The sequence below is a fragment of the Jeotgalibaca dankookensis genome (assembly GCF_002005405.1).
In the GTDB taxonomy this organism is placed as follows: domain Bacteria; phylum Bacillota; class Bacilli; order Lactobacillales; family Aerococcaceae; genus Jeotgalibaca; species Jeotgalibaca dankookensis.
Map to the genome: position 1 here is coordinate 1211099 of NZ_CP019728.1, position 57671 is coordinate 1268769.

The following is a 57671-nucleotide window of genomic DNA, read 5'->3' on the forward strand; positions in this document are numbered from 1 at the left end:
TTGATCCATTGCGGATACATTAACCGTTTCAGGTGCATCAGCTAATTGCTCATTTTGTTTGGTCACAGTACCTGATACCGGTGCATACACATCTGAAACTGATTTTACAGATTCAACGGTTACAATATCATCTCCTACAGCTACTTCTTGTAAGTCAGAAGTATAATCAACGAAGACAATGTCTCCTAGCTGTTCTTGCGCATGTTCGGTAATACCAACTCGCGCTGTATTTCCTTCTATTATCTCTACCCATTCGTGTTCTTCTGTATAATAACGTTTTTTTTCTGTCATGATTGCTTCCTCCTAGTCTTTTTTGTAAAAAGGTTTTTTTATAATTTCTGCTGGAATTTTTTTATTTCGAATCTCAATCAAAAGCTGTTGACCAATTTGAGCTTGGTCACTATCTACAAGAGCCATCCCGATTCCTTTTTTTAAACTGGGAGATTGGGTTCCTGACGTCACATAACCGATTTCCTGACCTTTTTCTGAAAAAACCAGATAATTTTGACGCGGGATGCCACGTTCAAGCATCTGAAAGCTCACTATTTTCTTCACCGGTCCTGCTTGGCGCTGATGGGTTAATGCTTCTTGTCCCTTAAAGGCTACTTGCTTATCCGTCTTAACGGCAAATCCTAGCCCAGCCATAATGGGTGAAATGGTTTCGGTCAATTCATGACCATATAAAGGCAACCCGGCCTCTAATCGTAAGGTGTCTCGTGACCCTAATCCGCAAGCAAGCGTGCCGGCCTTTAGTAGTTGTTCCCAAACGCTTGGTGTTTCTTGAGCTGGTATATAAAGTTCAAAGCCATCTTCTCCTGTATAGCCGGTTCGAGAAACAAGAACATCTGCAACCTCACCAACAGATAGCGATTGGCTAAACTTATGGCGTTTTAATGTTTTTAAATCAAAGGTTGTTAGCGTTTGCATAACCATTTCTGCTTGCGGTCCTTGTACAGCAATCAGACCCACTGTTTGTGTCACGTTTTCTAACTCAACGTGTTGATTTTTTTTATTTTCTTTCAGCCATTGCCATACTTTTTCCGTATTACTGGCATTACAGACAACCCAATATTTTTCAGCGTGAAAACGATAGACCATCACATCGTCTACAGCCCCACCGTCATCTTGACAAATAATATTGTATTGAACATCATCATCAGCCATACGGCTAATATCATTTGTTACCAGACTGTTTAGATAGGTTTCTGCCTCCGGACCTGTAATTAAAATTTCACCCATATGCGAACAGTCAAACATCCCTACTGATTGGCGAACTGCTTGATGTTCTTTAATAATACTAGAAAATTGCATCGGCATTGCCCAACCACCAAAATCAACAAGCTTTACTTGATTGGCTTGATAGTAATCAAAAAGAGGCGTCTTCTTTAATTCTGCCATATTCTCACCCTTTCTCGTATGATTTCCTATTATCATTTTAGCACAGATTTATAAAATATCCTTATCGTTTTTACAGAATAACTGGTTGTTAGTTTTGGGATATCAGGTACAATATTAAGATGGTTAAACATTAAAAAAATATTACTTATATACAAGTTGGAGGAAATAGCATGAAAAAAGTACTCGTTGCCAATAGAGGCGAAATTGCCATTCGCATATTCAGAGCACTGGCAGAGCTTGGTATTGGAACTGTTGGAATCTATGCCCAAGAAGATGAAGGATCCGTCCATCGTTTCAAAGCAGACGAAGCTTATTTGGTGGGAAGCGGTAAAAAACCGATTGAGGCTTATTTAGATATTGAAGGGATTATTGCGTTATCAAAAGAAGCACAGGTGGATGCTATTCATCCTGGCTACGGCTTCTTATCAGAAAATATTCATTTCGCTAGACGTTGTCAAGAAGAAGGAATTAAATTTATTGGACCTGACCTTCACCATTTGGATATTTTTGGAGACAAAATAAAAGCTAAACAAGCCGCAATTGCTGCAGGGATTCAATCTATCCCGGGAAGTGATGGCCCTGTTTCAAATGCTGAGGAAGTTTTAGACTTTGCTGTCCAATATGGCTATCCTATTATCATTAAAGCTGCTTTAGGTGGTGGTGGCCGTGGCATGCGCGTTGCCCATAACGATGAAGAAGCAAAAGACGGTTTTATTCGTGCACGTAGTGAAGCTTTGTCAGCTTTTGGGGATGACCACATTTACGTTGAAAAATACATTCAAAATCCTAAACACATTGAAGTCCAAATTTTGGGAGATGAACATGGAAACATCGTCCATCTTTATGAACGGGATTGTTCGGTGCAAAGACGCCACCAAAAAGTAGTCGAAGTGGCGCCCTGTATTAACATGGCGGATGATTTACGCCAAGAAATTTGTCAAGCGGCCTTGCAGTTAATGCAACACGTGGGCTATGTAAATGCCGGAACAGTTGAATTCTTGGTTGCTGACGACCAGTATTACTTTATTGAAGTGAATCCACGTGTTCAAGTGGAACATACCATTACGGAAATGATTACCGGAATTGATATTGTTCAGGCTCAAATAAAAATTGCTCAAGGACAGGATCTCCATAAAGACATCCATATTCCTGAACAAGCCAATATCCCTTTAATCGGGGCGGCCATTCAATGTCGGATCACCACAGAAGATCCCTTAAATAATTTCTTTCCAGATACGGGGAAAATTAATACTTACCGCTCACCGGGCGGTTTTGGAATCCGTTTGGATGCAGGCAATGGGTTCCAAGGTACGGTTGTCTCGCCATTCTTTGATTCGCTCTTAGTTAAAGCGTGCGTACAAGCACCTACTTTTTCAGATGCCGTTCGAAAAATGGAACGAGCTCTTACTGAATTTCGAATTCGAGGAGTTAAAACCAATATTCCATTTTTACGAAATGTTATTCAAAATCCAATTTTTGCTTCAGGTGAAGCAACGACTACTTTTATTGATGAAACACCTTCTCTCTTTGTCTTTCCAGAAACCTTAAACCGGGGAAATAAAATGCTCGCTTATTTAGGGAATACAACTGTAAACGGATTTCCGGGCATTAGCCATGCACCTAAAAAATTCTATGAAAAACCACGTCTACCTAAAAAAATCATTTTACCTGAAAAGGAACTGGTGACGGCAAAGACTATTTTAGATCAAGAAGGCCCCGAAGCAGTTAGCCAATGGGTTAAACAACAATCCAAAGTCCTTTTAACCGATACGACTTTTCGAGATGCTCATCAGAGCTTATTGGCGACACGGGTGAGAACGACGGATCTGTTAGCTATCGCTAAACAAACCCAAGAAGGCATGCCGCAATTATTCTCTAATGAAATGTGGGGAGGAGCTTCCTTTGATGTTGCCTACCGGTTCTTGAGTGAAGACCCGTGGGATCGTCTTCGAAAACTACGGAAATTAATGCCCCATACGCTCTTTCAAATGTTGTTTCGTGGGTCTAATGCAGTTGGTTACCAAAACTACCCAGATAATGTATTAAAAGCATTTATTACCCAAGCGGCCGAAGCTGGTATTGATGTTTTCCGTTTGTTTGATAGTTTAAACTGGACGGCTCAAATTGAAAAGAGTATTCAATATGTGAGAGACGTCAACAAAATTGCAGAAGCAGCCATTTGTTATACAGGAGACGTCAATGATCCGAATCAAAGTAAATATACTATTGCTTACTATAAAGATATGGCTAGAGAACTGGAACATATGGGTGCTCACATTATTGCCATTAAAGATATGGCTGGTTTATTAAAACCACAAGCTGCATACCGGTTAATTAGTGAACTAAAAGAGACCGTTTCTTTACCTATCCATTTACATACCCATGATACTAGCGGAAATGGTATTTATACGCTAACTGAAGCCATTCGTGCGGGTGTTGATATAGTAGACGTGGCGCAAAGTGCACTCAGCGGAACAACGAGTCAACCTTCCATGAGTAGTTTGTATTACGCGCTTGAAGGTAGTTCGCTTGCACCTGATTTAACGATTGAAAATGTCCAAGAAATTAACCGCTATTGGGAAGATGTGCGTACTTATTACGATGGATTTGAAACTGGCATCCAGACCACTTCAACTGAAGTCTATCGTCACCAAATGCCAGGAGGTCAGTACACCAACTTGCAACAACAAGCCAAATCAGTTGGTTTAGAAGACAGTTGGGATACAGTAAAAGAAATGTATGCATCCGTTAATCAGCTGTTTGGTGATATTGTCAAAGTAACCCCTTCTTCAAAAGTAGTCGGGGATATGGCATTATTTATGGTTCAAAACCATCTGACTGAAGCGGATATTTATGAGCGTGGCGAAGATTTGAGCTTCCCACAATCGGTTGTGTCTTTCTTTAAAGGCGACCTTGGGCAACCGACTGGCGGTTTCCCGAAAGAATTACAAGCAATTATTCTTAAAGATCAAAAACCCCTTACTGTTCGTCCAGGTAGTCTAAGGCAACCCACTGACTTTAAAAAAGTTAGTATGGAACTCGCTGAAATAATAGGCCGTCAACCGAGTGAAGAAGATGTCCTTAGTTATTTAATGTACCCAGACGTTTTTCTAGGTTACTGTGATACCTTTAAAAAGTTTGGTGATGTGACGAAACTTGACACCCCTACCTTCTTCCATGGAATGCGGAAAGGTGAACAAATTGAAGTTGTCATTGAAAAAGGTAAAACGCTTATTATTAAGTTGAACCAAATTGGTGAACCAGATGCAGAAGGAATGCGTATCCTTTATTTTGAACTAAACGGTCAAGGCCGTGAGATTGAAATAAAAGATGCAAGTATTACAAGTACCAAAGCAATTCGAAAAAAAGCAGAACCTACTAATAAAGAACATATCGGCTCGACCATGCCCGGTTCTGTTTTAGAGATTCTCGTTGTAAAAGGTGATCGCGTTAAAAAAGGCGACCCGGTTATCATTACAGAAGCGATGAAAATGGAAACAACGATTCGTTCGACGATTAACGGTGTGATTGATCAAATCTATGTTACTGCCAACGATCGTATTGAAGCAGGAGATTTATTAATCGAAATTAAACCTAAATAAAAATAGGCAAGAACCTTTCATTGAGAGGTTCTTGCCTATTTTATTTAGTGCTTTTTCCAAATGGGTTTTGTGGAAATAGCCGCTTCGATTGCTTTATTGTCTTTTCTTTTTTCAAGATTTAGTTGCCGTCTCTTTTGATAATCTTGGCAAATTGCGATTTCTTCCTCTGATTCTGGTACGAGTTCTGGCATCACAAAATCTTTGTTGTTACGATTTTCTAAAACATAAGTCAAAAATGCATAGGCCACAACTCGCGATTGATTGGTCTTTAAATCGGTCGCAATCATTTTAGTAAAAGCCTCTACGGATGATTTGCCAGCACCTGATACATACGATTCAACATAAATTTCTTCCGTCTTATGAACCGGACTAACGAAAGTCATGACGTCCACCGTAGCCGTAAAAGAAGCGTTTTTTAGAAATTTAAAGGAGGCCCCTCCACCCGCACTATCAAAATGAGCCATGATATTTCCACCGTAATACGTATCTTTATCATTTAAGTCCCGATTAAAAACGAAGTCCGAACGAATGGTTCGCGTTTCATTACATGTTACTTTTGGTCTTTCATTCATTTTTTAACCTCCATAAAAAGTGTACTAGAAATAGTTTAACAGATTTTAAAAAAATAAAACCATTCTAAGCATTTTTTGCTTAAAAAGGTTTTATTTTTCTACTTGTTAGAAGGTCAATAAAGTGATCCGTTAAATTGGCTGTATATCCCCATAACGAATAGCCATTGATTCGATAAAAAGGAATGCGGTGTTTACCACCATTAAAACGATATCCTTTCCCGGTTGGAACCAAATCATAGGGAAAATCGTCATCGTGTTCCAGTACAAAACGAGAGGTATAGTAGGTAGGCCGATTTTTAATAAAATACTGAAGCGGAATCGTAAAAATTGCGGCGACTTCTGCCTCGTCATAGTGAATGGTTTCAAAGGGCGCTGTTAATTTACAAACAAAACAATGAATGAGACGTTCTTCGCTAACGATATAATCAATTTCACCTAGTAGTTCTATTTGATTGCGACTAAGATTTAGTTCTTCCATCGTTTCACGAATTGCTGCTTGTTTAAAACTTTCTCCCATTTCTACTGCCCCTCCAGGAAAGGAAGTTTGACCCGGTTGTGAAATTTTTTGACTCCGTCTTTCAAATAAGATGTGCCATTCACCTTCCCGCTGAATGAGTGGTAGCATCACTGAATAAAGGCGTTGATTACCGAGCGGACTGGGTTGGTAATCCGCTAACATATTTTCTATTTCTTCAATCATCGTAAACTCCTCCCCTTAAGTTGCTTCTAGTTTACCATTAATTAGATATTATCTCAAATTCGAAGTATTAAAATTTAAAAAAATACAAGTAGACCTAAAAGGTCTATTTGTATTTTTAATCGCACTCTTTATTCGATAACTATACCGATTGGCATGTCTGACTGCATTTCAATTGTAACCATGTCACCCGTTTTTAAGAAAGCAAGTTCGCGGCTGATAGAGACCGGAATGGTATAAATTTCTTCATTATTACCATCCAATGTGAAATAATAAACCGTTTCACCATTTACAACAACTGCTTGCAACAAACTGACTTTGCCGGAAATTGTTGTGATATCTCCTTCAAGAACCACTTCATCGTCATCAATAACTACTTCGCCACCATTATAAGATTGCCACGCTAGTTGCAAACTATTACCAATTCCAACTCGTTGGTAGTTTAAACCATCCACAAAGGCGTAGAGCTTAATTAAACCAGCAGAGTCTTTTAAAGACAGTTGGTAGACAGGTTTGCCGTTCATATTAAAGAGCAAAGGAAAGGTACTAGTATATTCCTTTTCTTGAACCGATCCTTCTGCACTGTCCATTGCGCTCCATTCCGTTGCAGTTGAAATATCATAACGATTTGACTCTTTTGTACGTGAATTAACCAGCAAAAATCCAACGTTCGACTCGTCAGAAGCAACAGAGGTTAAGCCCGTATAAAGGTATAAATCATTATCCAAAACGATATAGTTATAGCCTTTAGCATTTTGGATAACCCCACGTTTCGTAATGATACTATTCCAGAAGCCATCTTGAAACTGACCGTTGTAATTAACTTGGGCCATAATTAAATCAGCTGGGAAAACACGATCTACCCATTTAGGCATATCATCTAATCCGTAACGATTAATTTCACCTGATACTGCGTCAACTACAAAAGCACCCACTACATCCTTCGGTCCTAAATAACTAAATTGGCGCTTAACGATCGGTGCGACATAATAAGGATGACCCTCTTCATCTAATTCAAAAACCGGTCTTTCAAATAAAGTTGTTGGATGCTTCAAAAAGATGTGTCTCGTAATATCATCATTTAAAAATCCTGAATGTGAGTAGCGAATATTTTCTTCTAGATCAACTAAATCTGCATCTCCTGTTACCATGTCTACCATTACATAATGCGGAATCCCTTCACTCCGATTACTAAACCAACGCCAAACATTGACATACTCTAGCGGTGAGATACGAATAGAATCCCCACGGTAAGCAATCTGCGTAAACTCATTAGCAACGTTAAACTGTGAAACCAAGTCTAAGACTTCCCCAATTTTACGACTTCCCAACCGCTCCGCCATATCACGGTCGATTGTTGGTATTTCACTTGGATTTGTTATGGCCATATCCTCTTCAAAAACCCCAGTATCATGTGTAATGAGATTTGCGTAACTTTTCGATCTAAAAAATGGCATCCCAATCACTAAACTGACTACTAAAACTAAAATCCCAATCGCAGCAATAACACCATTTATTTTTAACACTTTCATATCTCTACGTGCATCTAGCGTATATGAAATTAATGCACTCACGGCCAGATATAAGAAAATGTTCATCCAAAATTCAAGCGATTGAAAAGTTAAAGGAGTCAGCGAAAAGTACCAATAAACGATAAATCCAATCAAGGGTAATCCGAATGAAATGGCTATGTTTTTCCAACCTTTGATCATTTAAAAACCTCCATTTCTTTTAATACAACTATTATAACATGTTTGTTCATAGTTAATCTTAAAAAAATGAGACTCCTTTTCCCAGCAATATTCACTGGTGAAAAGTGAGTCTCATTCATTATTTTAAACCTCCGGCTGTATAACAACCGTTTGATCCTCATAGGGTTCAGCTACTTCTTCAGGATCAGAGTCGATTCCAAACTGGCCTTTTATCTTATCAACAATTAAAGCGATGGCGTTATCTCCCGAGACATTACAAGCTGTTCCGAAACTGTCTTGTGTCAAATAAAGAGCAATCATTAAACTTGCCAGCGGTCCATTTGAAGCGATGCCGATAATAGGTAGGAATGGCAATGAACTCATAACCGCACCTCCTGGTGCCCCAGGAGCTGCGACCATACTAATACCTAGAATCATGATAAAGGGAAGAAACATTTTCAAACTGACATCCATATCATTCATCATTAAGATTGCTGTTGCAAATCCAGTTAGTGAAATCATACTACCTGACAGATGAATGGTCGCACCGAGCGGAACAACAAACTCACGAATACTCTTGGAAACGCCATTTGTTTTAGCGACTTCAACATTAATTGGAATTGTCGTTGCGGACGATTGAGTTCCAACAGCTGTTAACCAAGCAGGAATTTGATTTTTTAAATAGCGGAAAGGATTCGTTTTCGTAACTGCACCTGCTACACCATACTGGAAGAGTAGAATTAAGAAGTGCATTACAAAAATAATGACGAAGACACGCCAGAAAATACTTAACACACGCCAAACTTCACCCGTATAACTCATCAATGCAAAGGTTGAAGCGATATAGTATGGCAATAAGGGGATAATGGTTTTTGCCAATACCATTTGAATAATGGATTGGAAGCCATTAAATAAATCCCGCATCATTTCCCCTGTATTACTTGTTCGCTTGTTCCCACGTAAAGCTGAAATGCCAAGACCCATGATAAAAGCAAACACTAATGCCGAGGTTACATCCATTAAGGGTGAAAGTGGAATTGTAAAGAGCGGGTCGACAGTCGTCGCATTTGCATCTAAAACGCTCGCAGCTGTTTCACCACTGATGAAGAGTGGAAAGAGAAGTCTTGAAACGAGATAGGAAAAGGTTCCTGAAATCAAAGTAAATCCGTAAGCGAACCCCAACGTCAATCCTAATAATTTACCTGCTCCAGTTCTCAACTCGCCAATACCTGCTGTTACAAATGCCACAATCATCAAAGGGATGATAAACGAAATGTAGGCAGAAACAAAAGAACTAAAGGTTACAAAAAGACGTAACACATTTGCAGAGGCAAAAGAACCCACTACTATTCCTAAAATAATTCCTATTACTAACTTGGGAACTAAGCCCACTTTTTTCTTCATGATACCATCCTCCACTTTTATTAGAATACGATTAAATAATGTCTCTAACAATACACGATTTTTAATTTTTGTCAATCCTAGATAAGAAGAAACGGCTGATCTTTTTTGATCAACCGCTTGGTTTATTTCTTATGTGCTTCAATAACAGCCATAAATTCAGCACCGTAAGTTGCCAACTTACTCTGTCCTACCCCGTGAATTGCTAAAAAAGCTGAATCATTTGTTGGTAACTGGCTGGCCATACTAATGAGGCTTTTATCGGTAAAAACAACAAATGGCGGCTTTCCAATTTCCTTCGAAATTTGAAAGCGTAATTTTTTCAAAGCTTCAAATAATTCTTTATCATACTCTTGAGTATCTACTTTGTCGTGTGCCACTTTATCAACAATTTTATAAGTCATAAGTAGTTTATCTTGCGCTTGAAGCAAGGCGTTCGTTTTATTTGTAAAAGTTAAAATCGGATACTTATCTCCTGAGAGAGCCAAATAGCCATCTCCTATCATCAGAGAAATAATATCTTTAATCCGTTCATCAGTTTTTTTAGCCATGATGCCATATGTAGAGAGTTGATCAAATTGTAAACTACGAATACGCTGGTTGTTTTTACCACGCAACACATCTGTTACCATTCCAGCCCCAAACCGTTGATCCATACGATGGATACAAGAAAGGATTTTTTGACAGTCAACTGTTACATCAATGGTTTCGGTATGACCATCACAGTTGGAACACTGCTCACACCGTTCCCATTCTGGATGCTCATCAAAGTAATTTAAAATATAAGCACGTAGACATTGACCCGTTTTACAGTAAGTAATCATTCGGTTCAACTTTTCCTTAGCATGTGGCTGATTCCCTTGTTCAATTAGAAATGTATTGGTAATAATATCTTGACCTGAATAAAAAAGGATGGCTTCTGATGGTGCGCCATCACGTCCCGCCCGTCCTGCTTCTTGATAATAACTTTCCATATTTAAGGGCATATTATAATGAATGACTTTTCTGACGTTTGATTTATCGATGCCCATTCCAAATGCGTTGGTCGCAACCATAATCGGTTTCCGATCGTAAATAAAATCATCCTGGTTCTTGATACGCTCCTCAGCTGAAATACCGGCATGGTAATACGTAACGTCAAATCCTTTTTTGACGAGGTTATGATAAACACTCTCAACATTTTTACGTGTGTTGCAGTAAATAATAGTGGACCCTTCTTCATTAATACGGCTCAGTAAATCCTGACTTTTTTTCTTGGATTGGACGACTGAAAAGTACAAGTTTGGACGATCAAAACTTGCAACGAACTTATTTGGTTTTTGTAAACGCAGCTGCTGACTGATATCTTCTTGTACTTGTGTCGTTGCGGTAGCTGTAAAAGCTGCGAAAGGAACATGTTCGGGAACAATGTCTCTGAGTTGCGGTATGGTTTGGTAGCTCGGCCTGAAGTCTTGACCCCATTGTGAAATACAATGAGCTTCATCTACTGCAACCATATTAATATTCATATGGCTGATTGTATTTAAAAAGTGTTCGCTCGCAATCCGTTCTGGCGCTATATATAATAAATCATAATAACCAAACAGTGCTTTATCCATGGTATTTAGGTAGGTTGCCTTATCCAACTGACTGTTAATGAATCCCGCTCGAACACCCATTGTTTGTAAAGCATCCACTTGATCCTTCATTAAGGAGATAAGTGGAGAAATCACAATGCCGGTTCCTTCCATACAAATAGCCGGAATCTGATAACAAAGTGATTTCCCTCCACCTGTCGGCATGATTCCTAACGCATCTTGTCCCTTGAGTATGGCTTCGATTAGTTCTTCTTGTCCCGGTCGAAAATGGTCATACCCATAATATTCTTTTAATACTGTTTCAATTTTTTTCATCTCATAACCCCAATTAAAAATACTCTTTTAATAGTATACATGAAATCACGAGACGATGAAAACCTTCTTTAAAACTCATGACCTTTACTTGTTGGTAGTAATATCAAAAGTATAAAAATTATCGATTAATAAGAACAAGCGCAATAATGGTTAATAAAATTGCGAGTTGATTTTTCCTAGTTATTTTCTCTTTAAAAATTAAAATGCCTCCAAGATTAATTAAGATAATACTTCCAGCACTATAAATTGGGAAGGCAACCGATGTTTTTACAGTCGCTAAGGATAGAATTAAGAAATATGATGAAAATAAATTTGGAATTCCAACTACAAAGCCTATTACTATATCTTTTTTCGTAATTTTTTCTTTTCGCTTTACTGTGTAAAATAAGCTAACTAGAAAGGCTACAAAAAAAGTCGCAAAAAGAAAAATGTCTTTGTAATCAGCTAGGGCATATTTTTGGTAAATTTTATTAGAAAATTCAGCCATCCCTCCCAAAATAAATAAGATGATAAGCGTTGGTTTAATATCTAGCTTTTCAAGTGACTGCGGTGACAGATTAACCAGCAGAATTGAAAGCAAGGATAGAGTGATTCCAATCCATTGAATAGCGGAAGGAAATTCTCTCCAGATAATAATTGAAAAAATCATCGGAATAAGAATACCTAGTTTAGCTATAGTTCCTGACAGACCGACCCCATTCTCTTTGACACTTTTTTGGTAATAAAAAAAAGATGAAAAGAAAAAGAATCCTGCAATACTCCCACTTATAAGTCCCCAAATAATACTGGCATAAGGTGATAAAATAGCAGTTTTACCAAGATACAGTTGAGTTAATTCTTTTATAAATGGGGTATTTTGTTCCACATCTACTAATAAATCTCTTGTGATTATCATAAACAAGCTAGTCACAAACGCCATAAAATAATTCGCGCTTGTAATCACATAACGATTTGTAGGTATATTTTCTGTATATTTAAAAATAAGTGCGATGGATGCGCTACAAATAATTGCTAACAGTAGATAAGTCATATTTTCTCCCTTTTGATATCTTTTGTCGATACCCTATTTTATTACACAAAGGAAATTAAAGCTTTAAATAATTGAAGAAACACTGCCTTCAAATTATGAGGGCAGTGTTTCTGTTAGAATAGAGTGTTTGTCTTATAAATCTTCATTGTGTTCGACATTTGTTTTCTCAGTCAACTTTTTAAGCAGTGTCTTATTTAATTCTTTGTATTCTTTCATAGCGTATTTGGACATTTCTTGGGTTTCTTTGTTTAGATAGGAAGCGAGTTCCTTTGAATCCTTTTCAAGCATTTTGCTGGCTTCTTTATCTATTTTTTCTACTGATTTGTACATATAACCCCAGACTTTTTCTTGCACCGGCATCACTAATTCTGGTTTAAATTCGTTATAGTAAGGGTTCGTTAAGGCATTCGTTGTACGGTAATTCCAATATGCTGATGTTTGATCTGGTTCATCGGTTCCTTCTTGGTATTCTTTTGGTGTTTCAGTAATACCACTGTAGAAAGGAATATAATTGCTAGTTGACGCAACACCCATCGCAAGCCAGTGAATCCCACTTATTTCTTCTGGTACATCATTTCTAATTTGTAAAATATGTGATTCCATGGTGTTCGGCACACTGATAGGACGAAAAGCATCAGATTTTTCTCCACCAAAGGTATCGTATTCCGTATCATTAAAATGTGAACCTAAAATATCTGCAATATCTCGAGCAGTTATGGGATTATCTGATTTTTGGAAGAGATCAAATGTTTCGTCATCTATTTTTATATCAGAATCCGTTAACATTTTTTGTCCAGATAAAATTCTTGGAATGTTATATTGACTATCATCTGCTGTGTCGGCAAATATTTCTCTCATAGAAGCTTCTTCGAGGTTATCAGTCAAGTCATTATCAGTAATAAATTCTTGTAAACCTTTAGAATAGAGGTAGTTTTCTGAATCATCCCAGTCAATTTCTTGAATGGTAATCGTATTTGCAACAACCGCATAACTATCATCTGGAATTCGAGCGGCTACCCAATGATGGCCAGAAAGTGTCTCCATATACCACACTTCTTCATTATCAGAAAAAGCAATCCCGTTAGCTTCAGCAGCACCTTTTTCTTCAACAATTTCTCCTAATCTTTCGACGCCGCCTTTAGCAGATTCAATATAAGGTAATACGACTGTCAGCATGGCATCTTCTGCAATCCCGTCTTCTACTAAGGGATCAATTTCTAAAATACTTTCTTTAATCGTTGTTGATTCCGTCGCGCTCATGGCAACTTGTTTACTATTAATTCCAGCTTCTTCATATAGACCCTCTGAAACATCCCATTCTGGAGTAGCAGTGTATTTCAACTGCTCCTTTGGTAGTTCTAGAGAAAAACCATTTCCTTTCGACTCAAATTTTTTTTCATTTTTATTTGCTTCTCTGACGTAGAAATGTTTGGACCAAGCCGTTCCCATATCTTCATTCCTGGCAATCATCGTTGAACCATCTTCTGAAGCATCTTTCCCTACTAATACAGACGTACACGCTTCAACAAAGCCAATATTCGTTACCCATAGCATCCCAGTTACTGCAAAAATACTCGCACCTTTAATCAATTTCTTATTCACTATATTCTCCTCCTTATAATCAATCCTTTTCCTTCTGCACCAATACAATAGAGATATCTCTTTACTTAGCTTAAAGAAGTCTTTTTGGATGGGATCAACAGGTAACTTACTCGAACTCCTCTTAGCTTTGCACACTTATGATAGCACTTACATTATTGTTTGCATACTCTTTTTAGAGATTTTTCATCTGTTTCTAACTATTACAGGAAATATAACTGTTTGGATTGGTACCTTGGGGCTACTGAGTAAGTCTTTTTTCTTTACCTATTGAAATTTCAAATATTTTTTATTGGTCCGCGCTAAGGGTAGCTTATACAACAGCATTTACTTCCACACTTCTCTAATCTTTCCACAACACTTTTGGTACATTCTCTAACTTATTGTTAATACCGTTATGCTTATCATGACCTGCCTGCTATTAATACGCGATTATTCTTACATCTCTGCCAGTATATCCTATTCTAATTTGGCTATGTTTCAAATGTTTCCTTGGTAATTCCAGAGGAAAGCTGTTTCCTTTTGATTAAAACTTGCACTACTATTTTGACAATTCTAATGAAATACGTCTCAAAGAATAGAATGTTAATTCAAAGGCCCTTTTTTTATAATCATATTCAAGGTATAATCTTTTTTTAAAGTTTATGTCTTTGTTTTTCGTAAATTCACTACTGATATTATATATGAAAAAAGAAAGAGGCTATTACCGTGAGTTTAAATTTTATAATTGTTATTCCCGCACTTAATCCGGATGAGAAATTAATCCAGTTATTAACGTCTATTCGAAGTACAGTAAATGAAATTCCTATTATCATTATTAATGATGGCAGTTCAAATGAATATCTCAGAATATTTGAACAAGCAAAGCAATATGATTGTATTGTAAAAAATCACAAAACAAACAAAGGAAAAGGTGTAGCAATTAAAACTGCAATTAAGTATATACAAAAAAAGTTTCCTTCCATTGACTCACTAATAACGGTCGATTCCGACGGCCAACACACCGTACTAGACATCGTTGGTTGTATGGAAACAGCACGTAAAAATCCTGAGGCTCTCGTTCTTGGAACACGCACATTTGGTCGAAATATCCCTCTTAGAAGTAAATTTGGTAACATAGTTACGAGGAATATTTTGAAAATGACTACCGGCATAGCATTGGAAGATACTCAAACTGGTCTTAGAATTATTCCAAGAACCTTTTTTGATGACTTACTGTTACTAGAGGGTGACCGTTATGAATTTGAAACGAATATGTTAATAGCAACTAGAGAAAGCGAAGTCCCCGTTGTTTCACATCCGATTAGTACTATCTATATAAATGGAAATAAATCATCACATTTTAAGGTCTTTTCTGATTCCGTTCGGATATATAGTGTTTTCTTTAAGTATATTATCTCTTCTATACTAGCCTTTATTATCGATATTTCTGTTTATGCTATCTTGGTGCGTATTCTATTTCCTATAGGCTTTTTTGCAATTTACCTCTCTTCTTTTTTTGCTAGAGTTATATCTGCTCTTTTTAACTATACGCTAAATAAACGCTTTGTTTTCAGGAATAATTCTCATCTGAGTATGTTTAAATATTTTTCTTTAGCAATTATGCAAATTATACTATCTAGCTTTTTTATTCATTTCTTATCATTCTTATTTTCAACTCAGGCTACTGTCTTATTAAAAATAATAATTGACAGTATGCTATTTTTAGTAAGTTATTTTATTCAAAAAAAAATAATTTTTAAGGGGTAGAATTATGAGTTTATTAAGAAGAACACTCTATGGACTAACTATCTTGTCACTTATTCTTTATCTCTTATGGCGCATTCTTTATACACTGCCACTTGAAGATTCATGGTATGCCATCCTATTTGGGATTTTTTTAATAGGGAGTGAAATAACATCTAGTTTTACAGCTGCCATACTTATTTGGAGTAAACATAAAGAAGAGCCACTTGTTAAACCAGAAATAAGCGATTACCAATACCCTCATATTGATGTGTTAATCGTGACACATAATGAGGATATTGATATCTTATATAAAACTCTTAACGCCTGTAAAAATATGATTTATCCAGACTTGAGTAAAGTTCATATATATTTAGCAGACGATACGAACAGGGAGGAAGTAAAGAAATTAGCTCAAAAGTTTAGTGTTGAACACATAGGTATGGAATATAATAAACATGCAAAATCTGGAAATATTAACAATGCCTTATCAAAGATACATTCACCATTAATAGCTACCTTTGATGCTGATATGATTCCTTATTCTAATTTTTTAATAGAAACTGTTCCTTATTTTGTAAAACAGAAAGGATATAAAAAAAAATTAGGGTTTGTACAAACACCTCAAAGTTTTTATAACCCTGATCTCTTTCAATTTAACTTTTTTTCTGAGAAAAGCATCCCTAATGAACAAGATTTTTTTTCTAGAGAAGTCAATGTACTTAACAATGCCCATGAAGCGGCTGTATACACTGGTTCAAACACTGTTCTTCTGAGAGAAGCAATTGATAAAGTTGGTGGTTTCCCCACGGATACAATCACTGAAGACTTTGAATTAGGTGCCCTTATAAATTCACAAGGGTATAGAAGTATCTCTACTTTAGAACCTATGGCGTCTGGTTTAACACCCATGGATATCCCAAGTATGTTTAAACAGAGAATTAGATGGGCACGCGGCGTTATTAGAAGTGTGCATAATCTTAAAATTTTTACAAACAAAAATTTTTCATTACCCCAAAAAATGGTGTTCTTAAATAGTTACCTTTATTGGTGGTCCTTTCTTCGCCGTATTATTTATATAATGGCTCCAATCATGTTTACAGTTTTCAATACACGAGTGGTGGTAGCTGATATTTGGCAACTTTTTATTTTCTGGCTTCCAGGTTATATTCTCTTGCATTTAACAATGAAATTTACCGCAAGTGATATTCGTACTCAAAGCTGGGGTGAAATTCAGGAAACAATTTTTGCTCCGTACTTAATTGTTCCTGTTTTTTTAGAAACAATTGGTTTAAGTGAAAAGCAATTTAAAGTTACTAACAAAACTACACTTGATTCCTCTGGAAATATTTTACTGATGCTCCCCTATTTAACTCTATTACTATTAAGTATTTTGGGATTTATAAAATTTAATTATAATAAATTTGGTTCAGAAATTTTATATGGTAGTATTGTCTCTTTTTGGTTACTCGTACACATATTCAATTTAGTTTTTTCAGTATTATTTTTCTTGGGTCGCCCTATTTATCGTAAACATGAGCGATTTGATAGATATTTTCCAATACAATTTAATCATAATAATGGCCCTTGGATTAAATCTAATACTATTAACCTTTCCGAAAGTGGTTTGTCCTTTCATTCTTCTACAAAACTATGTTTTTCTAAAAACTACTCAATAAATATTTGTATTCAGAATAATGAAAAACAGTTACCAATGAAGGGGGTTATTATTCGGGAGGTAGAAAACGAGACCGGGTGGATTTATGGTGTACAGCTTGATTCTTTTGGTGATAGCGAGATATACAATAATTTTTTAAATATTGTATATGATGGTTATAATAATAGTCTTGCTAGACAAAGAGATCCGTGGATTACTCCTCTAGATCACTTAGTAAATACGCTGAAAATGCATATTTCATATTTAATTATACGTATCTCACCAGAAAAAAATAAAAAAAGTATTATAGATTCAGATGGGAAAATTATTATAAACGGATTTCAAGGAAAAATAATATCCGCCAATTACGATAAAATAATTATTCAATTTAATGACTACTCTGGTTCATTTGATGATTTATTTAAAATCGAATTACCTGAATATCAACTACAATTAAAGAGAGTAGCTATTGATAATGATTTACATGTTTTCGATATTATTAATAAAGAAAATATAAAGGAAAATCTTGATTTATTACTAACTCATTTATCTAAAGGAGGAAACAGAATAAATGACTTTAATTAGAATTCTCATTCTTATTTTCTCATTATATGGTGGAAAGCAATTTTTTGTTCGTAGAATGAAAATTCCTAACGAGTTAGGTTGGATTACTACCATTTGTTCAATTGTTTTACTTTTATATATAGCTGGATTTCTTAACTTATTGCTACCCGCTACTTTTTTAATTTTTATTGCATGTTCTTTTTATTGGGTGTATATACTCTTCATGAAGTTACGAAGTAAAGAACGTAGTATTCCTCATTTTTCTATGTGGAATGTGTGGTTTACTATCTATACAGCTCTTATTGGAAGTATATTAATGTTTACACAACTTGAACATTATGATAATTTCTCCCATTGGGCCCTGATTGTGAAATTTTTATTTACTGAGGGGCATCTTCCAACAAATGTCGACTCCATTATTAGTTATACATCTTACCCGATGGGCAGCTCATTATTTATTTATTACTCAACAGTTATAGCTGGATTCAGAGATAATGTCATGCTCGTGTCCCAGTTTATATTCATTGCATCTGCTCTATTTTCACTGGGCGTTTTTATTAGAGATAAAACAAGAGTTTTGACTATTTCTATCATGTTTTTTACTATAACATTATTTAATTATTTTAATACCTCGATTCGTTTAAATAATCTTTTAGTAGACTACTTGTTACCTGCTCTTGCACTATCTGGTATTGCTGCAGTTTATTCATGCAGAAAAAATATTAAACTTATGAGTTTTCTATTTTTCATCATCACAGCTGTTTTAAATCTTGTAAAATCAAGTGGTATATTTTTCAGCATAGTCATATTGTTCTATTTTATTTATAAGTTAATTCCACTAGTAATAGAAGAGAAATCAAAAACAAAGTCTTTACTGGTTGCTTTAATTGCTATTGTCAGTTCTTTTTCCCCAATAATGTATTGGTCTTATTATGTTAAAAATCATTTCGAGGTTACAAAACATGAAGTGAGTCTGACTAGCTATCAATCGTTATTCAAAGCTAAAGATTCTAATGTTACAAAAGATATTTTTAATAAGCAGTTTGATTATTTAACAGATATATATAATACAAATACACAGGGTATACTCTTATTTTTAATTATTCTACTTGGCGGCTATTTAATCATACGAATAGGAATAGGTAGAAAAAACTCTTTATTAAAAGTTTTAATAATTGGTATCTTTATTATTTTTTCATATTATCTTGGTATTTATTGTATGTTTTTATTCTCAATGCCTATCGATGAAGCCATTAGATTAGCAGGTATTGAGCGGTATGCTTCGAGTATCGTTATTTTTTCCTTAGGGCTTGCTTTTTCTGCCATAGCATTAGAAGTTGATTATTCACTCTATGAAAAAAACATTGCATTGCGAAACTACAAAAGCTATAAATCACTTCTCACAAAAAAAATATATCAGTATAGTACTATTATATTATCTTTTATATCTATCCTTTTATTATTATCAGAAGTAAATGGCATAAAGTATCATAATACACAATTTTATAAAAGTGTTCCCGGTCAGTTTCAAAAAGTGGTAAGTCAGCAATTTAATATAAATCAAGATCGCATTTTAGTAGTAACAACGGACAAAGAAAATTTAAATAGTTACTATACTAATTTTTTCTCTAAATATTATTTGTATTCTACAAACGTCACGCCAAAAGATGATTTTATGATGGATAGCCAATCCTTTAGGACTTTTATAGAATCTTTTGATTCGATTATTATTTTGGAAGATCATTGGACGTTTAAGGAACTCATGGAACAATTAACAGGAGACGTACCAAAGATAGGGAGTTATGCTGTTAAAGATTTATTAGATTAAGTTTTTATACCAAGAACCTTTGTTGTAAAAATTGAATAATCTCGTTAGTAAATTAAAAAACACTCCACTTAAAATAATTATTTTAAGTGGAGTGTTTTTTAATTTATGAATTTGAACCAAACAAAGTAGTTCTCTCTGCTTTACTAAAAAGTACTCTAAGTAACAATCGGTATGTCAAGAATTTTCGTAGGAAATTATTTCGCTTGGTTATAAACATATATACAATAGCTTAATCCATATGTTTGAACTTCCTTACTTCCGATGACTCATGTTTTCATAACAAGTCTTTAAATTTTTTATTAGTTTTCACTATGAAAATATTCCAATCCGGCATAGGTGCGAAGTAATCGTTTGATCAGAGGTGTTCTGAATGGAATGAGCTGCATTTTCCATAGAAAATTTGAGGTGTGCTGGGGTTAGCGTTCCAATGGGGATTTCTTTAATATCTACCAGTCCACATATTACCCTGAATAATTCATAGTTTTTCTAAAATGCTCTCTAAGCGTTGTTCCAACACTGTTTTTTGTTTAGTTATCCGACACCCTTTGGGTGTACAAAAAGAACCCCAATCTGCTATGGTTAAAGCGACTAAACTAAACCATGAAAGGGGTTCTCTCAATGGCTACATTACAGGAAAAACGCGTAAATTTCAACTCAAACATGGTCGTAAATAATACGGGCGGAAATCTTTCCACCGATTCTGGGCTGATTTTGGTAAAAGAATTCATGGATTCCATTGGCTTCTCAACATTAGCTACCCATTCTCTCACCTTCCAGGACAACCGACACTACTGGCATCATGACAACATTTCCTTGCTGGAGCAACTCTTGTTCTAGTTGATTGCCGGATACGCTACGGATTCTTCCGCCAATTTACTGAAGGAAGATCCTATTTTCCGTTTGGTGCTTGATAAGGACGGGATTGCATCGCAAGCGTCTCTTTCTCGGTTCTGGGACCGAATAACGGAGGCAACCATCTCCCAATTCCAAAGCCTGAATCAAGCCATAATTGATAAAGCGCGGACGAAACGGAATGCGACCGAACTCATCATCGATTTGGATTCCACTCATTCCGATACATTCGGTAATCAAGAGGCTGCCAACTACAATGCCCACTATGGCACGAACGGGTACCATCCCTTGGTCGCTTTCGATGGCCTAACGGGTGATTTCCTGAAAGCAGAACTTCGTTCTGGCAATGTTTATACCTCAAATGGGGTGAAAACATTTCTGGAGTTAATGCTGGAGCATTACAGCCACACCCTCCCGTGCACCGATATCATGGTGCGTGGAGATAGCGGATTTGCGACACCGGAAGTCTATGATACCTGTGAAACCTACAAAAGTTATTATGTGATTCGCCTCAAGGCGAATGCGAAACTGGCCAAGTTGGCCGAATCTTTCGTCTTGATCGGCGACGACCATCCCTGGGAACACCGGGAAGTCTACTATTACTCGACAACCTATCAAGCCAGCAGTTGGGAAAAAAAGAGGCGTGTCTGCATCAAATCGACACGCGATGCAGGGGAATTAACGTTTCGCCATGAATACTTGGTGACGAACTTTTCGGAGAATGTATCCGCCAAAGTAATGTTCCAGCTGTACCACAAGCGTGGCACCATGGAGAATTATATCAAGGAAGCGAAGAACGGTTTCCATTTCGACAAGACGGATAGCTCCTGTTTTCTGGAAAACCATGGCCGGATGATGGTAAGCCTCTTGGCTTACAACCTGGTCAACTTCATGAAAACAATCTGTTTACCGGCGAAAGAAGCGGCCTTCCAAGTAGACACCTTGCGCCTGCGCCTCTTCAAAGTGGCTGGCAAGCTGGTCCGCAGCGGCCGAAAGTTGTTTTTGAAGACGAGCTCTTCCCATGTCTACCAAAACCTGTTCTACCACTTATTGGACAAAATCCAGCAACTCTGTTGGTAGGGCCGAGAGCCAACTGAAATTTTAAAAAAATTAATGAATTCCAAGGGGATCGTGCGCCCAAAAACCGGAAGTTTTTCGTACTGATTCTTGAACGCAAACAAAATTTGAAACAATGGTGCGATTCACATTCGGAATACAATGATAAAAAAGTATAAACCAACGGTTTTCCTAAATTAATAAGGAAAATTTAGAAGTATGAATAATTCAGGGTAGTAATAGATTAATAATATGATTCTTAAAGGATGATGAAACGTTATGGTAGGTGAGAGAGAATAAAGAGTGAAATGACTGGACGCAATGAGCGCCGCTTATTCTGATCTCGAAGTGAATAAGAATCCTTATATACACCAGTTGCTCTTTAGTCTAGCAAAGCAGCTGAGTAAAGGAAAAGATGCCCATGCCGTGTACCATCATCTTCGCCAAGAACTTCGAGGCTATACCTTGGGAAATCGTTTGAAGATGCCTGAGGCAAACTATATGAGTTGGCACGAGATAACCAACAAGATGACAGGAAAAGTTATTTTAAACCCTTTTGGAAAAAATAACGGGCAGGTTAGTATGATAGCAATCAAATCTTTACACTCTTTTTTATCAGTGAAGTATCATCTCCCTTTTTAATGTGTGTATCAAATGAAGGTAGGTATTTTAATAGTCTGAAAATAAGAAACATTTTATAGAACTTACTTTTTTCAATTTTATACAATTTGTTATCTTTTTATTGAGTATTTTTGCAGTTTAAATTAAAAAAACTTAACTCTTTAAACTACTAAAAGTAGAAATTGTTCTATCAAGAAAGAGAAAATCCCAACAAAGAGCCCTGCGAAAATGGCTCTGTACAGTATATGAAGATCAGGCCAATATTTATCCATGATTAAATTATAAATGGTGAGAGAAATTCCTATACCTAACCCAAATCGCCAGTTTATCTTCATGGTACAACTCTCCTTTTAGTAGCAAAAATTTATTAAACCTTGTTTAAAAATTCTATTCTGTGTGAAAATTCCTACGAAATTTTAAAATTCATTGCGCTCCTGTTTAGACAAAAAATTGATTCTATCTTAATTCATTACTCTAGCTATTGTGTTTTTCCTTTTTCATACTTAATCTATTTTGCTCTTAGGTTACATCTTTCAGATAATATGCAATCCTGACTTGGTGAAAGTACTCATGGCGGTAATAGTAGCACACATACCTTCTGGTGACGAACGATTTATCCAAAGAAATTCAACGTGCTTAATACGCTATAAAGTAAACCTGAGAGTCCTATTATTCCTAAAAAGAATCCATAGCCAGTTCAAAATTGTTTCTTCATTGTATATTCTTCATCTCTTTTTTTACCGACACTATTCCACTTCTATTTTTGATCAAAATATCGTAAGCGAAATTCATTATACGAGTTTTTCGTAGTTAAAGTTAAGATAAACTCAGTTTTCATAATGATTAAACTTACTAAAATGACCACACATTCACCTAATAAAGTATAAAAGATGATATGGTTTCTCTTATCTTATTTTCTATTTTAAATATTCTGCTTCATTATGAGATTATAAAGCACTATGATTACCCATACATTTATGTTGGAAGAATCAAAATCTACTAAAAATCATTCCCCATCAAGCACCTTTTCTAAGCTTTCTCTTATTAGATCAGTATCTTCAGGATGATCCAGTTCTAATCTACCTGCTTCAGCATTTGCTGCTGAAAAAGGTGTTTGCACAGATTGTTTCATTTTAGGATCTTCAATAGAGTCAATATAATTCTTTTGTTTATGCCATGCTTCTTTGATGGAATTATAGTATTGGTCGTTTTCTAGAGCCTCTTCTGATTCAGATTCCATTGAATTTTCAGTATTTTGTGAATCTGGTTGTTGAATATACTCTATCATATGATTATAATCTAAATCTTCTGAACCTGGGTTTTTATCAAAATCTCGAGTCGCTATAGAGATAGTCTTTTCTTGATTATAAAAGAGATAATAACTATCTCCTACTATTTGTAGCGAATCTGTTTGGTTTTCTAGAAGTTCAATTTTCACCTCAGTATTAACCTTTATTTTTCTTTCTTTCCCATTGTACCCAATAAGAGAGATGTCTTTAGTAGCTATTTCATTAATTGAAATCGGATAAAATATATCTTTTTCATTTGAAGAAAAATAAATACCTTTTCCAAAACTATTTAAATCTTTTAGGTTTACAATAATTGTAGTAGGGACATTTTTTTGATTGCTGATAAAATTAAGCCTGTAAAGAGGCTTCTTGTTTGTATCATCTCCATTGAAGTTTTCTTCTTGTACAAAGTCATCTAAGTTTACTGCATAAGGAAAATTTTGTGTCGCCTCTTTACTGCTTGTACTGACTTGCTCAGAGCTTTCCATTGAGGTAGAAGCAATTGATGATTCAGCAGTAGAAAGTGATGAAGTTGAGTTAACGTTCTCTGAATTTTCATTACTTGAACAAGCCGTTAACAACATGAGGCTACATACTAGCATTAGATATTTTTTCATTAGTTCCACTTCCTTTATATGGAAAATATCACAAAAAACTGTAAAAATCAAAACTTGGAATAAATAGATAGTAAAACTCATTTTAGAAAAAGCCTTTACTCGCAAAAGAAAAGATATTTTAGGTAAATAGCTTCTAATTCCTTATGGTAAACGTAACTTATTTACAAATAATAAATCGATATTTATATATAAGTTACCATCTTAAGGTTTGAGTTAGGTATGACGTCATATTTATTAGAATATTTTATTACGCCCTTAATTAGCATTTTCTAGTTTGACATAAGTCTAAAACTAAAGTCGTTAAGACTAACTCGCGAAGATTTACCATTTAAAAAATTTAGCAAGTATAAACATAATTGTCCAAATCACTAAACCAGATGCAACAAAAATCGCAAATACTTGAAGAACATCTTGTAGAGACGTGACGGGATACCAACCACTTAATAAAAGAATTGGAAAAAGTGTCCCTAGCATGATTGAGAAGTGAATAGCACTTTGCTTTGCTAAACTCCATTGATCAATATTGTAAATAACAGTTGTTGAACCTAAAATCAGTAGAACGAACCCTCCAAAAAATAGGTTTCTAGCCTCTAAGATTTCACTTTGTAAGTAAAGAGCTAAGGCAAAAGCCTCTATAATTATAAAAGGGATACCACCTCTTAAAAGACTTTTTTTTAATCAATGTCATTACTAAACCCCCTCTTTTTTTAGTATACATGAGTTTGTCTCAATCCTTATTATGACAAACCCATTTATCGAATTTAAAGAAATGGTTCCATATTTTTTATAAATATTTTTTTATTTCATTTAGCTGCCATTTTCGTTCAAGAGTAATTGATTCTAAACTATTAGAATTCATTAGTCCTATTGTCTTTACTGCATAATCTGAAGCGACCATTGCATGTTCTTTCATGTGTCCACTTCCTACTGCTTGACCAACGACTCTTAATGCCGTTTTGTTTATTTCTAACTCACTGTCAAGCGCGAGTTTGTGGATTTTGAAACCTGCTTGTCTTATGTCTATAATTCTGGCTTCTTTTATTTGCCACAATTCATTGATTCTAAATCCTTCTTTTATCTCGGGTACGGCTTCATAATCTATATTAACAACTTTTAATATATGCTTTGCTATGGATAGAGACCATTTTGCTGCATCTATCTGATTCATCTTTTCATATCTTTCATCAATTTCTTTTCTGAGCTCACTATTATCTATTATTTTTAATTTTAATCTCGTTGGCATACACACTACCTCCTTGAAGACAAACAACTTTAAAAATACATTTGCTCCATTCTTACTGGAACATACTCATACTTAAATGGTTTATTCGAAAGCTTAAAATATTTGTTTACTTAGCCAGTGAACCATTTGATTTTCTCGTTCCACAATGTTTTTTTCTTTATAGTTTCCTAATTCAATTTCTTATTCCGTATATATTTTTTGCTCATGTCGTAACCTCCGATTCCAAACCGTTCCATTGGAGTATAACGAAAAACAGATAAAAATAACCCGAAAACGAGAACACTCTTTTTTTGAGTGTCTAATTTTCGGGTATGGATTTAAAAAGAATAGGATTAAACTATTTTTTTAATTCTTCTAGATATTCAATTCCTGGTAATGGCGGTAACATAACGCCTTCGCTCGTATACCATTCAATTAATCCGGCCGGTAAAGCGAGAGAATCTACTCGATCTTTTTTAATCGATAAGACAATCTCATCCGATCTGTCCTCTTTAATTTTTAAGGTAAATTCTGGATCAATCAACGCACTTCGACCAATAGCCACTAGGTCGCCATGGTTCAAGGCATCCAAAGCATCATCTGCTGAGAATATTCCCGCAATAATCATCACCGCTGCCCGGTCACCGACTGTTTCCTTAATCGTTTTACCAATCGGCATATTGGTTCCGACGCTTTCTGCATCATATTTAGTAAAGAGTGATACATGGACATAGTCAATCTTAAAATCAACAATTCGATCAATTAGTTGTTGTGCATCGCCTAAACGATAACCAACATTCTCGCCATGTATTTCTTCCGGAGTGATTCGGTAACCAATAATGAAATCTTCTTTATCACTATTCTCAGCCACTTGTTTTACTTCTTTCACCACAGCTAATGGGAAGTTCATCCGCTTCTCAAGTGTGCCGCCCATTCGTCTTCGCGCGTATTCGAGTAGGAAGAAAAGAACTGTTGGATGAGGTAGTGATTGGCTCCATGGATTTCCACGCCGTCAAAACCTGCTTTAATAGCCCGTTCAGTCGCCTCCCCAAATTCTTTGATAATCGTTAAGATTTCTTCATGGCTAAGCTCTTTTGGCGTATAAGGTAAAAATGGAAAATCAATCGCACTTGGTGCCACTACTTGACCGTATGATTCATACGCAGCAATTGCTTCACGTCCAGCATGATGCAATTGTAAGATAGCCTTATTTCCGTCTTTTTTCATGGTCTCAGCTAGTTTTTTGAGTCCCGGAATAATCTCATCGGTAGAGACATTGATTTGCTTTTCAGCGCCTCGTCCACCTTTACTAACTGAAGCTGCTCCTGTAATAAGCATGCCTGCTACTTGAGACCGCTTGTCAAAATAGCTCAAATCTTCTTCGGTAATTTCTCCCTCAGCCGTTGACGCTAGCACAAGCATTGGTGACATAGCGATTCGGTTGGGCAGTGTAGCGCCATTAGGTAATTTAAATGATTCGAGTAAAGCTTTGTAGTTATTTGTCATTTATTTTCTCCTTAGCTAATCTATATTTTTTCCGATGCTAATTCAATACTACTACAAAAGAATCATAATTAATAAGTATTAGACCTCGGGAACAAAATCCTTACCGGCTCCTTCTGACAGTTTGCAAGCCTTTGGTTCGTTTTCTTTGTTCATTATGATATCAAAGATAGAATCCTTTCAGCGGAAGTATGAAAGCAGAATCCAGAATATAAGGAGAGTAGTTATAGTTCTTTAAAGTATGGTGTACTTGTTAACTAACTGTGAAAAATATCAAAACAGCTACAGCTTCTGCGTACGATCTATACGCAATAGACAACGACCCACTGCCAAAAATAATCGATTTTAATACTATATTAGATAGTGAAAATGACGCTGTTTGTATAACAAAAACTACTAAAGTTGCGATTGTTCCGTTCCTTGAAGTTTCTGAGGAACACGCATTTAAAGAAAGAGGAAGAGATCACTAGGTTTATGGAGTAGATAATATTGAAATTAGTGATAATACACCTGTTCTTTACGAAGAATTTAATGTCATTTTAAATAATATATGAAATCTTGTAGAATTATGTTTTCAGAATCTTAATAAATAATTTATTCATGAAATTTTTTAATGAGGTGCTTATTTATTTTGGTCTTCTTTTTTCTTCAATAATCATAAAAATTAAATTTGCAGCAAATAAAACAAGAAAAATCCGCTCAATTTTATAAGATTCATCCCAGATCATGCTAACAATAAGAAGGCTCAAGATAAGAAAAAGCTGTATAATTACTGGTAATCGCAATTTTTTTCACCAATTTCCCCCTATTTATCTAATTCTATTCCAGTTCTAGTCTTTCGATACTCTATTCTTAGTAAAATTAGTTACAATCAACCTTACCCCTGCATATGAAAGTACCCATATCATAAAGTCTATTAAAAAAGGTATTAAATCAAAGCTATCTTGCCAAGGATTAAAGGAGAACCCAGTATAGGTTATAAAGAACCCACGAATTAAATTTGCTATGATAAACGTAATTGAGATTATAATCAGTTCTTTTTTCATTTTTAGCCACCCCAATATTTCATTTAATGTTTCCATATAGAACCTTTATTATTTTGATAGTCTGTTTGCTTTTTGTGCTTGAGTTCTAAAATTATAGGTAGAATATTTAATAAAATCGATAAAGATACTAAAACCCAAAATGCGATGCTCATGGTAGGTACGACATCGGATAAAGCAGTCCAATCCTCGACGTTAACCCAGTTAGATACCATGCTGTAACTGGCAGTCAAGGTTAATATCGTAAATGATAAACCGATTATAGAGATAAAGATTTATAAATGTCGCTAATACAGTAATAACACCAAATAGTAACCACCTATAAACAACCTCCAATTTTTTTGTTTTCTTTTAATTATTATAGCGCAAATAACTTTTAATCTCGTACCTTTAAAGAGAGCTGAATCGGATTTGTATAGATTTATTTATATACAAAAAAAATAGTACAGAATTCACTCTATACTAGTCGTGTCGTTCCTTGTATCGTTTTTCTATTAATCAACTTTAGTGATAGGAATCATTATATCTAAAATATTTTTGGCCTTGTAATGTTCAATCATAGGAAGTGACCATTCAATCGATTCTTCATAGTTACGAATCAAAAAATCATATGCTGGTCCTATTTTTTCATACAGTTCCGGTGGATTAAATTTGAGCCGTAATCGAATGTAGACTCCGCCTTCAAAATCAAATTGCTTCAATCCGAAATTCTCTCCGTTATCTTCATCCAAAACAAGCGAACAGACGCGATAAATGTTACTGTTACTATAGTCGAATCCATACATTTTACGTCCTGTTAAGGAAGGAAAGTGCTCTTCAAATTTCGGTCAAGCATTTTTTTGGTTCTTGATATCATTTGACACTTCCATGTAAAGAAGTTTCATACTTTTTACCACAATCTTTTGAACAATACCTAACTCTGTTTGTACTGTTTTATCCATTCTTTTTACTCCTTTTTATCTAAGATATAACGATTTAATAAGAGATATTCTTATGTGGCAACGCAACTTGGATATGGAAAATATTTTCATTTACACTTGCTTGGACCGTTCCATCCATTGATTCAACGAATTTTTTATACATTTTTATTAGAGAGAAGTAGGGTCATTTTTTTGACAAAAACTTATTATTGATTAAAAAAAGATAGATAATCTATTAACGATATGTAAGTTGTATCATTACTGATATCTTGATAATAAGGAACACTTTTCTCATTAAACAGAACCTGGTATAGATGTAAATTTATCGTTTGATCAGAGATATTCTGAATGGAATGAGCTGCATTTTCCATAGAAAATTTGAGGTGTGCTGGGGTTAGCGTTCCAATGGGGATTTCTTTTATATCTACCAATCCGCGTATTACTTCTGTTACTGGCTTTTTTTATCAACTACAACAATATTATCCTGGTATTTTTTTATCAACTCTTCAATGTCCATTTTTTAAGCTCCTTTAGTCGAGCGTTAACTTATTATTCAACTAACTACTTTATTTTACTTCGTGAAGTATCTCCTCAACAGATATTTTGTATAGTTTTGCGAGAGATATTAAGTTAGATGTACTAGGGTCAGATGTCCCATTTTCCCATTTAGATACCGCTTGTCTACTGACACCAATTGTTTCCGCAACAAATTGCTGGGTCATCTTGCAATCTTCTCTTTGTTGTTTTAAGACTTCACCTAATGATTTTTTGAATGTTCCTTTTTCTTCTCTTACCTCTTTTGATTTGGTATATCGAATTAATGCTTTTATAAGAAAAATACCTGTAACGATTATTGTTGTGATCGCTACTAATCCGATTAATAATACGCCACCAAAAATAAGAATACCTAATAAATCTAATTTCATATACCCCTCTGCTTTCTTTTCTATATAATAGCAATTATTAATGGTTGTCACCACCTACTATCACGCAACTTTCAGTTGCAATACGGTTACTACGCCTTCTTTTCGCATAATTCTATTCATTCATCAAAAAAAAGTCTCACTAACTTTCTCGCGAGACTCTTTTTTTTAGTTTGTTCTTTGTAAATTACTGTTTTTTTAATTTTTCTTTATATTCTTCAAGTTTTGTTGCTTCTTCGCCACTTAATACAGGTAATTTCGGATTTAATTCTGATAAGGTTTGACTAAAAATTTCCGCTATCACGAGGCGCGTAAACCAAGGATCATCTGCAGGAATAACATACCAAGGCGCATATCCAGTTGATGTTTCTTTTATGGCCTCATCATATGCATGATAAAAATCTTCCCATTTATCACGGTCATCCACATCACTAAAAGAAAACTCCCAGTTCCTATTAGGGTTGTTCATGCGTTCTAGTAGTCGTTTTTTTTGAACATTCTTATTCACATTTAAATAAAATTTCAGAACAACAAACCCATTTTCAGTTAAATAGCGTTCATATTCGTTGAGGTGCCGGTAACGTCGTTTCCAAACCGGCCCTTCTTTCCACTTATCAGGCATGGGTTCATTTTGATAGCTGCCATGTACACGACTACCTAATACTTCTTCATAATATGAACGATTTAGAATCGCTATCTCGCCACGTTTAGGGAGCGTTTCATGATGACGCCACAAATAATCACGTTTTAGTTCTTTATCACTTGGTTCTCCCGGCTCGGATTCGCGGAGCCCTTGCACAGAAAGGTTAGAAAAAACGGTGGTTACTGCTTCATCTTTTCCTGCTGCGTCCATTGCCTGTAATATCACAACAATTCCTGATTTTGCTTCTGCGAACAGACGCGTTTGTTGGTCACGTAAGGTTGAAATAACTTCTTCGAATAACGCTTCTTTAACTTCTTCTGTTGAATATGAAGCGGCATCTGGATGCGCTGTCGCGTACTCAGAAAGCTTTTTTTCTGGGGATGCTAAAAAATCATGGCGGTTTATAGTCATCTTTATTCTCCTTTTTTCAGCGGATTGAAATTATGGCGCATGAAAGTTATATCCTTGTCAATTACCTTCAGTTCATTACTTTAATAATCAGCGTAAGCGATATCAATTTAAAATTTTATCTCAACAGTAAATTCTATAAAAAATCCCCCTACGCATCCGATTTATTAAAAAGCAGACGTGTAGGGGGAGGTTTAATAAGAAACGCTTATCCGTTTTGATCCGTATCTTCTATAACATGACCATCGCGTTCGATATCAATTTCTTCTTTTGCAACCGTATCGGTTACTTGTTTATTTTCTGTTACTTTTTCTTTTTTAATCGCTACTTCTTCAACCACTTCTGTTCGTTTTTTGACATCCAGTTGTTCTTCTGTCACTGGAATGACTAATTCTTCTGTGCCATCATTTGCCAAGAGCGGTTCTGTTGTTTCAACTTGTTCTTGATCCGTTACAGGACGACGTTCAATGATGACTTCATCATGTGACACGGGAACGTTTTTAGTTTCCGTTTCTTCAACGACACGTTTTTCAATGGTAACTTCACCCGTTTGAACTTTATTTTTATCAACATCCAATTTTTCTTCCTTTAATTGAATGGTGTCGTCAACAGTATCTCGGTACCCTTCAGCAGCTGTGTTTGTATGCACTCCGCCTGTTACACTCGCGTCTTCGTCAACTAACACAATGATGTTCCCTTGAGCGATATCATCGCGATACGCATAAAGGGGGTCACGATCAGCGTCGTAATTAGGTTGCGTACGTGGATCTGTTTCGTTTTCATCAAGTGTAAACGCATCTTTTATTTTTTCCCACATTGAGCGTTCATTCTCGTTTCCGGTGTTTTCACGCAACTCACTTTGCGAACTCACTTCTGCTTCCATTGAATACGAAGGAATTGCGCTACGAACTGCTTCGTTTGCCACCACGTAAATATTCGAACGTGCGTACCCTTTATCTCTTAAGCGTTGAACCGCATCAACCGCGTCCTCTACGCGTACATAACTACCTTCTACTCGTTTGTTATTCAAAATAAAACGCCTCCTCTAAAGTTTCAGTTAGATTACTAACTGTGTGTCTATACCAAGTATAACGTTATTAATTAATTGATACCAATAAAACGCCTTATACCTTTTTTCTTCGAGAACGTTAGCTATAAAAAATTTAATACGGAAAAATATTACATCTAGCCTCTTATCGGTGAACATATTTATTTTTTTTCAAACAGTTCATGGTTATCTCTTTTAAAAGTTGTTAGCATTAAGAGTACTATTGTAATTCTAGATATATATTTTCTTTCACTTATTTCTAAAAATACTCCTTAGATGTAGATATAGTTATTATTTTTATTCTAATATGTCCCAACCATTTTCCATTGCAATTTCTCTTAATCCCTTATCAGGATTTACCGCAACAGGTGTTCCTGTTAATTTCAAGATATCATAGTCATAAAAGCTATCGCCATAAGCACAACTGTTTTGCCAATCAATGTTTTTATCCTTGAATCGATCAAGTACAGCAATTGGTTTATTCTTACCGGTTGTCACGAAGAGCTCCGAATTAAAATCATACGTGCCATCTTCTAGAAAATGAAGTTTTGTACCAATAATGGTATCAATAGAGATGTACTGCGCAACTTCATTTAGTAAGAGAGTATTTGCACCCGAACACAGAACAATGTGGTAATCATCTGCTTTTCGTTCTTCAATACTTGCAACAACCATTGGATTAAAAGATTTCGCAAGCTCTGAAGCGCTCGCAGCGAAAAAATTAATAATTTCTTCTTCTTTCATTTCTTCAAAAAGGAGCATAAAGTTCTTAGCGGCGGTCTCTCTGTATTTTTCTTTATCAAATGAGGCATCTATTTTTGAAACATATTTTGCTGTTGCTCCCAACATTTTTAAATAGAATTTGCCTAATTTACGGTAAGAATAATTGTTTTTTCTATAAAAGGCAATTAAAAAAGGAATGGTTTCTTCCTTACACAAGGTTCCGTCAAAGTCATATATCGCTAGTTTCATATGTCCTCCTGATTATTTTTTGACATAAAAGACACCCAAACGCACGCATAAAGCGTGCTGTTTGGGTGTCCATAGTAATCCCCTTATTCTTTATAATTTCGGGAATTGATTAAGGTGAAAAACTTAATAGCATATAGTGCACAGATTCCGACAATAACATAAACTATTTTAGAACCGATAGCCGTTTGTCCACCAAATATCGTAGCAACTAAGTCGAATTCGAATAGTCCCACTAAGAGCCAGTTAACGCCGCCAACAATTAAAAGGGTTAAAACAATATTATCTAGTGTCTTCATAATAATGCTCCTTCCTTTGGGTTTTCCAAGGTAATTTCCACAATGGTATTGGTTACTTTAACGTGAGTCTAGAAGTTTTGCGGTGTGACCAATAGTATGATTACCTACTTGTTTAGGTAACCTGAATACTCACCTAAACATTAGCACTTAAGAAGAGTACTGTCAAAGTAAGTGCTATATTAATATATTGTTTGGTCATTCTTTAAAAAGAAAGTATCTGTTTGTCCGCATCCAATTGTACCTCTTGCCCAAGAGGAAAGGTAAAAATTGGTTGTGTATGTCCAAAATTGACATTATAAAGAACAGGAATTTCTTTTAAGATTGGATATTTCTCTAAAATATGTAGTAAAAGAACTTCTGTCATTCCAGTTTCTTTTGGAAATCTGCCAACAATAAGGCCTTTAGGGTTTGTTGCGACTTGGAGTAAAGAAGATAGGTCACTTGCAAAATCTTGGTAAGAATGTTCCTCAGCTGATTCTACAAACCACAGTTTTTGATCCATATCATGCTGAAATGGCGTTCCCTGAATACGGATAAATGTATTTAAATTACCGCCACAACTCAGTGCTTTCGTTTTTCCACCCGTATAAGTTTTCCAGGTATTCATTCGCAGATTTCGAGGTCTATCGGGTAAAAACCATAAGTCATCACTGTAGTGGGTTGAAGAAGAAATAGTCACTGCATCACCCGAAGCGCATGCTTTCAAAAAAGAATCTGTTTGATAATCTTGTAAATCATTCATTTTAAAGCTGGAATAGTGTGGCCCTATATAAGTAACGAGGCCTGTTTTTGAAGTAATGGCATTATTTAAAGCGGTAATATCACTATAACCACAAATAATTTTTGGATTCTTCTTGATCAATTGGTAATCAATATATGGCAGTAGTTCATTAGAGTTAAATCCACCAATCGATGTTAGAATTGCTTTGACTTCTTTATTTGCAAACGCCTCATGAAGATCTTCCAATCGCTCTTTAATTGAAGACGAACCGATAGCATCTTGCGCCTCGATATTTTTACTGAAAGTCACCTTATAGCCTAACTCCTCCAGATTCTTTCTGGCTGCTTCGTTTTCATTCACTCCACCAATACGCGCAATATTACTGGAGGGTGATAAAATGCGAATGGTATCTCCCGGCTGTAAACGATTGGGTATAATCATAGAAGCCTCTCCTTTTCTTAAAATTTATATGTCCCGCTACAGTTGACTGAAATAAATATGTAATTGAAGTATGCCATACACTGTTACTTAAAAACAAAAAAATAAAAAATAATAAGTATTATCCCTATTAAAATTAAATCAAATATCAATTGACTAATCGTGAGTACATATGCTTTCCGATTTTCTGCATATTTCCATTCCATAAATGCTCTCGTTAATTCAGGAATCGCTATAGATAAAAGTGATACCTTAAGAGGAAGGGTTCTCCAAAAGAAATCATCTTTATAAGGATCATTAAATGTATAAAAAAGATATATTATCAAAATAATTACTAAAACAATTCGAAGTACCCAATCAATTTTCATATGAGTTTTATTCACGTAATCATAAGAAAGTATTTTTCGTTTTTCTACTTTTAAAAATTTGCTCATTATAGAATTGAAAATAAAGGATAACAGAAGCATGCCTACAATTAATATTAACAAGTGTCTTGTCTGGAATACATTCTCCACTTAGTTCCCCCCTTCTATAACTTAAAATCGCAGTAAACTTACACAGGCAATTATAATTTTAACAACTATTCTAAAGAAACGGAGTGCCCACTGCATAACTGTCGCTACAATACTTTTCGCATATGTCCATCCTTTTTGACTTCTGCACCCGTTTAACTCTACGCTTATTATGGCAAATAAACATAGCCTCTTGCAAAGATTTCCTTTATATAGATATTTAAACTAATTTATTAGATTAGAATAAAAAACAGACAGAGATGAGATACCATCTCATTTCTGTCTGTTTGCTTAATTAATTAGTCATATTCATGGTATTCATCTGGGTGCTGACCTTCAACACGGCCTTCTTCTCCTTTATCAAGGGAAAATATTTTTTCCATCTCAGCATCTGTTAACTCAAAATCAAAGATATTTAAGTTTTCTTGTTGATGAATTGGATCACCTGAACGAACTATGGGTACAATATCACGTTGGTGTAACCAGCGGATAATTACTTGCGGCGCAGATTTATTGTATTTTTTCCCAATTTCAATAATATCAGGATGTTGTTTGGCATCATTAATATCTCGACCGAGTGGACTCCAAGCTTCAGTGATGATGCCAAATTTTTCGTTGGCCTTTACGTTTTCCTTATTACTGAAGTAAGGGTGGATTTCAATTTGGTTTGTTGCCGGTACGACACCTGTTTCGTCGATAATTTTTTCTAGATGATGTTCTAAAAAGTTTGAAACACCGATTGTGAGAATCATTCCTAGCTTTTGTGCTTGAATGAGTGCTTTCCAAGCTTCGACATATTTTCCATCATCTGGATTTGGCCAATGAATCAAATACTTATCGAAATACTCTAAATCAGTACGAGCCAATTGTTCTTCAATTATCTTAAGTGCACTATCAAAGTCATGATATTTACCTGGAAGTTTGGAACTTATCAGCAACTCGTCTCGAGGAATTCCTGAGTTTTTAACAGCCTTTCCAACAATCCCTTCGTTATCATAGTTTGTCGACGTATCAATTAGTCGGTATCCAGATTGAATTGCATTTAGAATTTGCAAGGTTCCTTTGTTCCCCAATATTTCTACCGTTCCAAACCCAATAGCCGGAATTCGGTAGCCATCATTCAACATAACATCTGGTATTTCTACTAACATAGAATCTTCCTTTCAATTATATTGTTTACACTATTTACCTTATCACAAAATAAAACTGGACTCATGTAATATGAACATAATGAAGGTTATCTTTGTGCAAAGTGGTAATTATTGTACTTAAAGCTTAGATTTTGATAAATTAACAGTGAATTAAACAATGAAGGCCAACAAGGAGGAGAAGTACTAATGAAAAGCTTTGGTAAGATACTATTGTCATCAAGTGCTATGTTTCTTTTAGCAGCTTGTACCAATACAGCCACTGAAGAAACAGAAACTCCACAAGAAGATACCGCGGTTGTTACTTCAGTTGAGGAAACAGAAGATACAACCGAAATGGAAATTTTAGAAACCGTTTCAGTGACGATGATTGATAGTAATAGTAATGATTTAGGAATAGCTGTTTTCAGCGAGGAAGATGGAGAGGTAACCTTAAAGTTAGATCTTCAAGGAATGTCTCCTGGCGAATATGGGATGCATATTCACGAAGTTGGACAGGCTACACCACCAACGTTTGAAGATGCCGGCTCTCACTTTAATCCAACAAACGTTGAACATGGAACAGAATCAGAAACGGGTCCTCATATCGGCGACCTGCCCAATCTAGTAGTTCCCGAAAATGGTATTGTTCAAGAAAGTATTGTCATACCTAACACCAGTCTTCAAGAAAACGGTGAAAATACGCTGAATACAGAGCAAGGGACTTCACTTATCATTCATACTGAAGCTGATGATTATGAAAGTCAACCTAGCGGCGATGCTGGTGACCGAATGGTCGGTGGCGTAATCTTCCCAGGAAACGAAGAATAATTATTTTTAAAAGATGAATTGTAATATTAAGTGCAACACCTAGGTAAAATAAAAGAAACCCATGACGACCTCGTGTAGAATGGAGTTACCACACAACATTCGACTGGAGGACTCGCCATGAGCTACACTCATTTTACCATAGCCGAACGCTCAAAAATAGAAACGCTTCGTGATCTAGGTTTTTCGATCCGCCGGATCGCTCGAATCCTTGGTCGTGCCCCTTCTTCTGTTTCACGGGAACTGAACAGGAACCCATATTATCAGTGTGATCAGGCACAGGAACGCTATAAACAAAAGAAAGCGAACTGTGGAGCAAAATCAAAGTTGACTTCTGAAATCAAAGAAAAGGTTCAGGAAAAACTAACTCTTACCTGGTCTCCAGAACAAATTGTAGGCCGGCTATTTCAAGGGAAAATTTCTTTCAAAACAATCTATCGCTGGCTCTATTACGGTCTCTTACAAGTTCCATTGTCCGTTCTGAGACAAAAAGGCAAACGACAGAAACCAAAAGAAACCAGAGGAAGATTCAATATCGGAACCTCTATTTCAAAACGACCAAAAGACGTCAAGAAGCGAACGACCTTCGGTCACTGGGAGCTGGACACCGTCGTATCAGGACGCGGACAGGCAAAAGGTTGCGTTGCTACTTTCCTAGAGAGGAAAAGCCGCTGGTACCTCGCCATCAAAATACCCAACCGTTCCGCTTCCTCAATGGAAGGGGCTATACGAAAACTGACTACGCTTTTTCCTGAAACTGCCTTCCAAAGTTTTACGACAGACAGAGGAAAGGAATTCAGCTGTTATCCTGTCATTGAAGAAGACTTAAGCATCCCTGTTTATTTCGCAGATCCTTATTCTTCTTGGCAACGAGGAAGCAATGAAAACAGTAATGGACTCCTGAGGGAGTTCTTTCCGAAGAGAACCAACTTTGATCATGTGGAACAGGAAGAACTTCAAAAAGCTTTGTACCTGATTAATAATAGACCAAGAAAATGTCTTGGCTACCGAACGCCTCACGAGGTCTTTATGGAAGAGGTGTTGCACTTAATTTGACAAACTATCAAAAGATAAAATAATTAGTGTACATCGATAACAATAGAGCCTCACATTTAGGTTTATATTCTAAATGTGAGGCTCTATCTATTTTATAATGTTCAAAAATCTATGCTTATTTAAACTTTTTCAATTTCTCCTACACCAATAGGTAATGTTGTGTGGGGACCGTATCCTTTAACGGTTCCTTCAACAGTATCAGGAAGCTCAACCGATTCTGGCACACCGTGAATTAAAACTGTCCGTGTATCTAACTGTAAATCTTCTGAGCCAAATTTTTCTTTAAATTTCTTTTTAAGTTCACCAAGAGGAACCTCAAATTCATATTTCCAGTTCCCATTTTCGTCAGAATGCGGATAATTGTCATGAGGAATGTTTATGTCTTGTGGAGCATTATCGAACGGAACCATTGTTTGACCAGCTACAGCATATAGCTCTGGTAAATCAATGACCCCATCACCATTTGTATCTGCATCTTTTGTCGGGACACGTCCTTTTGTTCCATCAGGGAATCCATGAAAGTGACTCCAATGCATCATGTTAGGTGGCGTACCTGTCGCCTCGATTTTTATTTTTAACGTATCACCATCTTCAATAAGTTCAGCTTTTCCGGAAACAGAAGTTCCAATGACCGCTTCATTCAGTGGCATTATTTTTGCTGTATATCTCGTTGTCATAGTATACATCCTCCTAATATAGACTTAGCATCTCTCTACATCCTTATCTTAAACAATCCTTACTCAATATTCAAATAATTCGATTGGAATAGATAGTAAAAACAAGTAAGGGATTAGTCTCTTAGAATAGTAATGTTCATTTTTAAGGAAGGGACTTATCCACTCTTCTATACAATAAATACTCTTTTTGATTGCCTTCAGAATCAAATTCACGTTTTTCTTTTATATCATATAACCGCGAATCAATTTCTTCTTTAGGGTAAATACCAGGCTCTAAATCTAACAAAAACCCCATTTTGTAAGGTTCTCCGAAGAGGTAAGCAACAGCCTCTTGATCCTTTACAAATAAAATACGGGTCAAAGGACCTCTTAATACTTCATAAGTGTCTTTCCCTTGAAATTGCTCCAAAATTTCCATACTTATTCCCGATTCATCTGACAGATTGTCCAATGATTGGTATTCCCCAGCCACATGTACACGATCATATTCAAAAGGAAATAAGTCCGCTCCTGTTTGAGGTTCTTCGATTCCGGTGGCTAGTATTTCTTGTAAACCACGTGACTGCTTCTTATATGGCGTATTCCAATCGCTTACGAAAAAAACAATGAGTAACAACAGAACTGAAGCGATGATGAACCCAATTGTTGTCTTTTTTTTCATATTTTTCTCTCCTCTCTATCAATTTATGCCAAGTCTCCATAAATTTGCGCAATTACAAAAATAGTAAAAACAATGCCAATTAATAAATGTCCCATCGACTTCTTTTTCTTATATAAATATAACTCTTGTAAACTCACTGCTAAATAAGCCGGATCATGAAATTCAATCCCTTGTAACGAGAGTTTAGCAAAGGGGATATGAAAATCAAAAAACAATAAGCTGATGACAATCGAAACACCTAGAAATATATTCAAAGTTAATAAGATTGGATCCCTTTTTTCCATTCTAGATTTCCCTCTCTTCTTTAATTAGTTACCTGCTTGATAACGTGGAAACGCTGTGATATCTCGAGATAATATTTTCCCATCAGGAAGGTAAATATAGCCATCAGAATATACTTCATAGTCTCCTTTTTCTCCTGGGAAGATATAAGTCTTACCAACCAGACCATAGTCGAAATCAATCACATCGTCAGTTACTGCTTCTATCAAAATAGTATAAGCTTCCTCTAAATTATTAGGATAGAGCGGGTTTGTTTCAGGATCAATCTCATCTTTTTTGTCTTCATTGCTTGGGAAGCTATTAGGATTACGATTAATGGACTCTCCTGAAGGGAGTTGAATGAGCCCATCTAAGAGGACAGTGTATTTTCCACTACTAACAGGGAATATATAACCGTTATTCTCGCTTTCTATGTATCCTTCTTCAAAATAAATAGTATCATCACTGACTGTATTTTGTAATATCTGTGCTGCTTCTTCAATATCTCTGATATATAAATCACGTTCATCTAGAGTAGAAGATGAACGATCGTCAGAGCTTTCTTCTGATGACTGAAGCTCGCTACTTTCTATTACTATTTGCTGACTACTCTCTTCTGAGGAAGTAGTCTCTTCACTAGAAATTTGCAAGCTACTCATACTTACAGATGAGCTTTCTTTACTAGATTGGTCAGTTTCACCACCCAATGAACCACATCCCACTAAAATACTGGTCGCAAATAAGAGAGCTAATTTTTTATTCATCATGTTGTCCCCTTTCTAATAAAAAATAATTTGTTCGAAATTAATTATTGCTATATTGTTATTTTACTACTCTTCTCACTCGATGTATAATTATCTATTGAGCATTACTGTTAGTAATATACGTCCACATTTATGTATAAATAATAGTTGTTTATTTTTTATTTTTTCTATAAACTATGCTTGTATAAATTTGTGTTAGTTTTTAGTCATTCACTCTTTGCTAAGTGCTCACACCTCCCCTCAGTTTCTGACCAAGCCATTCCCTCCTGTCACAAGGATAGCCAATTCGGTAATGTGTAAGCGTTATCAATACGGCTGTTACTACTATAATTCTGAAGATGGGGGAATAAGAAATGAGCCAAACAAATAAAGCAACCCCACGAGTCGTTGATGGTGCGACTTATGTATCGGATAAATATTGGTGGAAAACAGTCGCTTTGTTTTTTATCGGTTGGGTGTTAATGTATGCGGATCGAACCATTTTAAACCCGATTATGCCGCAAATTGCAGAAGAGTTTAATTTGAGTAATACGCAACTGGGTTTAGTGAGCAGTGTCTTCTTCTTAACATACGCCATTACACAAATTCCTTTTGGTGTCATTGGTGACAAATATGGTAGAAAACTGGTTATTGCGATTGGATTCGTTTTTATGGGTATCGCAACATTCTTTAGTGGTATTCTTTCAGGATTTGGTATGTTCATGATCTTCAGAGCTCTGACTGGGATGGGTCAAGGATCCTATTATGGTCCGCAGTATGCCCTGTCAACGGAAGCCATTCCAACGAAACATTTAACGCTGGGAAATGCTATTATAAATAGCGGGATGGCATTGGGAACTTCTGGTGGGTATTTGATTTCCAGTAAATTAGTCTTAGAAAATGGTGAACATTGGACGCTTCCTTTTAAAATTATGGCGATCCCTACCGTCATCGTTGGATTCTTATTCTTTTTCCTATTAAAAGAAAAAGTCGTACGTCCAGAGGATCAAAATGTTTCTACTGAAAATGATCACATCGTTTCTGAATCCATTAAAAAAGTATCTGTGGCTTCTATTTTTAGAAATCGAAATTTAGTTCTAACCTTTATCATGTGTTTTTGTTCCATCTACGGCTTTTATGTTGTTTTAACATGGTTACCACAATTCTTACAAGTAGAGCGTGGATTTGAAGGTACTCGGGTTGGTTTTATCTCCTCTCTCGTACCATGGGCTTCCATCCCTGGAGCATTAATATTCGCTTTCCTGTCCGATAAAGTGAAACGGACAAAATTATTTATTTTTATTTTAGTTCCTGTTGCGGCAATCTCTATTTTTGCGATTGCGTTTGTAACAAGCCAAACCTTATTAATTATTGCATTAATTGCCTACGGCTTAACTGGGAAATTGGCAATAGACCCCATACTCGTGGCATTCGTTTCTAAAAATGCACCAAAAGGTTCTTTATCGACTGCCTTAAGTGCGTATAATTTTATAGGCATGTCGAGTTCAATTTTAGCGCCATTCCTAACCGGATTTATTTCAGATCAATTCGGATCTATGCAGCTCGGCTTTTATTTAGCCGCGGCACTCTTACTATTTGGGATGATCGTTTTCAGCTTTGTTAGAGAAGACGAAGTCGTTGCTTTTAAATAGTATAGAGATTAAAAATATTTTCGTCATAGAAAAAACTCTAAGTTAATACTTTTACAGTAACGACGTAGAGTTTTTTTCACTTTTATGTTTAGCTGAAGATCACCACATCTATATATCCATAGTCTTGGCTAATTCGATAAACTTTACTTGTGTATCATTTTTAAAGTCTTCCAAATAAAAACTTTGGATATTAATATTGGTATGGCACTTCACATGGTATGAGCTTTTTTCTGTGTCAAATATAGAGGTATAAAGGGTTTCATCTTTATGCTTTTCAATTGGGTCAATGATAGCTCCTTCTGGAATATCAAATTGTGATAAAATGCGAAAACCTTGAAGAATTGCGGCATGACGGTCTAAGTTTTTATCCGTATTTGAAACATAGTAGGCAGCACGTACAAATCTCGAAGGAGGTGTAAAATCGCCAGGCAAGCTCAGCATCTCCGTTCCTTCACCAAATTGTGTGATTTTCGTTCCATTTATATACGCTTCTTTTGTATTTTCTGGTTTCAAATTAATAAAATTCTTCAGATTTGTTTGATGCCATGGAAAATTCGGCGCATTTGTTAAAACACCATAAGGGTTGTCATAAGCAATTAGTTTTCCGTTTTTTGGTTCTAAAACAAGTTTATTACCGTCCGTATCCATAAAAAAGAAATGGTTGGCTGAAGACTCTTGGTCGAGAATTTTTTCAACTAAGTTTATTTTTTTTGCTTCTTTTCTAACTTCTTCGATACTTTTGCATCTGGTTAGGAGAAAGTCAAAAGCATGGGAAGTTGTTGTATTTATCATACCCGTTACTTTTTCTTTTGAAAAACTTGCGTAGCCGGGAAAGAAATTATTAGAACCCATTAATCCCGCCTCGTTAATACCATCTCCGAAAGAAATGATTTCAAAAAAACCAGATCCTAGCGTATTGTATGTCGATTCGTAGATTTGAGTATCGGTTTCAACGATTTGATAGCCTTTAGGAACAAAAAGGACCTTATTGTCCAACACCACTCCTAGTTCCAAAGTCCGACCAAAAACCTGACCATTGTTATGAGAAAAACCTATTGTGGTACACATATCACCATCTCCTCTTTATAATAAGTGTATAAGGACATATATTGTTTTGTCAAAAAACTACAAAATCGGAGAAAATAACCTCGAAAATATTTGTTTAAATTTTAACCAATTTGATTGGTTATTAAGGATGTTCTGAGTGAGTAAATAGCTTTTTTTGATATCTTCATAAAAAATCTCTTCTTGTTGTTTCGCTACTTTGGGATCATAGATAAAGGCATTTACTTCAAAATTTAATTTGAAACTTCTAACATCAAAGTTAGCAGTTCCTATTGAGCAAATTTCACCATCAATCACCATCGTTTTGGCATGTAAAAAACCATTATCGTAAATATAAACTTGAGCGCCTGCTGCCACCATTTCTGCTGCATAGTAGGTTGTTGCACGGTAAATAAACGGATGATCCGGTTTATTAGGAATCATAATTTTAACATCTATTCCCGACATAACGGCTATTTCTAGAGTTTCTAATAGAGAGTCATCGGGAACAAAATAAGGGGTTTGAATGAAAATTGACTCTTTTGCTAAACTAATCATTTTAATATAACCTTTTTTAATTTGTTGGATTTCAGTATCGGGACCACTGGAAACAATTTGAATATTTGTTTCCCCTTTTTTTATAATCGTAGGGAAATATCCTTCTTGGTATGCCAACTGGTCTTGTTTAGCAGCAGCATTCCAATCCATTAAGAATCTGTTTTGCAAAGCCAAAACCGCGCTACCTTCAATTTTGAGGTGCGTATCGCGCCAGTAACCAAATTTTTCATATTCTCCTAAATACTCATCCCCTACGTTAAAGCCTCCTGTATATCCAACCTTTCCATCTATCACAACAATTTTTCTGTGATTGCGATAGTTAAATCGTAAATTTATTATACTAAAGCGTGAACCAAAAAATGATTGCGTTTTGCCACCTAGTGACTTTAAATGATCAAAGAAAGATGCTTTTAAAGAACGCGAACCCAAAGCATCATATAAAACTAACACTTCCACTCCTGCAGCTGCTCTTTCTTCTAATGCTTTTAAGACTTTTGTTCCAATTTTATCATCTTTGAAAATATAATACATAACGTGTACATGGTGTTTGGCTTCGTAAATATCAGAAATTAAAGATTCATATTTTTCAAAACCATCGGTAAACAGATGAACAGAATTGTCTTTCGTTAAAATAGAGCCATCATCTTCTAGAAATAATCGAACGATTTCTTTCGTATTTTCCGACTCTTGTTTTCGAGAAAGTAATTGCTCATCTTCGATTAATTTCCTTTTTTGGGCTTCAACGAGTTGAGACATCCCGATACTTTCTTGATTTTTTATATCGAAAATCTTTTTACGAGATGGTTTCTTCCCAATGAATAAGTAAAATATAAACCCCACAACTGGTAATAAAACCAAAACAACTAACCATGCCCATGTCGCTGCGATATCCCGTTTTTCTCTAAAAACAGTTATAATTGAAAAAAGAATATTTAAAGCTAAAACAGCAGTTATGATCGATAGAAATAATTGCATGTGCATCCCTCCCAAGCAGTTTTGTTTATCTTACTATGTTATTCTCTTTTAGGAAAGAAAGAAAAGCTTGGTAAATACACTGACAGAAAAAAGAGGCTGAACCATCCATTAATTGGATAGGTTGAGCCTCTTTTTATGTATTTTTTATAGCATTGTTAATATTTCTTTTATAACAATCGGCCATGCTTCAGATTCTGGGTTAATCAATTTAAAGTGTTCAGCAGAAGGTATTTCTATAAATTCCACATTTTTATTTATATTATCCGCTACTTTTTTATAATTTTGACTGATACCAATTGGGATAGTCGCATCCAATGCACCGTGAATGAGGACTTGTGGTACATCTAATGGAAGCAAACGAATGGGAGAAGCTTGTGCATAACGCTCTGGTAACTCGGCTGATGAGCCACCAATTAACTCTCGTACAGGATTAAATTCTTCCCTAGTGACTTCTTCACTGATACTAAGAACTTCTTCCATCAGTGAAAGATCAACAACACCTGCTAAACTAATGACACCTTTTACAGAAAGCGGCGTTCCATCTGTTTTAATTTCACTACTTGATGGAAGGCGATGGCGCCCTGCCAGCCATAAAGCTAAGTGTCCCCCTGCGGAGTGTCCGACTATTACAACACGATTTAAATTGAGATTGTTTTTCTTAGCTAATTCAGGTAAATAATCGATTGCTTGGGAAACATCTGTAAAGGTTCCCGGCCACCCACCGCCAGCTTGTCCGATTCTGCGATATTCGATACTCCAGGTGGCTATTCCTTGTTTCGTTAATTTTTCAGATAGTGCCGCAATACTATCCAGTCCAACATCTGATTGCCAATAACCACCATGAATTACTACAACCACGGGATGAGGGCCTTTGCTCTCGGGAATTCTTAAGTCGCCAAACTGATCATCTAGAGGTCAATAATAATACTTTGTCATTTTAATTTGGTTTTCGTAGCGTTTTTCCATATTTTCACCTCATAACAATTTTTAACATATTAGTCGGACACTTTTAAACATTTGTCCGATAAATACGACCTTCGTAGGATAGCTATCGTACAAAAATCTGGGTATAATGATACAAACAAATATAGAATTCAATAAGGAAGAGTGGTTTCTATGGATTTTGATGATTTTAAAAGTAATATAAATGCGATTAAAAGTCTCTCAGGTATAAGTCAAAAAAAGAGGGCTACCTTACTCTTTACACAAATGAATGCTTTAGAAATGCTTCTGTCAGACGAAAAGTCTACTTTAAACTGCCAAGAAATAGCAGACGCACGTAATTTATATGGCAGCATAGATACTTATCGTCATAGACTTTTAGATGAAGAGCCGAATAATCTAGATATGCATCTACAAAAGTAGGAATGAATCTGCAACTCACTGAAACTCCGTATAGAAAAAGTCCCTCTATTTTTTAGAGGGACTCTTTGGCTTTCGTAAATTTATACACGAATTAATTTGCTTCGACTTCTTGTAATTCGAAATCAGAAGGAACTAAAACTTTATCAATTACATGAACAACACCATTTGTTGCTTCTAGGTCAGTTGTTGTAATCATCGCATCATTAACCATTGGATCTCCAGAAAGATCAAACATTAATTCTTCTCCATTGACTGTTTCAGCTTCCATACCATCTGTTAAATCAGCAGCCATAATATCTCCTGAAACAACGTGGTAAGTTAAAACATTTGCTAGATCTGGTTGAGCAAGTAATTCCTCTGCTGTAATATCTAGATCCATTAATAATTGTTCAAAGGCAGCGTTTGTAGGTGCAAATACAGTAAAAGGACCATCACCTTGGAGTGTTTCAACAAGGTCTGCTTCTTGAAGTGCGGATACTAAAATACTGAAATCAGGATTACCTTGTGCAATAGCGACAATGTCTTCTTCGTTTTCAGCTGATTCTTCCATCCCAACAGATTCGATTTCCATTGAAGATTCCATTTCAACGGATTCTACTTCAACAGGTTCTACTACTTCGACGGATTCTTCAGTCATAGGATCTTCAATCATCGTGTCATCTGTAGTGTCATTTGTTGAACACCCTGCTAAAACTCCAGCTGCTGCAAACGAAACAAGACCTAATTGTACCTTCTTCAATAATTCTTTACTCATCTAAATCCACCCTCTCTTGTAGTTTAAAAGTACACTTACACTGTGTAAGCGTATACTTTATCTACAAGCTAACCTTAATTCAAAGGTAGATAGATGTCAAAGAATACGTATTGTAACCAGCTAATTTTTTAATCTTTTGTAATGAGATCTAAAAATTTGTTAATCAATGGAGGTAGTCCTAATGCTGGAATTAAAGAAGCAAAAAAACCAACCAGCCAAGACCGCATCCAAATTTGAAAGAACATAGGTGGAAACCCAGCATTTACCACTGTCATCACGAAGGACATGAAAAATGACATACCGACACCCATCAAAAGACTGAATACAATCATCCTGTGTTCTTTTATTAATTTCATTTATTTCGAACCTTTCTAATTAGTAATAATTTATTCTATCATATTTGTACTAAATTCGAAAGAAAGGAGCTTATTTGAATATCTTACTTGTTATTATTTTATCTATATGGGTTATTCTAATTATATTACTCAAACAACCACTCTTTCTCTGTTTTTTAAGAGAACCGCCACTAACAAAATGACAGTAAAAACGAGTAAGTATATCCAAGAAAATTGATTCGAAAGAATCTGATTATCCCATTTTAGTTGGACACCTAACGTGGTGAGAAGTTGCTGATAAGTATCTGCCGGTAATAAATCCTGAAGTGGTAGGAGTACATCTTCCATTACTATTTTACGTAGCAATACAGTCACTTGTGTTGTAGGAAAAAAAATCATGACCTTTTGTAAATAAGATGGAAGTGCACCAATGGGAACATAAATACCTGCTAAAAACCCAATTAAAGTTCCTACAAGTGTTGAGAAACCAGTAAAAGCACTCATTGTTTTCAAACGAGATGTTACTAGAAAAAAAATGAGCGTATGCATAAGCGTGCTGATCGCAAGTGTAGCAACCAGGGACACAGATAGGGGCAGTATTAAGTCAAACGCAATCCATGTATAAATCAGACCACTAATAAGTAATAAACTTGTAAAAATAAAACCAATTATGAAGGAATAATAAACGTATGAATAAGCAAGAGTTCGTTTTGAAATTTTTGTAATAAGTAAATCATCACTTTTTTTACTAACCATATCTTCAATAAATTTACCTAATGCCCCAAGTGGAGCGGTTGCAGTTGTAACAGCAAGAATACCTGCAAACATCCAAAGAAAAACAAAGGCTTTGCGATCTGGGTACTCGGGTAAACCTGATGTGATATTATCAGATAGAAAAAGGAGATAAAGAGCAATAATAATAAATACCGAAAGCAAAGAGAAGAATACACTTGCTTTGTCTTTGAGAAATAATTTTATATGTCGCTTGATTAGTACACTCATGGTTTCACCCGATTCTTTATTTGCTTAGTTACCTGCAAGAATACACGCTCTAAGCTTGCCTTTTCAATTGAAAAATCAGTAATATTAGCCATTGTTTGATATAAAATTGGAATTGCTTCTTTGCTATTTTCTATTTCAATGTGGACTGCTCTGCTATCTTGAAAAAATGGCAGCGAATGAGCGGTTAAAAAAGTTAGTAATGCTTCTATTTTTTTTGGAATGATTGTCAGAACTGTTTTTGAGTAGGTTTGTCTCAATTGGTTTGGCGTCCCTTCTACCTCTATTTTACCTTCATGCATAATAACGACATAGTCCACGTATTCTGCTTCTTCAATATAATGTGTAGTCAGGAAAATAGTCATTCCAAAATCAGTTTGTAATTTTTTTAAAAAAGCCCAAATTTCTTCGCGTGATTCTGCATCTAGTCCCGTGGTGGGTTCATCTAAAATTAAAAATCGCGGACGATGCAGAAGCGCACGAAGGATATCTGTCTTTCTTTTTTCTCCCCCTGAACATTCACCATATATCCGGTGGCGTTTACTTGTTAAGTTCATCACTTCTAACAATTCTACTACTCGTTCTTTGGCTTCCAATTTGTCCATTCCGTACAATTGGGCACGTACTAATAAATTTTCTTCTAGTGTAAATACATCATCTAAACGATGACTCTGAAAAACCACACCAATTTCTTCTTGTCGCATATTCTCATCGAAGGTTATTTCACCACTATCTGGATTTAATAAACCAATTAACATATGGATAACCGTTGATTTCCCTGCACCATTCGTTCCAAGAAATGCAAACGTAGAACCTTCCTTAACAGTAAAAGAAAGATCCTCAACGGCTTGAACATCTCCAAAACGTTTACTTAAATGACGAACCTCTAACATATTAGCCCTCCTATTCCTTTACAAAAGATGTAACTGCATTGAGTAAATGCTTAATGACTTGGCAATTAAAGTAGGAGTAAATATTTTCCGATTGTATAGCGTGATTCGAAGTCATTTTTATTAGATTTATACTTTCTACTTTACACTTATCTAAGATTGTGTAAAGTAGAACTGCTAAATTTATTTTGTACTTGATGAATTAACGTCTATTTCTATCTGACTAATTTAAAGTTTACATAAAAAACTTCAAGTAAGACAATTATGACTCCTATAATAGCTAAATATTCTAATGTTTTAAGAGAAAAAAATCCATTAAGAATTAAGATGACACCTAGTATGAAATAGGTTATACCAACTAATTTTGAAAGTTTATCTTTATCAATAACTCTTCTTTCATTATAACCTGCTAATAACCAAGTAAATTTTTTGATTCCTACTAAATAACTAAGTACTACAACTATGATTCCTATAACTAATGATTCTATGTTCATTTTACTTCACCTCATCAATAAATTTTAATACCGTTTGATAATTGTTGGAATAATATAGAATGGAATAAACAGTGTGAATAATAAGTAAGCAACAACAAATTCCAGGTATAGCGTGTTTAACAACATCTGATTGAAAAAAATTAAAACAAAAATTAATAACAGATTGGCAAAAAACATAAATCGGAGTGACCACTTTGAAATATTAGCATTTATACGGTCATCGTATTCAATTTCTTCTTGTTTTATTTTACTTCGCTTATATTTAGCTACGATCATTAAAGAAATAACACCTATTGATAAAAAAGCTTTTAATGGTGAATTTTCTATAAAAATCAAAATAGTTAAAAATACAAGAACCGGTAGATAGGTAAATAGCTTCTTCATTGTTTCTCCTCCATCCAAAATAGCTTTTCAATTGACGTTCCTAATACATTCGCAATGGCTAGACAGACTTTAATTGTTGGATTATATTTATGTGCCTCAATAAGATTGATAGTCTGCCTAGTAACTCCGACAAGTTTTGCTAGATCTCCCTGAGTTAAAGTTCCGATTTCTATTCTTTTTAATTTAACGTTATTTTTAACCTTAAATTCCTGCAAACTAATCCACCTCCTTTTTATGAATCTGTCATATATAATTTACTTATGTCACATATATATTACTATAAATTTTATTAATTTACAATAAAAAAAGACGTAGTGAGTATCTCACTACGTCTTTATTTGAAATATCTATTAAAAAGTATAAAGCTTATTAATTCTATCCATAGAGGCCTGATTAAGAATACTGATATCTACAAAATATGGAAGTTGCCATTTTTGAGTATGAATGGCTTGTTTGCTAGTTGGTTTATCCCAGCTTGGATAAACACGCATCGCCATTTTTCCTTTTGAAAATGAAGTTTGTAAAATGTTTTTTTCGATCAAAATTTTTTTAGGAAAGATAAATTGCCCCCATTCATCCTTATTTTTAAAGGTTGTTATAACCAACAAGTCAGGGGCTTCTTCAGATAAATAAGGCCGATTTTTATTAGTACTATCTTTTTCCCAAAAAACCACAAACTGCCCGATTTTTGTAGGAGTCCTTTTGGCTACTCTAAACCGAACTGTTTTAGAAGCGAGTTGAAATGTACCAGCGCCATACTCAGCATTTTGATTTTCTGCCTGAATTGACTCTGCTATCAATTGATTGGGTTCATAAATCGTTTGATTCATAAATTCTAAGACTTCGTAAAATTCATTCACTATTTCGCTCCTTTTTCATTCGTGATTGTTTTGGAGCCATGTTTTTGATAGTCTAATTAATAAGAGGAAAAGGAGGGGTCATATGACCATCACGGTAATAAATCACACCAATTGGTTAGGAAATGGAAGTATTCTCACCATTAAACTAAATGGCAAAAAAATAGTAAAAATAAATCCCGAACAACGATTACGGATTAATCTCCCACAAGAGCCAGCTACATTAAGCGTATCGCAACTCGGATCAAAAAGTAATCACTTAGAAGTTCAAGACGGTGAGATTATTGAAATTACAATTAAAAAAGTAACAAGCAAAATCTTCTTTTCCTCTCTACTTACTTTTAATATACTCATACTTCTCACCAATATGTTTTTTCCAACTATTTCATCTAAAATGGCAACTATCTCTATTCTTGGGGTTATTTATATCTCTCTATTATTTCAAGTAAAATGGTATCAATTAAAAAAAGTATAGTTTGTAGGCTTTTAAGAAGTTTGTTTATTAATCATGATACATTCATCAGGAAAAGACTTATTATTAAGCCACGTTTCTATAATTTGATTAAACAAGTCTGGATCTGACAAAAGGATACCATGCCCAACATTGGGAATGATGACACCGGTACAGTTTGGATTATTTTGGGCTAAAAGCCAAGCTGATTTTTTCATTATTTGCTTTTCTTTTTCCCCAACTGTTACTAATATATGGCCTCTTGCTTTATGAAAACTTTTTGGCAATTTAAAGGTCATATTTTCTTTTAATATTCTAATAAGCGTTTCAGCGCGCATATCTTTGCTTTCACTGTAGTATTTTTCAAAATATTCATCACCAATATAGAGTGTTTTTGCTTGTATTTTTGAGAACTTCCAGTTTTTAATCAAAGGGAAAAACGATTTAATTATAGGTCCCATATATTTTTCACCTCTCATTGGTACTACTAAGGCACTGTTTATAATTGAATAATCTACTAAATCTGGCTCCAAACTTAATATTTCAACCAAAACTTGAGCACCTAATGAAAAGCCTACGATGGTTATAGTTTTACCCTTGGATAACTTTTTGGTAATTTCTATAACACTACGCGCACTATTTTCTATTGAAAATGTGTGACTCATTTTATTATTGCCTTGTTCTGGTAGATCAATTGTCACACAGTGGTTGTTATTAAAGTATTGAATTTGCTTACTCCACATCCAACTACTTACTCCTCCGCCGTGTAAAAAAATTAAGAGCGGGCCGTTTTTATTACCATATTCTTGGTACTTTAAAACCATCATTTCCACAGCCCTTTATTTTTTGATAGTAAGTAAAATAAATACTCATGAATGATTAATGATATTACAGATATAAAACTACCAAAAAAACATAATTATCATTCCTTTTCATCATCTTCCCCACCAGACTAGGGTTGCTGCAATAGTTCCAGAATATTTCATCTGTTCTTTTCGAACTAATTCATATAAAACAATTAAAGATTGCGGTGTCTTTAAATTATTTCGCCGTGTATAACGTTCGATTGCGACATTAAGATGAACACTGATTACCCGATAGTCGCCTCCGTTTGTTAGTTTTTTCGCAGCTTTAATCAAGTCTTCTCGGATAGTTTTATCTTTTTTTACTTCTGGATCCGAATAAGCAACACTAATTGCATCCATTATCTGTTGCTCTTTTTTATTCATAGCAAACTTCCTTCCTTTTTTCCAAACCTATCTTTATACTCATATTATGACAAACGCACATACTTAGTTGCAAACTATTCCCCTATTTTAATAGAAGGAAGGTGATGTATTGTGAATTTTATTCAGCGCTCGATTGAAATGAAAGGGCCTTTACTATTATTTGAATTTATTTTTCTAGTTGGTGGTATTTTACTTGTTGTTATTGGATTAAAAATACGTAAGCAGAGTAGGTCTTCAGCATTAATGAGTGTTATTATAGGATTAATAATCGCTCTTATTTCTATCTATTTATTATTTTGGACCTTTATATTCGGCTATAACTCTTAATTTCAAATAAAAAACTGTACTAACGAGGTGGTAAATTTTATGGATATATTTTTCAAAGGATTAAAAAGAGGTTTCTTACTATTCAGTTTTATGTCTATCTTAGCTATAATATTTTACTGGTTTGATATGACTAACAATGCGATAGCTCCTCTCTTTTATGGTTTTATTCTTTTATTCTTAGGACTGGCCAGTATTATCTATGAAATAAAAAAATGGAGCTTTAAAAAGCAGATAACCATTCATTACCTGATTATGCTGATAACTATTTTCCCAACACTCCTAGTTAGCGGATATTTCCCACTTAATTCCTTACAAGATTTAGTTAGGATCTTTATTCGTTTTAATAAAACGGGTCTTACCCTTTTTGCAGTAACCTTTATCATTTCTTATATCCGTAGGAAATACAGCCAACTACAATCATTTTCAAAAAACCGCTAACCTATATAGGCTAGCGGTCTTTTTTATAACTCAGATTGATTCTTCATTTTTCTCTAATTCTTTATAAGCCTCTTTCAAGATGCGACAGTGAACGCCTACAATCCGATTGGATACTTGCGTAATGTGAAAATCTGCTTTTACGCTTAAGGTCGAATAGGCTAATTCTCTTGATATATTATACCGATGAGTTAAGAAATCAACGGCTTCTAAAGCAGCTTGGTGGTTAGCTAAGTCCAACGTATACCCATATCCATGCGTTTCCCAATGGGTATCCGATTCTAAGATTTGATTTCTAAACAACTTTTTATTTTTATGTAAGATAATTTGAATACGCCCATTTACACTTCCCTCAATGGCCGTGCCACTCAATTCGCCGTCTCCTTGGGCGAAATGACTGTCTCCTACATAAACACCGGCTCCGGCTACTTGTACTTTGTAATACATCGATGTGCCAACAACGAAGTTTTTATTATCCACATTTCCGCCAAAATCATAGGGAGGAAGCGAATGGATTTTACCATTCTTAGCTGGTAAGACCCCCGTTACTCCAAAAAACATATTCATTGGAATGGTCAGCTTTTCAGTAACTGGAATTCTCTCCACTGTGCCTGGTATGGTAACAAGTCCGGGAGCGTTTATCGGTCTTGGATACCGATAAGAAAAAATTGGATACGTTATGCCTTTTTCTGGGTCTACCTCGTAAATAAAAACTGTTTCTTCACGATTAAATTCATTGGATAAATTTCCCCAGTTTGCCAAGACACTAGACCCATAGTTCATTCTAGGTTTAGCACTAATCATTTTTACTTCCACAACATCGTTTGGTTCGGCATCTTTGACGTAAATCCCAAGAGTTATCAAAATACCCCCACTTAACCGTTTCGACTGTCGCTTTTAATTCATAAATAGTATTCATAATAGCCTCCTCAAAGGATGTGTACCGGTTGTTTGCGCTTACATTATTAGTTTAGCTATATACTAGCTGTAAGTAATTATCTAACACCATATCGATTTTATCAAATCTAAGCAATCATTAAGAAAAAAATTTTGTTGTTTTAAAATAAAATCTGTATAATAGATTAATAAACATTTACCTATTATATGTTTTATTAAGTATATATTTGAAAGAAAGTAGGCCTCACCGATGGAAGAAAAAACGAATAACGTATCTTTATCCCATATTACGGATCCAGATATAGCTTTACAAGCTTTAAAAGATGGGAATAAGCGATTTATCAGTGGCGACACACTCAACCAAGATGTTGATTTTGCGCTTAAAAAGAAGCTCAGTGAATCAGGTCAAGCTCCTTATGCAGTTGTCCTCTCATGTGCCGATTCTAGGTTATTACCTAAAAGAGCCTTTGACCAAACGATTGGCGATTTATTTTTATTACAGATTGCTGGCAATATTGTCAGTCCAGAGGAAATTGGCAGTATGGAATTTGCGGTTGAGTTCTTTAATAGTTGTCTCATTGTTATTATGGGGCATCAAGGTTGTGGCGCTATTACGGCAGCCGTAAAATCCTCGCCAGATGACCAAGCATTTTCTACAATACATCTTGATACGATTATGAATCGATTAAAAGCAGTTGTTGAAGACAGTGCCGATCAAAGATCAGCACTATCTGAAGAAGACTACATCGATTATTGCGTCGATCACAACGTTAGACGTGGACTTGAAGAATTAACCAACCAAAGTGAATTCCTAAGAGAAAGAATGAAGAGTGGAAAATTAAAAATGGTTGGTGCAAAATACATTTTGGATACAGGTGAAGTTGTATTTGATGACTTCCATACCCTACCTGCTGATTAAAAAATCGCATTAAGAAAACTCCCCAATATTACTGGGGAGTTTTCTTATATCTGTATATCTGTACTTCTAACCTCATTGTTACCCGTCTATTTTATAACTGACACTTTCTGTATCGGCGTAAGTGATTACGTAGAAACCTTTTTCTTGTGACCATTCGGCATAAATTATTTCTTTTAAATTCGTATACCCTTCTTCTTGTAACTTCTTTCTTAACCACGAATCATCTAAATTGTTTGTTTGTAAAACTTTATTCTTAATCTTTCCTTCATCCACAAGTAAAAGCGTCATTGTTTTATCTTCTTCTGACTTTGCAATAACGCTTATTTGCCCTGCCGTTTCTAATATGACGTGTTTAGCATTTTCAAGCGAAAAACATTGTTCCTGTCTAAGCATGGCTCTTAGCTGTTCCATTTCAATATGATTTTTAGTTATTTCTTTTACATTTAACTTGCTATTTCTAATAAGTACAGCTGGCTCGCCTTTTACCCATTTATTTACCTTGTCATTTTTTTGGACGAATTGCTCGATGAGGTAGATCATTATTGCCCACAATCCTATGGCGAATAATAAATGGCCCGTGTTTACGGCATCATCATAAATTGACTCTTCTAATATTCCCCCTAAAACAAGTGTATAAATAAGATCAAACGGAGTGATTTCTGACATGGACTTTTTCCCGAGGAGCCGAACTACAAGCAACAAGCCTAAAAAACCAAATAATAGTTTCAGTGCTATTAAGGCAAACAAATTTTCCCCTCCTCACTAGTAAACAATCATTAACTTCTATTAGAATTTTTAATTTAACTTTTTCAAGTACAATTTTTCTCTCCTTTTTACTTTTACTTTTTATACGTTTATTATAGGAACGGCAACAGTAAATTCAAAGAAAAACGAGTTTTAACAGTAATTTAAAGGAATAAATGGAAGCTTACGAGCAAGTTAAAGAAAAACTAGATACTCTTAAAATCGGTTTCGAAGTTGTTGAACACGAACCCGCACTTATTACCGAACAGGCCAATCATTTTATCGAAGGCGTTGAAGGTGTCCGTACAAAAACTATGTTTCTGACCGACAAGAAAAAAAGAAACTTTTATTTAGTGATTATGGATGACAGTAAGCGGATGGATATGAAACGCTTTTCAGAAATTATTCAAACGAAACGCATTAAAATAGCTTCATCAGAATCATTATACGAAAAGATGCACTTACCACCTGGTGTTGTCTCTCCGTTTGGACTTCTTAATAATACCGATAACGATATTCGCGTCTACATCGACAAGGAGATTATGTCAGAGCAACGAATGAGTTTTCATTTCAAGACTGATGAATTGGTAAAGTATCTTGAGTCAATTGGGTATGAAGTTCATATGTTTGAAATGTGAACTCTTAAAACTGGGCGAAATAAAAGGAAATCAAATAATCCCCTCATCTATTAAATGGAAAAAATTATTTTCTCACTATTCAAACTTAAACCATTTTTTCGCGGTATTAGATGTCACATTTTTAGTCGCTTTTAAAACGGACCTAGCAACGACTTTACCGTTTTCTTTGATAATTCCGCCAATTTGCGTTAATGCACGTACAGACGCATTTTTTTGGATGAAAGATTTTGTCTCAGGTTTTTCCATTCCTAAGTAACTTTGAGTAATAATTCCCACTCGAAAGGTCAAGAGTGCATTTAAGGATCCTTCCATTAAGGAAGAGACAATTAAATTTGTAATGGGAATCATACCGGGAATGGCTGAAGCGATGCTCTCGCCTAAAATAGTTGTAATGAGTAGCTCCATCTGTGATTCAATTAAATCTGAATCCTCTATGGTCCGTGCCATAAAGACGACAGAAGCGACTTGGATATACAGTTTACCAAGGCTTTTAAAAGTAGGTCTTGTTTGGTAAATCGCTGCCAATCGCCAAACCATCTTCATCAGCGTTATCAAAACGGCAATACTGTCTAAAGAGCCATTTTGAGAAATAGCCGTAGATAGAAAAATTTCGTTGGCATTTTTTTGAATAATCGGTGTTGATAACTGATCAAGTTTTTGAAAACCTATCTCAACTAACTCTTCCTTTGATAACGTATCATCATCAAAGTTGATCTCTTTCATATTAGGATTACGTTTCAAGAAATAAATCATAGACTGATAATAAGTTTCTCTTTCTTCTTCAGTGGGATTATCTGGTAAAATAGCTAGTTTAGAACTCTTTTTCCATAGTAGAAGCATCCGAATGATTAAATAAAGAATAGTAAGGGCTAATAGTGACGTGACTATGTTAGCCAAATAAGGGTGGATACGTGTCAATAAATCAAAAAATAAAACAAATTGGTTTGCCATAAAAATAAGAAAGAATAAGCCAAAGAGTATAGATACCATTAAGAGAAGTTTACGAGATGTTTTAACAATGGAATTCATAACACCCTCCTAGTATTTTTATATAATATACCACAAACTTAACAGACTTAGCTTGTTAGAAGAATTACATCATCCCACTCAAAATAAAGAAGCCTTTCAAAAAGGCTTCTTTACTTTACTGAACTTGACTACTCGTCTTTTTATAGACACTTGCCATAAAAAGTGCTGCTATTAAAATAGCCATACTTGCTAATATGAATGGACCAATTTTATACCATTCGTAAAGGAAACCAGCTATGAGCGCCCCTACTATTAACCCTAAAGATTTCATTGTGTTATATAAACCCATTAAGACATGAGATTCGTGATAGTCTGAAGACATCCCCGAGACAATCGTTTGTTGCAACGGTTTACTCATAGCATCAATAGCAAGGAAAATGAAAGCAAAGACAATAAGTAACCACAGTTGATTAACTAGTACAACAGTCACACCTGACAGCGCCATCACGACCATCAAAATCGTATAAGAGCGCTTGACATTGGTCTTTTTAATGAGGTACATACTAATAGTAAAGTTAGCAATAATACCGATTAATCCTGTCCCCATCTTAAGAACGCCGTTATAAGACGGTGGGAAATTATAGACATCACGGACAAAGTAA

58 protein-coding genes and 3 pseudogenes (2 of these 61 running past the window's edge) are annotated in these 57671 nt (G+C 35.3%); 16 read left to right on the forward strand and 45 right to left on the reverse strand.

Translation table 11 applies throughout. The features are described 5' to 3' along the window. A protein-coding gene (gene gcvH / locus BW727_RS05980) for a glycine cleavage system protein GcvH (protein ID WP_062472257.1) crosses the window boundary here: on the reverse strand, positions 1 to 291 show its 5' portion. The gene continues 99 nt to the left of window position 1, outside the view; 291 of the gene's 390 nt are visible here — the first part of the coding sequence; its start codon is at positions 289 to 291; the stop codon falls past the left edge of the window. Between the two features lie 12 nt (positions 292 to 303). Beyond that, positions 304 to 1398 (reverse strand): glycine cleavage system aminomethyltransferase GcvT, encoded by a 1095-nt coding sequence (gene gcvT / locus BW727_RS05985; RefSeq protein WP_062472253.1) that lies wholly within the window; start codon positions 1396 to 1398, stop codon positions 304 to 306. A gap of 170 nt (positions 1399 to 1568) precedes the next feature. Between gcvT and BW727_RS05990 the strand changes: the two genes are divergently transcribed. Beyond that, the gene (locus tag BW727_RS05990; RefSeq protein WP_062472250.1) at positions 1569 to 5000 is read left to right on the forward strand and encodes a pyruvate carboxylase; all 3432 of its coding nucleotides are present in this window, start codon (positions 1569 to 1571) and stop codon (positions 4998 to 5000) included. Between the two features lie 44 nt (positions 5001 to 5044). Here the strand turns inward: BW727_RS05990 and BW727_RS05995 are convergent, their stop codons facing one another. The 7 genes from BW727_RS05995 to BW727_RS06025 form a co-directional block, all read right to left on the reverse strand. Beyond that, positions 5045 to 5572 carry an acyl-CoA thioesterase gene (locus BW727_RS05995; protein WP_062472246.1) on the reverse strand — a complete coding sequence of 176 codons (528 nt, stop codon included), beginning with the start codon at positions 5570 to 5572 and terminating at the stop codon, positions 5045 to 5047. Between the two features lie 79 nt (positions 5573 to 5651). Then, positions 5652 to 6272 carry an NUDIX hydrolase gene (locus tag BW727_RS06000; RefSeq protein ID WP_062472243.1) on the reverse strand — a complete coding sequence of 207 codons (621 nt, stop codon included), beginning with the start codon at positions 6270 to 6272 and terminating at the stop codon, positions 5652 to 5654. Between the two features lie 128 nt (positions 6273 to 6400). After that, complete coding sequence (locus BW727_RS06005; protein ID WP_062472240.1) at positions 6401 to 7981, reverse strand: hypothetical protein; 1581 nt, start codon at positions 7979 to 7981, stop codon at positions 6401 to 6403. A gap of 123 nt (positions 7982 to 8104) precedes the next feature. Further along, complete coding sequence (locus tag BW727_RS06010; protein WP_062472237.1) at positions 8105 to 9364, reverse strand: dicarboxylate/amino acid:cation symporter; 1260 nt, start codon at positions 9362 to 9364, stop codon at positions 8105 to 8107. Between the two features lie 122 nt (positions 9365 to 9486). Continuing rightward, on the reverse strand, positions 9487 to 11253 hold the full coding sequence (recQ, locus tag BW727_RS06015) for a DNA helicase RecQ (RefSeq protein ID WP_062472234.1): 1767 nt from the start codon (positions 11251 to 11253) through the stop codon (positions 9487 to 9489). A gap of 118 nt (positions 11254 to 11371) precedes the next feature. Then, the gene (locus tag BW727_RS06020) at positions 11372 to 12283 is read right to left on the reverse strand and encodes an SMR family transporter (protein ID WP_062472231.1); all 912 of its coding nucleotides are present in this window, start codon (positions 12281 to 12283) and stop codon (positions 11372 to 11374) included. A 132-nt stretch (positions 12284 to 12415) separates the two neighbouring features. Then, positions 12416 to 13885: a C69 family dipeptidase gene (locus BW727_RS06025; RefSeq protein WP_227807158.1), complete on the reverse strand. Its 1470-nt coding sequence runs from the start codon at positions 13883 to 13885 to the stop codon at positions 12416 to 12418. 705 nt (positions 13886 to 14590) lie between these two features. Here BW727_RS06025 and BW727_RS06030 point away from each other — a divergent pair. The 5 genes and pseudogenes from BW727_RS06030 (at position 14591) to BW727_RS10925 (ending at position 22206) form a co-directional block, all read left to right on the forward strand. Beyond that, entirely contained in the window at positions 14591 to 15631 is a 1041-nt protein-coding gene (locus tag BW727_RS06030) for a bifunctional glycosyltransferase family 2/GtrA family protein (protein WP_062472229.1), read from the forward strand. A 4-nt stretch (positions 15632 to 15635) separates the two neighbouring features. Beyond that, complete coding sequence (locus BW727_RS06035; RefSeq protein WP_062472226.1) at positions 15636 to 17849, forward strand: glycosyltransferase family 2 protein; 2214 nt, start codon at positions 15636 to 15638, stop codon at positions 17847 to 17849. Next, complete coding sequence (locus tag BW727_RS06040; RefSeq protein WP_062472224.1) at positions 17836 to 19656, forward strand: hypothetical protein; 1821 nt, start codon at positions 17836 to 17838, stop codon at positions 19654 to 19656. The genes BW727_RS06035 and BW727_RS06040 overlap by 14 nt, the downstream gene beginning before the upstream one ends. Before the next feature lie 618 nt (positions 19657 to 20274). Continuing rightward, positions 20275 to 21588 (forward strand): annotated as a pseudogene (locus BW727_RS06045) (IS1380 family transposase). A 297-nt stretch (positions 21589 to 21885) separates the two neighbouring features. Then, positions 21886 to 22206 carry a bacteriocin immunity protein gene (locus BW727_RS10925; RefSeq protein ID WP_062470569.1) on the forward strand — a complete coding sequence of 107 codons (321 nt, stop codon included), beginning with the start codon at positions 21886 to 21888 and terminating at the stop codon, positions 22204 to 22206. 140 nt (positions 22207 to 22346) lie between these two features. On the opposite strand, the gene BW727_RS10610 is transcribed toward BW727_RS10925, so the two are convergent. The 5 genes and pseudogenes from BW727_RS10610 to BW727_RS10930 all read right to left on the reverse strand — a co-directional run bounded on the left by BW727_RS10610 (position 22347) and on the right by BW727_RS10930 (position 26819). After that, the gene (locus BW727_RS10610; protein WP_156179563.1) at positions 22347 to 22520 is read right to left on the reverse strand and encodes a hypothetical protein; all 174 of its coding nucleotides are present in this window, start codon (positions 22518 to 22520) and stop codon (positions 22347 to 22349) included. A 671-nt stretch (positions 22521 to 23191) separates the two neighbouring features. After that, positions 23192 to 24091 carry a putative periplasmic lipoprotein gene (locus BW727_RS06055; protein ID WP_062470572.1) on the reverse strand — a complete coding sequence of 300 codons (900 nt, stop codon included), beginning with the start codon at positions 24089 to 24091 and terminating at the stop codon, positions 23192 to 23194. Positions 24092 to 24412: 321 nt separating this feature from the next. Beyond that, the gene (locus tag BW727_RS06060) at positions 24413 to 24742 is read right to left on the reverse strand and encodes a DUF3021 family protein (protein ID WP_217994425.1); all 330 of its coding nucleotides are present in this window, start codon (positions 24740 to 24742) and stop codon (positions 24413 to 24415) included. 133 nt (positions 24743 to 24875) lie between these two features. Further along, positions 24876 to 25334, reverse strand: coding sequence for a putative immunity protein (locus tag BW727_RS06065; RefSeq protein WP_062470577.1), 459 nt, complete (start codon positions 25332 to 25334; stop codon positions 24876 to 24878). Between the two features lie 337 nt (positions 25335 to 25671). After that, a pseudogene (locus tag BW727_RS10930) lies at positions 25672 to 26819 on the reverse strand (NADH-dependent flavin oxidoreductase). Positions 26820 to 27073: 254 nt separating this feature from the next. Here BW727_RS10930 and BW727_RS06075 point away from each other — a divergent pair. Continuing rightward, positions 27074 to 27265: pseudogene (locus tag BW727_RS06075) on the forward strand (ASCH domain-containing protein); the annotation flags it as partial. A 1088-nt stretch (positions 27266 to 28353) separates the two neighbouring features. Here the strand turns inward: BW727_RS06075 and BW727_RS06090 are convergent. The 9 genes from BW727_RS06090 to BW727_RS06135 form a co-directional block, all read right to left on the reverse strand. After that, positions 28354 to 28644 carry a hypothetical protein gene (locus tag BW727_RS06090; protein WP_227807160.1) on the reverse strand — a complete coding sequence of 97 codons (291 nt, stop codon included), beginning with the start codon at positions 28642 to 28644 and terminating at the stop codon, positions 28354 to 28356. 701 nt (positions 28645 to 29345) lie between these two features. Next, on the reverse strand, positions 29346 to 29705 hold the full coding sequence (locus BW727_RS06100; protein WP_062470588.1) for a helix-turn-helix domain-containing protein: 360 nt from the start codon (positions 29703 to 29705) through the stop codon (positions 29346 to 29348). 184 nt (positions 29706 to 29889) lie between these two features. Next, the gene (locus BW727_RS06105; protein ID WP_077795784.1) at positions 29890 to 30756 is read right to left on the reverse strand and encodes a PPK2 family polyphosphate kinase; all 867 of its coding nucleotides are present in this window, start codon (positions 30754 to 30756) and stop codon (positions 29890 to 29892) included. A gap of 205 nt (positions 30757 to 30961) precedes the next feature. Further along, positions 30962 to 31783: a DUF2382 domain-containing protein gene (locus tag BW727_RS06110; RefSeq protein WP_062470591.1), complete on the reverse strand. Its 822-nt coding sequence runs from the start codon at positions 31781 to 31783 to the stop codon at positions 30962 to 30964. 315 nt (positions 31784 to 32098) lie between these two features. Next, the gene (locus BW727_RS06115) at positions 32099 to 32773 is read right to left on the reverse strand and encodes an HAD family hydrolase (RefSeq protein WP_062470594.1); all 675 of its coding nucleotides are present in this window, start codon (positions 32771 to 32773) and stop codon (positions 32099 to 32101) included. Between the two features lie 83 nt (positions 32774 to 32856). Beyond that, positions 32857 to 33069 (reverse strand): DUF378 domain-containing protein, encoded by a 213-nt coding sequence (locus BW727_RS06120; RefSeq protein ID WP_062470597.1) that lies wholly within the window; start codon positions 33067 to 33069, stop codon positions 32857 to 32859. A 202-nt stretch (positions 33070 to 33271) separates the two neighbouring features. Beyond that, positions 33272 to 34231, reverse strand: coding sequence for a S66 family peptidase (locus BW727_RS06125; protein WP_062470600.1), 960 nt, complete (start codon positions 34229 to 34231; stop codon positions 33272 to 33274). 83 nt (positions 34232 to 34314) lie between these two features. After that, a complete protein-coding gene (locus BW727_RS06130; RefSeq protein WP_062470603.1) occupies positions 34315 to 34743 on the reverse strand; it encodes a DUF4181 domain-containing protein in 429 nt (142 codons plus the stop codon). A 296-nt stretch (positions 34744 to 35039) separates the two neighbouring features. Then, a complete protein-coding gene (locus BW727_RS06135; RefSeq protein ID WP_062470607.1) occupies positions 35040 to 35891 on the reverse strand; it encodes an aldo/keto reductase in 852 nt (283 codons plus the stop codon). A 186-nt stretch (positions 35892 to 36077) separates the two neighbouring features. Between BW727_RS06135 and BW727_RS06140 the strand changes: the two genes are divergently transcribed. Together BW727_RS06140 and BW727_RS06145 are read left to right on the forward strand one after the other, a co-directional pair. Beyond that, the gene (locus BW727_RS06140) at positions 36078 to 36698 is read left to right on the forward strand and encodes a superoxide dismutase family protein (RefSeq protein WP_062470611.1); all 621 of its coding nucleotides are present in this window, start codon (positions 36078 to 36080) and stop codon (positions 36696 to 36698) included. Positions 36699 to 36815: 117 nt separating this feature from the next. Further along, a complete protein-coding gene (locus BW727_RS06145) occupies positions 36816 to 37751 on the forward strand; it encodes an IS30 family transposase (RefSeq protein WP_077795672.1) in 936 nt (311 codons plus the stop codon). 119 nt (positions 37752 to 37870) lie between these two features. Here the strand turns inward: BW727_RS06145 and BW727_RS06150 are convergent, their stop codons facing one another. The 4 genes from BW727_RS06150 to BW727_RS06165 all read right to left on the reverse strand — a co-directional run bounded on the left by BW727_RS06150 (position 37871) and on the right by BW727_RS06165 (position 40114). Further along, the gene (locus BW727_RS06150; protein WP_062468853.1) at positions 37871 to 38428 is read right to left on the reverse strand and encodes a hypothetical protein; all 558 of its coding nucleotides are present in this window, start codon (positions 38426 to 38428) and stop codon (positions 37871 to 37873) included. Between the two features lie 142 nt (positions 38429 to 38570). Further along, positions 38571 to 39089, reverse strand: a complete 519-nt coding sequence (locus BW727_RS06155) for a hypothetical protein (RefSeq protein WP_062468850.1) — start codon at positions 39087 to 39089, stop codon at positions 38571 to 38573. Between the two features lie 23 nt (positions 39090 to 39112). Beyond that, complete coding sequence (locus BW727_RS06160) at positions 39113 to 39373, reverse strand: hypothetical protein (protein WP_062468848.1); 261 nt, start codon at positions 39371 to 39373, stop codon at positions 39113 to 39115. A 24-nt stretch (positions 39374 to 39397) separates the two neighbouring features. After that, positions 39398 to 40114, reverse strand: a complete 717-nt coding sequence (locus BW727_RS06165; RefSeq protein ID WP_062468845.1) for a hypothetical protein — start codon at positions 40112 to 40114, stop codon at positions 39398 to 39400. Positions 40115 to 40467: 353 nt separating this feature from the next. On the opposite strand from BW727_RS06165, the gene BW727_RS06170 reads away from it, so the two are divergent. After that, positions 40468 to 41745, forward strand: coding sequence for an MFS transporter (locus BW727_RS06170; RefSeq protein ID WP_062468841.1), 1278 nt, complete (start codon positions 40468 to 40470; stop codon positions 41743 to 41745). 108 nt (positions 41746 to 41853) lie between these two features. Here BW727_RS06170 and BW727_RS06175 read toward each other — a convergent pair whose 3' ends face one another. The 3 genes from BW727_RS06175 to BW727_RS06185 form a co-directional block, all read right to left on the reverse strand. Next, positions 41854 to 42813 (reverse strand): linear amide C-N hydrolase, encoded by a 960-nt coding sequence (locus BW727_RS06175; protein WP_062468838.1) that lies wholly within the window; start codon positions 42811 to 42813, stop codon positions 41854 to 41856. 57 nt (positions 42814 to 42870) lie between these two features. After that, positions 42871 to 44322, reverse strand: a complete 1452-nt coding sequence (gene cls / locus BW727_RS06180) for a cardiolipin synthase (protein WP_062468835.1) — start codon at positions 44320 to 44322, stop codon at positions 42871 to 42873. Between the two features lie 144 nt (positions 44323 to 44466). Further along, positions 44467 to 45207 (reverse strand): alpha/beta hydrolase family protein, encoded by a 741-nt coding sequence (locus BW727_RS06185; RefSeq protein WP_077795785.1) that lies wholly within the window; start codon positions 45205 to 45207, stop codon positions 44467 to 44469. Between the two features lie 231 nt (positions 45208 to 45438). Between BW727_RS06185 and BW727_RS06190 the strand changes: the two genes are divergently transcribed. Beyond that, entirely contained in the window at positions 45439 to 45687 is a 249-nt protein-coding gene (locus BW727_RS06190; RefSeq protein WP_062468831.1) for a hypothetical protein, read from the forward strand. 91 nt (positions 45688 to 45778) lie between these two features. On the opposite strand, the gene BW727_RS06195 is transcribed toward BW727_RS06190, so the two are convergent. The 8 genes from BW727_RS06195 to BW727_RS06230 form a co-directional block, all read right to left on the reverse strand. Beyond that, positions 45779 to 46441, reverse strand: a complete 663-nt coding sequence (locus BW727_RS06195; RefSeq protein ID WP_149025734.1) for a fasciclin domain-containing protein — start codon at positions 46439 to 46441, stop codon at positions 45779 to 45781. A 128-nt stretch (positions 46442 to 46569) separates the two neighbouring features. Then, positions 46570 to 46797 carry a DUF2798 domain-containing protein gene (locus BW727_RS10935; RefSeq protein ID WP_077795786.1) on the reverse strand — a complete coding sequence of 76 codons (228 nt, stop codon included), beginning with the start codon at positions 46795 to 46797 and terminating at the stop codon, positions 46570 to 46572. Between the two features lie 129 nt (positions 46798 to 46926). Beyond that, on the reverse strand, positions 46927 to 47778 hold the full coding sequence (locus BW727_RS06205) for an ABC transporter permease (RefSeq protein ID WP_062468826.1): 852 nt from the start codon (positions 47776 to 47778) through the stop codon (positions 46927 to 46929). Continuing rightward, positions 47775 to 48668 (reverse strand): ABC transporter ATP-binding protein, encoded by an 894-nt coding sequence (locus BW727_RS06210; protein ID WP_062468824.1) that lies wholly within the window; start codon positions 48666 to 48668, stop codon positions 47775 to 47777. The genes BW727_RS06205 and BW727_RS06210 overlap by 4 nt, the downstream gene beginning before the upstream one ends. A gap of 212 nt (positions 48669 to 48880) precedes the next feature. Then, the gene (locus tag BW727_RS06215; protein ID WP_062468821.1) at positions 48881 to 49159 is read right to left on the reverse strand and encodes a DUF3784 domain-containing protein; all 279 of its coding nucleotides are present in this window, start codon (positions 49157 to 49159) and stop codon (positions 48881 to 48883) included. A gap of 24 nt (positions 49160 to 49183) precedes the next feature. Continuing rightward, positions 49184 to 49543 carry a hypothetical protein gene (locus BW727_RS06220; protein ID WP_062468818.1) on the reverse strand — a complete coding sequence of 120 codons (360 nt, stop codon included), beginning with the start codon at positions 49541 to 49543 and terminating at the stop codon, positions 49184 to 49186. Continuing rightward, a complete protein-coding gene (locus tag BW727_RS06225; RefSeq protein WP_062468815.1) occupies positions 49540 to 49758 on the reverse strand; it encodes a helix-turn-helix transcriptional regulator in 219 nt (72 codons plus the stop codon). Before BW727_RS06225 ends, BW727_RS06220 begins: the two co-directional genes overlap by 4 nt. Positions 49759 to 49893: 135 nt before the next feature. Continuing rightward, positions 49894 to 50403 carry a MepB family protein gene (locus BW727_RS06230; RefSeq protein WP_062468812.1) on the reverse strand — a complete coding sequence of 170 codons (510 nt, stop codon included), beginning with the start codon at positions 50401 to 50403 and terminating at the stop codon, positions 49894 to 49896. An 82-nt stretch (positions 50404 to 50485) separates the two neighbouring features. Between BW727_RS06230 and BW727_RS06235 the strand changes: the two genes are divergently transcribed. Then, positions 50486 to 50875 carry a hypothetical protein gene (locus BW727_RS06235; protein WP_062468809.1) on the forward strand — a complete coding sequence of 130 codons (390 nt, stop codon included), beginning with the start codon at positions 50486 to 50488 and terminating at the stop codon, positions 50873 to 50875. Between the two features lie 11 nt (positions 50876 to 50886). Here BW727_RS06235 and BW727_RS06240 read toward each other — a convergent pair whose 3' ends face one another. Both BW727_RS06240 and BW727_RS06245 read right to left on the reverse strand, forming a co-directional pair. Continuing rightward, entirely contained in the window at positions 50887 to 51678 is a 792-nt protein-coding gene (locus BW727_RS06240) for an alpha/beta fold hydrolase (protein WP_217994413.1), read from the reverse strand. Between the two features lie 108 nt (positions 51679 to 51786). Next, positions 51787 to 52080, reverse strand: a complete 294-nt coding sequence (locus BW727_RS06245; RefSeq protein ID WP_062468806.1) for a bacteriocin immunity protein — start codon at positions 52078 to 52080, stop codon at positions 51787 to 51789. A 111-nt stretch (positions 52081 to 52191) separates the two neighbouring features. On the opposite strand from BW727_RS06245, the gene BW727_RS06250 reads away from it, so the two are divergent. Both BW727_RS06250 and BW727_RS06255 read left to right on the forward strand, forming a co-directional pair. Then, a complete protein-coding gene (locus BW727_RS06250) occupies positions 52192 to 52407 on the forward strand; it encodes a hypothetical protein (protein ID WP_062468803.1) in 216 nt (71 codons plus the stop codon). A 39-nt stretch (positions 52408 to 52446) separates the two neighbouring features. Next, on the forward strand, positions 52447 to 52845 hold the full coding sequence (locus BW727_RS06255) for a DUF3021 family protein (RefSeq protein ID WP_062468800.1): 399 nt from the start codon (positions 52447 to 52449) through the stop codon (positions 52843 to 52845). A 30-nt stretch (positions 52846 to 52875) separates the two neighbouring features. On the opposite strand, the gene BW727_RS06260 is transcribed toward BW727_RS06255, so the two are convergent. After that, positions 52876 to 53646 (reverse strand): acetamidase/formamidase family protein, encoded by a 771-nt coding sequence (locus BW727_RS06260; RefSeq protein ID WP_156179550.1) that lies wholly within the window; start codon positions 53644 to 53646, stop codon positions 52876 to 52878. Further along, positions 53639 to 53761, reverse strand: a complete 123-nt coding sequence (locus tag BW727_RS10845; RefSeq protein WP_257787920.1) for a hypothetical protein — start codon at positions 53759 to 53761, stop codon at positions 53639 to 53641. Before BW727_RS10845 ends, BW727_RS06260 begins: the two co-directional genes overlap by 8 nt. A gap of 228 nt (positions 53762 to 53989) precedes the next feature. Here BW727_RS10845 and BW727_RS06265 point away from each other — a divergent pair, with 228 nt between their 5' ends. After that, positions 53990 to 54658, forward strand: coding sequence for a carbonic anhydrase (locus tag BW727_RS06265; RefSeq protein WP_062468794.1), 669 nt, complete (start codon positions 53990 to 53992; stop codon positions 54656 to 54658). A 78-nt stretch (positions 54659 to 54736) separates the two neighbouring features. Here BW727_RS06265 and BW727_RS06270 read toward each other — a convergent pair whose 3' ends face one another. Continuing rightward, positions 54737 to 55405 (reverse strand): DUF421 domain-containing protein, encoded by a 669-nt coding sequence (locus BW727_RS06270; protein ID WP_062468791.1) that lies wholly within the window; start codon positions 55403 to 55405, stop codon positions 54737 to 54739. 173 nt (positions 55406 to 55578) lie between these two features. Here BW727_RS06270 and BW727_RS06275 point away from each other — a divergent pair, with 173 nt between their 5' ends. Next, positions 55579 to 56040, forward strand: a complete 462-nt coding sequence (locus BW727_RS06275) for a prolyl-tRNA synthetase associated domain-containing protein (RefSeq protein WP_062468788.1) — start codon at positions 55579 to 55581, stop codon at positions 56038 to 56040. 75 nt (positions 56041 to 56115) lie between these two features. On the opposite strand, the gene BW727_RS06280 is transcribed toward BW727_RS06275, so the two are convergent. Beyond that, complete coding sequence (locus BW727_RS06280; protein WP_062468785.1) at positions 56116 to 57069, reverse strand: DUF697 domain-containing protein; 954 nt, start codon at positions 57067 to 57069, stop codon at positions 56116 to 56118. Positions 57070 to 57184: 115 nt separating this feature from the next. Further along, positions 57185 to 57671 carry the 3' portion of an MFS transporter gene (locus tag BW727_RS06285; protein ID WP_062468782.1) on the reverse strand. 707 nt of this gene lie beyond the right edge of the window, so 487 of the gene's 1194 nt are visible here — the last part of the coding sequence; its start codon lies beyond the right edge, outside the window; its stop codon occupies positions 57185 to 57187.

Bases quoted from the DNA above. Each gene is read 5' to 3' on its own strand.
- BW727_RS06120 (WP_062470597.1), bottom strand. From the start codon at position 33,069: ATGAAGACACTAGATAATATTGTTTTAACCCTTTTAATTGTTGGCGGC.
- BW727_RS06195 (WP_149025734.1), bottom strand. From the start codon at position 46,441: ATGAGTAAAGAATTATTGAAGAAGGTACAATTAGGTCTTGTTTCGTTT.
- BW727_RS06055 (WP_062470572.1), bottom strand. From the start codon at position 24,091: ATGAAAAAATATCTAATGCTAGTATGTAGCCTCATGTTGTTAACGGCT.
- BW727_RS05995 (WP_062472246.1), bottom strand. From the start codon at position 5,572: ATGAATGAAAGACCAAAAGTAACATGTAATGAAACGCGAACCATTCGT.
- BW727_RS06010 (WP_062472237.1), bottom strand. From the start codon at position 9,364: ATGAAGAAAAAAGTGGGCTTAGTTCCCAAGTTAGTAATAGGAATTATT.
- BW727_RS06260 (WP_156179550.1), bottom strand. From the start codon at position 53,646: ATGATTAGTGCTAAACCTAGAATGAACTATGGGTCTAGTGTCTTGGCA.
- BW727_RS06145 (WP_077795672.1), top strand. From the start codon at position 36,816: ATGAGCTACACTCATTTTACCATAGCCGAACGCTCAAAAATAGAAACG.
- BW727_RS06210 (WP_062468824.1), bottom strand. From the start codon at position 48,668: ATGTTAGAGGTTCGTCATTTAAGTAAACGTTTTGGAGATGTTCAAGCC.
- BW727_RS06115 (WP_062470594.1), bottom strand. From the start codon at position 32,773: ATGAAACTAGCGATATATGACTTTGACGGAACCTTGTGTAAGGAAGAA.
- BW727_RS06100 (WP_062470588.1), bottom strand. From the start codon at position 29,705: ATGAAATTAGATTTATTAGGTATTCTTATTTTTGGTGGCGTATTATTA.
- BW727_RS06175 (WP_062468838.1), bottom strand. From the start codon at position 42,813: ATGTGTACCACAATAGGTTTTTCTCATAACAATGGTCAGGTTTTTGGT.
- BW727_RS06005 (WP_062472240.1), bottom strand. From the start codon at position 7,981: ATGATCAAAGGTTGGAAAAACATAGCCATTTCATTCGGATTACCCTTG.
- BW727_RS06065 (WP_062470577.1), bottom strand. From the start codon at position 25,334: ATGCCAACGAGATTAAAATTAAAAATAATAGATAATAGTGAGCTCAGA.
- BW727_RS10610 (WP_156179563.1), bottom strand. From the start codon at position 22,520: ATGAAGATAAACTGGCGATTTGGGTTAGGTATAGGAATTTCTCTCACC.
- BW727_RS06125 (WP_062470600.1), bottom strand. From the start codon at position 34,231: ATGATTATACCCAATCGTTTACAGCCGGGAGATACCATTCGCATTTTA.
- BW727_RS10925 (WP_062470569.1), top strand. From the start codon at position 21,886: ATGAGCGCCGCTTATTCTGATCTCGAAGTGAATAAGAATCCTTATATA.
- BW727_RS06000 (WP_062472243.1), bottom strand. From the start codon at position 6,272: ATGATTGAAGAAATAGAAAATATGTTAGCGGATTACCAACCCAGTCCG.
- BW727_RS06135 (WP_062470607.1), bottom strand. From the start codon at position 35,891: ATGTTAGTAGAAATACCAGATGTTATGTTGAATGATGGCTACCGAATT.
- BW727_RS06240 (WP_217994413.1), bottom strand. From the start codon at position 51,678: ATGATGGTTTTAAAGTACCAAGAATATGGTAATAAAAACGGCCCGCTC.
- BW727_RS06220 (WP_062468818.1), bottom strand. From the start codon at position 49,543: ATGAAGAAGCTATTTACCTATCTACCGGTTCTTGTATTTTTAACTATT.
- cls (WP_062468835.1), bottom strand. From the start codon at position 44,322: ATGCAATTATTTCTATCGATCATAACTGCTGTTTTAGCTTTAAATATT.
- BW727_RS06215 (WP_062468821.1), bottom strand. From the start codon at position 49,159: ATGAACATAGAATCATTAGTTATAGGAATCATAGTTGTAGTACTTAGT.
- BW727_RS06245 (WP_062468806.1), bottom strand. From the start codon at position 52,080: ATGAATAAAAAAGAGCAACAGATAATGGATGCAATTAGTGTTGCTTAT.
- BW727_RS06040 (WP_062472224.1), top strand. From the start codon at position 17,836: ATGACTTTAATTAGAATTCTCATTCTTATTTTCTCATTATATGGTGGA.
- BW727_RS06190 (WP_062468831.1), top strand. From the start codon at position 45,439: ATGGATTTTGATGATTTTAAAAGTAATATAAATGCGATTAAAAGTCTC.
- BW727_RS06165 (WP_062468845.1), bottom strand. From the start codon at position 40,114: ATGAATAAAAAATTAGCTCTCTTATTTGCGACCAGTATTTTAGTGGGA.
- BW727_RS06155 (WP_062468850.1), bottom strand. From the start codon at position 39,089: ATGAAAAAAAAGACAACAATTGGGTTCATCATCGCTTCAGTTCTGTTG.
- BW727_RS06105 (WP_077795784.1), bottom strand. From the start codon at position 30,756: ATGACTATAAACCGCCATGATTTTTTAGCATCCCCAGAAAAAAAGCTT.
- BW727_RS10845 (WP_257787920.1), bottom strand. From the start codon at position 53,761: ATGAATACTATTTATGAATTAAAAGCGACAGTCGAAACGGTTAAGTGG.
- BW727_RS06205 (WP_062468826.1), bottom strand. From the start codon at position 47,778: ATGAGTGTACTAATCAAGCGACATATAAAATTATTTCTCAAAGACAAA.
- BW727_RS06235 (WP_062468809.1), top strand. From the start codon at position 50,486: ATGACCATCACGGTAATAAATCACACCAATTGGTTAGGAAATGGAAGT.
- recQ (WP_062472234.1), bottom strand. From the start codon at position 11,253: ATGAAAAAAATTGAAACAGTATTAAAAGAATATTATGGGTATGACCAT.
- BW727_RS05990 (WP_062472250.1), top strand. From the start codon at position 1,569: ATGAAAAAAGTACTCGTTGCCAATAGAGGCGAAATTGCCATTCGCATA.
- BW727_RS06170 (WP_062468841.1), top strand. From the start codon at position 40,468: ATGAGCCAAACAAATAAAGCAACCCCACGAGTCGTTGATGGTGCGACT.
- BW727_RS06035 (WP_062472226.1), top strand. From the start codon at position 15,636: ATGAGTTTATTAAGAAGAACACTCTATGGACTAACTATCTTGTCACTT.
- BW727_RS06150 (WP_062468853.1), bottom strand. From the start codon at position 38,428: ATGACAACGAGATATACAGCAAAAATAATGCCACTGAATGAAGCGGTC.
- BW727_RS06275 (WP_062468788.1), top strand. From the start codon at position 55,579: ATGGAAGCTTACGAGCAAGTTAAAGAAAAACTAGATACTCTTAAAATC.
- BW727_RS06140 (WP_062470611.1), top strand. From the start codon at position 36,078: ATGAAAAGCTTTGGTAAGATACTATTGTCATCAAGTGCTATGTTTCTT.
- BW727_RS06160 (WP_062468848.1), bottom strand. From the start codon at position 39,373: ATGGAAAAAAGGGATCCAATCTTATTAACTTTGAATATATTTCTAGGT.
- BW727_RS06265 (WP_062468794.1), top strand. From the start codon at position 53,990: ATGGAAGAAAAAACGAATAACGTATCTTTATCCCATATTACGGATCCA.
- BW727_RS10935 (WP_077795786.1), bottom strand. From the start codon at position 46,797: ATGAAATTAATAAAAGAACACAGGATGATTGTATTCAGTCTTTTGATG.
- gcvT (WP_062472253.1), bottom strand. From the start codon at position 1,398: ATGGCAGAATTAAAGAAGACGCCTCTTTTTGATTACTATCAAGCCAAT.
- BW727_RS06255 (WP_062468800.1), top strand. From the start codon at position 52,447: ATGGATATATTTTTCAAAGGATTAAAAAGAGGTTTCTTACTATTCAGT.
- BW727_RS06280 (WP_062468785.1), bottom strand. From the start codon at position 57,069: ATGAATTCCATTGTTAAAACATCTCGTAAACTTCTCTTAATGGTATCT.
- BW727_RS06090 (WP_227807160.1), bottom strand. From the start codon at position 28,644: ATGTATGGATTCGACTATAGTAACAGTAACATTTATCGCGTCTGTTCG.
- BW727_RS06020 (WP_062472231.1), bottom strand. From the start codon at position 12,283: ATGACTTATCTACTGTTAGCAATTATTTGTAGCGCATCCATCGCACTT.